The organism is Neptuniibacter caesariensis, from assembly GCF_000153345.1.
Classification (GTDB): Bacteria; Pseudomonadota; Gammaproteobacteria; order Pseudomonadales; family Balneatricaceae; genus Neptuniibacter; species Neptuniibacter caesariensis.
This window is the reverse complement of the sequence record NZ_CH724125.1, coordinates 251,653-309,323: the sequence shown is the minus strand read 5'-3', so window position 1 is coordinate 309,323 and position 57,671 is coordinate 251,653. Positions and strand designations below refer to the sequence as shown.

52 protein-coding genes (1 of these 52 running past the window's edge) are annotated in these 57,671 nt (G+C 43.7%); 33 read left to right on the top strand and 19 right to left on the bottom strand.

Annotation, left to right across the window (positions count from 1 at the left end; genetic code table 11):
* From MED92_RS01490 to MED92_RS01480, 3 genes are all read left to right on the top strand, one after another.
* Positions 1-504 carry the 3' portion of a substrate-binding periplasmic protein gene (locus MED92_RS01490; protein ID WP_007019692.1) on the top strand. 345 nt of this gene lie to the left of the window's left edge, so 504 of the gene's 849 nt are visible here — the last part of the coding sequence; its start codon lies beyond the left edge, outside the window; the stop codon is at positions 502-504.
* A gap of 104 nt (positions 505-608) precedes the next feature.
* On the top strand, positions 609-863 hold the full coding sequence (locus MED92_RS01485) for a hypothetical protein (RefSeq protein WP_007019691.1): 255 nt from the start codon (positions 609-611) through the stop codon (positions 861-863).
* An 8-nt stretch (positions 864-871) separates the two neighbouring features.
* Positions 872-1,564 (top strand): GGDEF domain-containing protein, encoded by a 693-nt coding sequence (locus MED92_RS01480; protein WP_007019690.1) that lies wholly within the window; start codon positions 872-874, stop codon positions 1,562-1,564.
* Here the strand turns inward: MED92_RS01480 and MED92_RS01475 are convergent.
* The gene (locus MED92_RS01475; RefSeq protein ID WP_007019689.1) at positions 1,561-2,463 is read right to left on the bottom strand and encodes an HDOD domain-containing protein; all 903 of its coding nucleotides are present in this window, start codon (positions 2,461-2,463) and stop codon (positions 1,561-1,563) included. The genes MED92_RS01480 and MED92_RS01475 overlap by 4 nt on opposite strands.
* A gap of 361 nt (positions 2,464-2,824) precedes the next feature.
* Here MED92_RS01475 and MED92_RS01470 point away from each other — a divergent pair, with 361 nt between their 5' ends.
* The 4 genes from MED92_RS01470 (at position 2,825) to MED92_RS01445 (ending at position 6,438) form a co-directional block, all read left to right on the top strand.
* A complete protein-coding gene (locus tag MED92_RS01470; RefSeq protein ID WP_007019688.1) occupies positions 2,825-3,097 on the top strand; it encodes a hypothetical protein in 273 nt (90 codons plus the stop codon).
* 111 nt (positions 3,098-3,208) lie between these two features.
* Positions 3,209-3,406 carry a hypothetical protein gene (locus MED92_RS01465; protein ID WP_007019687.1) on the top strand — a complete coding sequence of 66 codons (198 nt, stop codon included), beginning with the start codon at positions 3,209-3,211 and terminating at the stop codon, positions 3,404-3,406.
* A 1,030-nt stretch (positions 3,407-4,436) separates the two neighbouring features.
* On the top strand, positions 4,437-5,387 hold the full coding sequence (locus tag MED92_RS01450; protein ID WP_007019685.1) for a DUF2971 domain-containing protein: 951 nt from the start codon (positions 4,437-4,439) through the stop codon (positions 5,385-5,387).
* A 43-nt stretch (positions 5,388-5,430) separates the two neighbouring features.
* A complete protein-coding gene (locus MED92_RS01445) occupies positions 5,431-6,438 on the top strand; it encodes a hypothetical protein (protein ID WP_007019684.1) in 1,008 nt (335 codons plus the stop codon).
* A gap of 27 nt (positions 6,439-6,465) precedes the next feature.
* On the opposite strand, the gene MED92_RS01440 is transcribed toward MED92_RS01445, so the two are convergent.
* From MED92_RS01440 to MED92_RS01410, 7 genes are all read right to left on the bottom strand, one after another.
* The gene (locus MED92_RS01440) at positions 6,466-8,673 is read right to left on the bottom strand and encodes an AAA family ATPase (protein ID WP_007019683.1); all 2,208 of its coding nucleotides are present in this window, start codon (positions 8,671-8,673) and stop codon (positions 6,466-6,468) included.
* Positions 8,674-8,730: 57 nt separating this feature from the next.
* Positions 8,731-10,191: a TniQ family protein gene (locus MED92_RS01435; RefSeq protein ID WP_007019682.1), complete on the bottom strand. Its 1,461-nt coding sequence runs from the start codon at positions 10,189-10,191 to the stop codon at positions 8,731-8,733.
* Positions 10,179-11,156, bottom strand: a complete 978-nt coding sequence (locus MED92_RS01430; RefSeq protein WP_007019681.1) for a TniB family NTP-binding protein — start codon at positions 11,154-11,156, stop codon at positions 10,179-10,181. Before MED92_RS01430 ends, MED92_RS01435 begins: the two co-directional genes overlap by 13 nt.
* The gene (locus MED92_RS01425) at positions 11,149-13,113 is read right to left on the bottom strand and encodes a DDE-type integrase/transposase/recombinase (RefSeq protein ID WP_007019680.1); all 1,965 of its coding nucleotides are present in this window, start codon (positions 13,111-13,113) and stop codon (positions 11,149-11,151) included. The genes MED92_RS01430 and MED92_RS01425 overlap by 8 nt, the downstream gene beginning before the upstream one ends.
* Positions 13,114-13,157: 44 nt before the next feature.
* Positions 13,158-13,775, bottom strand: a complete 618-nt coding sequence (locus MED92_RS01420; protein ID WP_007019679.1) for a TnsA endonuclease N-terminal domain-containing protein — start codon at positions 13,773-13,775, stop codon at positions 13,158-13,160.
* Entirely contained in the window at positions 13,772-14,005 is a 234-nt protein-coding gene (locus MED92_RS01415) for a hypothetical protein (protein ID WP_007019678.1), read from the bottom strand. The genes MED92_RS01420 and MED92_RS01415 overlap by 4 nt, the downstream gene beginning before the upstream one ends.
* 403 nt (positions 14,006-14,408) lie before the next feature.
* Positions 14,409-14,744 carry a hypothetical protein gene (locus tag MED92_RS01410; RefSeq protein ID WP_007019677.1) on the bottom strand — a complete coding sequence of 112 codons (336 nt, stop codon included), beginning with the start codon at positions 14,742-14,744 and terminating at the stop codon, positions 14,409-14,411.
* Positions 14,745-14,823: 79 nt separating this feature from the next.
* Here MED92_RS01410 and MED92_RS01405 point away from each other — a divergent pair, with 79 nt between their 5' ends.
* The 3 genes from MED92_RS01405 to MED92_RS01395 all read left to right on the top strand — a co-directional run bounded on the left by MED92_RS01405 (position 14,824) and on the right by MED92_RS01395 (position 16,373).
* Positions 14,824-15,018, top strand: coding sequence for a carbon storage regulator (locus MED92_RS01405; protein WP_007019676.1), 195 nt, complete (start codon positions 14,824-14,826; stop codon positions 15,016-15,018).
* Between the two features lie 13 nt (positions 15,019-15,031).
* Positions 15,032-15,769 (top strand): DNA/RNA non-specific endonuclease, encoded by a 738-nt coding sequence (locus MED92_RS01400; protein ID WP_202899521.1) that lies wholly within the window; start codon positions 15,032-15,034, stop codon positions 15,767-15,769.
* Positions 15,770-15,830: 61 nt separating this feature from the next.
* Positions 15,831-16,373, top strand: a complete 543-nt coding sequence (locus MED92_RS01395; protein ID WP_040661416.1) for a hypothetical protein — start codon at positions 15,831-15,833, stop codon at positions 16,371-16,373.
* A gap of 100 nt (positions 16,374-16,473) precedes the next feature.
* Here the strand turns inward: MED92_RS01395 and MED92_RS18325 are convergent, their stop codons facing one another.
* Positions 16,474-16,947 (bottom strand): hypothetical protein, encoded by a 474-nt coding sequence (locus MED92_RS18325; RefSeq protein ID WP_007019673.1) that lies wholly within the window; start codon positions 16,945-16,947, stop codon positions 16,474-16,476.
* 199 nt (positions 16,948-17,146) lie between these two features.
* Between MED92_RS18325 and MED92_RS01385 the strand changes: the two genes are divergently transcribed.
* The 4 genes from MED92_RS01385 (at position 17,147) to MED92_RS01370 (ending at position 25,005) form a co-directional block, all read left to right on the top strand.
* Complete coding sequence (locus MED92_RS01385; RefSeq protein WP_007019672.1) at positions 17,147-17,362, top strand: hypothetical protein; 216 nt, start codon at positions 17,147-17,149, stop codon at positions 17,360-17,362.
* A gap of 8 nt (positions 17,363-17,370) precedes the next feature.
* A complete protein-coding gene (locus tag MED92_RS01380) occupies positions 17,371-17,982 on the top strand; it encodes a hypothetical protein (protein ID WP_007019671.1) in 612 nt (203 codons plus the stop codon).
* A gap of 231 nt (positions 17,983-18,213) precedes the next feature.
* The gene (locus tag MED92_RS01375) at positions 18,214-21,072 is read left to right on the top strand and encodes a UvrD-helicase domain-containing protein (protein ID WP_007019670.1); all 2,859 of its coding nucleotides are present in this window, start codon (positions 18,214-18,216) and stop codon (positions 21,070-21,072) included.
* Positions 21,073-21,336: 264 nt separating this feature from the next.
* On the top strand, positions 21,337-25,005 hold the full coding sequence (locus MED92_RS01370; RefSeq protein WP_154715117.1) for a hypothetical protein: 3,669 nt from the start codon (positions 21,337-21,339) through the stop codon (positions 25,003-25,005).
* 1,077 nt (positions 25,006-26,082) lie between these two features.
* Here the strand turns inward: MED92_RS01370 and MED92_RS01365 are convergent.
* The 4 genes from MED92_RS01365 to MED92_RS01350 all read right to left on the bottom strand — a co-directional run bounded on the left by MED92_RS01365 (position 26,083) and on the right by MED92_RS01350 (position 28,409).
* Positions 26,083-26,364 carry a hypothetical protein gene (locus tag MED92_RS01365; protein WP_007019667.1) on the bottom strand — a complete coding sequence of 94 codons (282 nt, stop codon included), beginning with the start codon at positions 26,362-26,364 and terminating at the stop codon, positions 26,083-26,085.
* Positions 26,365-26,390: 26 nt separating this feature from the next.
* Positions 26,391-27,062, bottom strand: coding sequence for a response regulator (locus MED92_RS01360; protein WP_007019666.1), 672 nt, complete (start codon positions 27,060-27,062; stop codon positions 26,391-26,393).
* A 91-nt stretch (positions 27,063-27,153) separates the two neighbouring features.
* The gene (locus MED92_RS01355; protein WP_007019665.1) at positions 27,154-27,597 is read right to left on the bottom strand and encodes a hypothetical protein; all 444 of its coding nucleotides are present in this window, start codon (positions 27,595-27,597) and stop codon (positions 27,154-27,156) included.
* A 107-nt stretch (positions 27,598-27,704) separates the two neighbouring features.
* Entirely contained in the window at positions 27,705-28,409 is a 705-nt protein-coding gene (locus MED92_RS01350) for a DNA-binding protein (RefSeq protein ID WP_007019664.1), read from the bottom strand.
* A 143-nt stretch (positions 28,410-28,552) separates the two neighbouring features.
* Between MED92_RS01350 and gap the strand changes: the two genes are divergently transcribed.
* Positions 28,553-29,563: a type I glyceraldehyde-3-phosphate dehydrogenase gene (gap, locus tag MED92_RS01345; RefSeq protein WP_007019663.1), complete on the top strand. Its 1,011-nt coding sequence runs from the start codon at positions 28,553-28,555 to the stop codon at positions 29,561-29,563.
* 4 nt (positions 29,564-29,567) lie between these two features.
* Here gap and MED92_RS01340 read toward each other — a convergent pair whose 3' ends face one another.
* On the bottom strand, positions 29,568-30,062 hold the full coding sequence (locus tag MED92_RS01340; protein ID WP_154715116.1) for a hypothetical protein: 495 nt from the start codon (positions 30,060-30,062) through the stop codon (positions 29,568-29,570).
* 394 nt (positions 30,063-30,456) lie between these two features.
* Positions 30,457-31,398: an NAD-dependent epimerase/dehydratase family protein gene (locus MED92_RS01335; RefSeq protein WP_007019661.1), complete on the bottom strand. Its 942-nt coding sequence runs from the start codon at positions 31,396-31,398 to the stop codon at positions 30,457-30,459.
* A 303-nt stretch (positions 31,399-31,701) separates the two neighbouring features.
* Between MED92_RS01335 and MED92_RS01330 the strand changes: the two genes are divergently transcribed.
* The 4 genes from MED92_RS01330 (at position 31,702) to MED92_RS01310 (ending at position 36,821) form a co-directional block, all read left to right on the top strand.
* On the top strand, positions 31,702-32,730 hold the full coding sequence (locus MED92_RS01330; protein ID WP_007019660.1) for a glycosyltransferase family 4 protein: 1,029 nt from the start codon (positions 31,702-31,704) through the stop codon (positions 32,728-32,730).
* 5 nt (positions 32,731-32,735) lie between these two features.
* The gene (locus MED92_RS01325; RefSeq protein WP_007019659.1) at positions 32,736-33,632 is read left to right on the top strand and encodes a hypothetical protein; all 897 of its coding nucleotides are present in this window, start codon (positions 32,736-32,738) and stop codon (positions 33,630-33,632) included.
* A 583-nt stretch (positions 33,633-34,215) separates the two neighbouring features.
* Positions 34,216-35,172, top strand: coding sequence for a DUF4114 domain-containing protein (locus MED92_RS01315; protein WP_007019657.1), 957 nt, complete (start codon positions 34,216-34,218; stop codon positions 35,170-35,172).
* A gap of 203 nt (positions 35,173-35,375) precedes the next feature.
* Positions 35,376-36,821, top strand: a complete 1,446-nt coding sequence (locus MED92_RS01310; RefSeq protein ID WP_007019656.1) for an oligosaccharide flippase family protein — start codon at positions 35,376-35,378, stop codon at positions 36,819-36,821.
* A gap of 449 nt (positions 36,822-37,270) precedes the next feature.
* On the opposite strand, the gene MED92_RS01305 is transcribed toward MED92_RS01310, so the two are convergent.
* Positions 37,271-38,380: an acyltransferase family protein gene (locus MED92_RS01305; RefSeq protein ID WP_007019655.1), complete on the bottom strand. Its 1,110-nt coding sequence runs from the start codon at positions 38,378-38,380 to the stop codon at positions 37,271-37,273.
* A gap of 83 nt (positions 38,381-38,463) precedes the next feature.
* Positions 38,464-39,906 (bottom strand): O-antigen ligase family protein, encoded by a 1,443-nt coding sequence (locus tag MED92_RS01300; protein WP_007019654.1) that lies wholly within the window; start codon positions 39,904-39,906, stop codon positions 38,464-38,466.
* Between the two features lie 328 nt (positions 39,907-40,234).
* Between MED92_RS01300 and glmS the strand changes: the two genes are divergently transcribed.
* The 13 genes from glmS (at position 40,235) to MED92_RS18320 (ending at position 53,225) form a co-directional block, all read left to right on the top strand.
* Positions 40,235-42,037: a glutamine--fructose-6-phosphate transaminase (isomerizing) gene (gene glmS, locus MED92_RS01295; protein ID WP_007019653.1), complete on the top strand. Its 1,803-nt coding sequence runs from the start codon at positions 40,235-40,237 to the stop codon at positions 42,035-42,037.
* Positions 42,034-42,792 carry an acyltransferase gene (locus MED92_RS01290; protein ID WP_007019652.1) on the top strand — a complete coding sequence of 253 codons (759 nt, stop codon included), beginning with the start codon at positions 42,034-42,036 and terminating at the stop codon, positions 42,790-42,792. The genes glmS and MED92_RS01290 overlap by 4 nt, the downstream gene beginning before the upstream one ends.
* Entirely contained in the window at positions 42,789-43,925 is a 1,137-nt protein-coding gene (locus tag MED92_RS01285) for a glycosyltransferase (RefSeq protein WP_007019651.1), read from the top strand. Before MED92_RS01290 ends, MED92_RS01285 begins: the two co-directional genes overlap by 4 nt.
* A gap of 217 nt (positions 43,926-44,142) precedes the next feature.
* The gene (locus tag MED92_RS01280) at positions 44,143-44,601 is read left to right on the top strand and encodes a hypothetical protein (protein ID WP_007019650.1); all 459 of its coding nucleotides are present in this window, start codon (positions 44,143-44,145) and stop codon (positions 44,599-44,601) included.
* A gap of 32 nt (positions 44,602-44,633) precedes the next feature.
* Positions 44,634-46,112, top strand: coding sequence for a GumC family protein (locus MED92_RS01275; RefSeq protein ID WP_238321479.1), 1,479 nt, complete (start codon positions 44,634-44,636; stop codon positions 46,110-46,112).
* Positions 46,113-46,116: 4 nt separating this feature from the next.
* The gene (locus tag MED92_RS01270; protein ID WP_007019648.1) at positions 46,117-47,208 is read left to right on the top strand and encodes a glycosyltransferase; all 1,092 of its coding nucleotides are present in this window, start codon (positions 46,117-46,119) and stop codon (positions 47,206-47,208) included.
* A 1-nt stretch (position 47,209) separates the two neighbouring features.
* Entirely contained in the window at positions 47,210-48,382 is a 1,173-nt protein-coding gene (locus tag MED92_RS01265; RefSeq protein ID WP_007019647.1) for a glycosyltransferase family 2 protein, read from the top strand.
* A 44-nt stretch (positions 48,383-48,426) separates the two neighbouring features.
* Positions 48,427-49,062 (top strand): sugar transferase, encoded by a 636-nt coding sequence (locus tag MED92_RS01260; RefSeq protein ID WP_007019646.1) that lies wholly within the window; start codon positions 48,427-48,429, stop codon positions 49,060-49,062.
* A 104-nt stretch (positions 49,063-49,166) separates the two neighbouring features.
* Positions 49,167-49,484, top strand: coding sequence for a VanZ family protein (locus MED92_RS01255; protein WP_238321478.1), 318 nt, complete (start codon positions 49,167-49,169; stop codon positions 49,482-49,484).
* 185 nt (positions 49,485-49,669) lie between these two features.
* Positions 49,670-49,966 (top strand): STAS domain-containing protein, encoded by a 297-nt coding sequence (locus MED92_RS01250; RefSeq protein ID WP_007019643.1) that lies wholly within the window; start codon positions 49,670-49,672, stop codon positions 49,964-49,966.
* A gap of 14 nt (positions 49,967-49,980) precedes the next feature.
* A complete protein-coding gene (locus MED92_RS01245) occupies positions 49,981-50,382 on the top strand; it encodes a hypothetical protein (protein WP_007019642.1) in 402 nt (133 codons plus the stop codon).
* Complete coding sequence (locus MED92_RS01240) at positions 50,379-52,469, top strand: SLBB domain-containing protein (protein WP_007019641.1); 2,091 nt, start codon at positions 50,379-50,381, stop codon at positions 52,467-52,469. The genes MED92_RS01245 and MED92_RS01240 overlap by 4 nt, the downstream gene beginning before the upstream one ends.
* Before the next feature lie 15 nt (positions 52,470-52,484).
* On the top strand, positions 52,485-53,225 hold the full coding sequence (locus MED92_RS18320; protein ID WP_007019640.1) for a P-loop NTPase family protein: 741 nt from the start codon (positions 52,485-52,487) through the stop codon (positions 53,223-53,225).
* On the opposite strand, the gene MED92_RS01230 is transcribed toward MED92_RS18320, so the two are convergent.
* Positions 53,226-54,728 (bottom strand): SpoIIE family protein phosphatase, encoded by a 1,503-nt coding sequence (locus tag MED92_RS01230; RefSeq protein WP_007019639.1) that lies wholly within the window; start codon positions 54,726-54,728, stop codon positions 53,226-53,228.
* Positions 54,729-54,829: 101 nt separating this feature from the next.
* Here MED92_RS01230 and MED92_RS01225 point away from each other — a divergent pair, with 101 nt between their 5' ends.
* On the top strand, positions 54,830-56,281 hold the full coding sequence (locus tag MED92_RS01225) for a sigma-54-dependent transcriptional regulator (protein ID WP_007019638.1): 1,452 nt from the start codon (positions 54,830-54,832) through the stop codon (positions 56,279-56,281).
* On the opposite strand, the gene MED92_RS01220 is transcribed toward MED92_RS01225, so the two are convergent.
* A partial coding sequence (locus tag MED92_RS01220) for an ATP-binding protein (RefSeq protein WP_007019637.1) occupies positions 56,278-57,671 on the bottom strand: 1,394 nt, incomplete at its 5' end. The genes MED92_RS01225 and MED92_RS01220 overlap by 4 nt on opposite strands.

Here is a 57,671-nt window from a genome sequence, read left to right as displayed (position 1 = left end):
CTTGAGGAGACGGTTTCTGTATATTGTCGCGACACTATTGCCGACAAGAAACAATTCAACCGCTGGCCTAATGATTATTACGGCTTAGTAATGGGTAGAAATGCGGGGTTTATGTTAGGAGGGGATGCCTACCAGAAAGCCGTAGAAGATGCCGAGATATGGGAACGAACCGCAAAAGGAAACCGAGAGAACGTACTAGGCCTGGGAATGGGCAGAATTGACTGCTATATCAATGATCGAATCTCTATCAAATATGCCTACCGCGAACTAAAGAGCGAAGGAAAACTAAAACCCGCCCATGAAGGCATACAGGAAACATTCACCATTTCACTGCAAAACGGCCATATTGGCTATACAAACAAGGATCAAGGGGAGTTCTACTTCAAAGAGGATTTTATTGAACAATTAGATAAACAAATCATTCAGATGAAGCAGGATGGAAGCATAGAGAAGATCATTAAACGCTATACCGAACCAGAAAACGATAGTGTGATTTTAAGATAAAGCCTATACTTGTGTGACAGTCACATTAGAAGCCTATCCATTAACCCACGCACTCTGTATCAAGCAGAAGGCAACAGCGACTTAAGATAACGAAGGACTAAGAGATGCCCGCAATGGAAAAGAAAAAACCACTCAAACGCGGCCGCCCTTCGATCAATTCAGAAGCCATGACAGCTGCGCAGCGCAAAGCCAAACAGCGAAGAGAGCAAGACAACAGGATCCAGCTACAGCCAACCGAACAGTGGAGTGAAGCTGACTGTTTGCGCGTTATGACCACCAAAAAATACTACAATACGGCGATCCATGAACTGGCATGGAACAGACTGGGTGAAATACACAACTACGCGAAGAATGACTAGGATCGCTTATGGATACTCTTGGTAATAGCAGATTAACGGACGACGAATGCAAGCAACTGATCGACGAACTGAGCGAGCTTAAGCACCAGCTTAAATGCGCAGAAGATCAGTTAAAAGTACTTAAGCCACAACCCGGACAATCCGCTGAAAGCAGCCCAAACCCCTCAAGCACCTTTGATTTGGGCAATATCGAAGAAAATATTTATCGAAGCGCAGCAGAGTTTCCGAGTTATGAAGCAGATCAATTCACTTTTTGTGAAGCAATATGCCGCCACCTAACCGAGCAAAGCCAAACCAACACATACGCCATGCTTATCTGTGAATTCAGCCCAACCAGTATCGAAGACAAGTATAAGACCCAGAAATGCATGGAACAGGAAGCACGCAATATAGAAGCAGTGATCAATAGCGCAACAAGCGCAGGAACTCACATTGGCTACATCTCGCACATGGAGCGAGCCCTATTCATTCCCAGCGATCAGGAAGGGGCCTCGGCCATAAAAACGGCCGACAAGCTAGTTCGTGCACTTTCACAACACAACTGGCCGGGCAGGGAAGGCAACCGATCGGTTAAGTGCAGTATCGGGATTGCCCTGTATCCGGGCGACTCTACCAACATCCCAACCTTATTCCGCTATGCCGATCGGGCTTTATATAACGCCACCCGGCTAGATGATTCGTACTACGTATTTTATCGTTAAACACCCAGGCTTTTACAGGTATTCTCCGATTTCTCCATCAGCATTTTCAGTGCAGGCACCAATGAATGGATGGGAAGCTCCTTATCCCGCCAGCAAGGCTGTACACAGTACGAAAGGATATGCTCCTTTAAATTATCCTCAGACCACTCCTGCCAATCGGAATTTTTAGCTAGCATCATGCTCACAGCATCCGCCACCTGCACACTTAGACTGAGGCACTGCAGCTCAGGGGGCACTTTAGGATGGCTAACCACCTCAACATTATGGTGATAACGCACAACACTGGCGATTAACATCGGTATATCCAGCTTCTTACAAGCCAGATACCCAACCTTAGTGTGCGGAAAACCAACCGCCTTCATCTCAACCTGGATTAACTCGTCAGGGTCACTCCAACCCTCTTCAAGCGTTTCGTTAAGCGCATCCGGCGAAAGCTGAAATAAGACAAAACGACCAATATCGTGCAATAACCCCGCAAGATAAGCTGTTTCCGGGTTATTCATCTCACCAGGCGTAAGCCTGGCAATAAACGCAGCAATATTAGCCACCTCTATTGAGTGGCGCCATATATCCTTATGGCCCTGCTTCTGCGGCACAAAGACCTTGGAGACAGAGAGGGCAGTTAACAACTCGATAATCGTTCTGGAACCGACACGGGTCAGCGCAGTCTGCAAACTATCGATCTTGCTATTGGGTGAAGATACTGCGGAATTGGAATAAGCAACGATAAAAGCGGCAAGCGGTGGATCAGATTTAGCCAGCCTGAGCATCACGTCATAAAACTCAGTATCTTCAGGATCCAGCTTCATCAATTCAAATAGCACCCCAGGCAACATAGGAAGCTGACCGATCTGCTCATTAATCTCACTTAACGTTAGCTTTTGCGCCTGTTCCTGCATAGTGGGACATCCTGTTTCCTGAAGGTATGCGATACCTACAGTGTAGTCGGACTTTTAATTAACGTTTCCTCAAAAAATCAAACAGATAGCATTAGTGTGAAAGTCACAGAATAAAATTAACAAGCAGAAAAACAGGCGAGCCGTAGAGAAATCAAAAGCAATATTAACCATTAAATATCAAAGATATACGAAATATTCCTAATTCAGTTTAAAGCTTCATTCCTAATGATTAATTAAAAATAAACACCACCCGAAACACATCCCAACGACCCAAATAATACGCCCAATAATACATAGTTTTCTTGCTTACGTGACTGTCACATAATATAATTACGTGACAGTCACATTAAGGAATTTAGCAATGATAGATATGGCAGACAGATACACCATGACCCTGACCGGAATTAAAGAACCTGTTAAACGCGGCAGGCCTCCCAAGTTCTCGGAAGCCATGTCACCCGCGCAAAGAAAAGCAAAGCAACGCAGAGCCCAGGATGATTTTATTGTCGATAACGACCCATCACTCTGGTCAGAATCTGACTGCATGCGTGTAATGAGCGCCAAGAAGTTCAGCTCGTATCATCAGTTCGCCTGGGAAAGGCTTGGGCAGATTAAGGGATATGCTGCGAGTTAAGAGAACAAGTGACTGACGAATGAATAGAATAGGGGAGGTGCAGAAGCCTTTATTCTTGCCACAAGAGGACCAAGATAAGCTTGCACATCTAATAGACCTAGTTATCCCTCCATGAAAGCCGACAATTTAGCTGCAGCCACAACAACGATACGCCCACTACTGACCTCCGGCACCTGGAAGCAAAGAATCGCCTTCTATGAAACCAAACTCGGATTTAAAGATGAATACCTTTATGAAGCACCTCAATTGAAACCAACAACAATGTCTGCAAACATTGAATTGATGAAGAAACCAGCGCACAAGGCTTAGCACTTGATTCACCCCTGGAAAGAGATACATGAGCAATACAAAGACACAAATAAAGACCCATTTCTTTGACAAAGGAAATTAAATGTCACTAAGAATAAAGATGCTTACCTGTGTTATTGGTATTTTTTTAATCATGATTGGGCTTGCACAAATCTCCCCAATCCTTGGCTTTCCATTTGCGGCTTTTTCACCTGTAATCGTAAGAATGGTTCTTTATACACATAACTGTCCTGAATGCGGCGCCACCTATATGGATGATCAATATGATTTCTCTAGCGATAAGTGCTCTAAATGCTCCAAGAAGACCGATAACAAGCCCCATTAGGCCAGAATCGATTAAGGGAGAGTCGACTAACCAAACCGAGCAAACGCACAGTCACGAGATCACCTAAATAAACACGGACTTAAGTAACTAAAGATAAAGCCAAATGAACTACGCAACAAACAGCGAGCCTGCAAAAAAAACCAACTAAGCTCATCATTGTTAAAACTCTAGAGTGTGATCGGGTAAATTGTTTTATCCATTAATGACCCTGCGCGCCAGATTGAAGACTATGCCAGCCAAACACAAAAGCCATCTAAGACATGTAGCTAGTGAAGCTTAGTTCACCCAAAAAAGAAGAATTAGCACGCGCGCAGAGGCGCGCTTTTCGAAACTTTACCCACAAAACTAAAATTAGCGACGCTCTCCACACGATAACAATTCAACTCAAACACACAGCATTAACACCTAATTATGGAATAGAGCGACCATTAACATTTGTTAATGAAGGTTAAGCGCGAGATCTTCGCATCTGTCATTTCAAGGGGTTACGAGAGTGTAAGAATTTAGGAGTAAGATCTTCAGGTAGCTTGTCGTGAGATCTTTTTTGTATTTGGAAGCTTAGCATGAGATCTTCCTAAAAAGCCTTTTATTATCAGATAGATAATAATACTATTTCTACCATAATAGGCATTATACACCTGGAACTCAAGCTTAAAACCGATGGCGGTTGCTGCTTGTTGGCTAAGGTTAGTATCAGAGGAAAGCATGGAAGACCTTCACATAAAAGCACTCTCAATTTTTGACCCCTATTTATTAGAAAAAGAAAACCAAGCCTCCCAGCAAGATTTCAGATTTGTTCAGTACACAAACGCCGAAGCCGCTATGAGAATCATCCAAAATAGGGAGGTTTGGTTGAGAAATGTTCAGTGTATGAATGATTACCGTGAAATTGATCATGGGTTCGAATGTTTAATCAGCGCATATAAGAGTGAGAACGGTCTTAGGTTAAGCAACCAAGTTAATGAGATTTTTCCTGATCTGATGAAAGAGATAGAAGAACTCATCGATGGATGGTTTCCTCATCTTCAGCAGGAGACATACATTACTTGTGTCTCAGAACATCCTGACGATGAAAATGAGTATGGCCGATTATCTATGTGGCGGGCATACGGAGGGGACCAGCCTGTTGCACTCATCATCAACGGGGAATCAATCCAGTTAGAAGATGCCGTTTTCAATGCATCCACATACCCTGTTAAATACTTAGATCCTGAAGATTTGATCGAAGAGTTCGGGCTTCTTTGCGCGAGATTCGCTTCGAATAGGAGTACGATTGATGCGTTAGGGCGAGAGAACGTTAAAAGCTACCTATTCGAGCTCTTCAAATCTTATTCATTGTGCATCAAACATCCAGGCTTCAATGAAGAACGGGAATGGCGCATAGTTTACAATCCTCAACTCAACCCTTCAGAGCTTGTTGAAAGCTCTATTGAATCTGTTCGGGGCATACCTCAGGAAATCTACAAACTACCTTTGAAAGACATTGAGGAAGCTCATTACACCACGGGCAAGGTTTCAGATGTGATCCAAGGCATCATTATTGGCCCAACAGAACATCAGGATTTTCTCAAAAAAACATTCATAAAAATCCTTTCAGAAGCAGGTTGCAACGAACCTTCCTCGCTAGTTCATGTTTCTGGCATCCCACTAAGGTGATCTTCTCTTTACATCCGTTTCAAAATATCCAAGGAGGGCACAATTGAACAAGCTATCAGCCTTATTTCCTGAACACAAAATACAGAGCATCTACTCTGCAGCAAGTTCATCCGTCTGGCATTCACATGCCATAGCGCACAGTGAAACCAACGGTAAACCTCGAGAAGAGGATTTCGTTTGTTCACTGGTAACCGATGGTATAAATAAATTGGCCGATTCATGGGCCGAAATTTTAGACCAACATGGAATATCGATTCGTATTTCTGGCGTGTTTGTTCATGGGCATCCACAAGTAACCTGGACTGGAATACCAAATAAGTCAAAGGTAGAGCTGGCAGACCTTTTGGTAATTCATCAACATGTAGGAAAGAAGAAAGCTTTTTCAAGAGCTATTCTTGTTCAGGCAAAGATGTCTGCTGATATAACACTTAAATTGAAACCTACTGATTCTCAGCTCGAACTGTTCTCACTGTGGCCAAGGTTCAAATTTGAAACAGGAGGTCTAGATAAACGCTGGAGGGATTTTGGTGATAACAGAAAAGGTTCTAGATATTCATTAATATCTCCTTGCTTTCAGTACCCAGAGGATATTCGTTGGCCTGATCAATGCCCTTGGGCTGCAAGCCTTCCTAAGGTAGAGCTTACTTGTGACTCTTCTTTTTCGAAGCTGTTAGGGGATATTCTTCTAGGGAAAGATGGTCGCCCATTTTCACTTCTTAATCCTAGAAATGATTGGTCCAAAACAATTGTTGAACTGCTTAAGATTACAGCTAACAAGACCTATAAAAGAACAAAAATGGGCAGAATTGACATACCTCGGGGGAACATCGCGCCTGACGCTTTGGCTGGGTGCTTATTCTATGCAAATCCTACTAATGATTTCCAATTAAAAAACAATAATCAAAAGTTTGACCAGTTCTTCGATCATTGTATCGAGATTGAAATGCCACCTAATGAGCCTTCTTTTGAAAATCAAGATGATGACTTTGGAGGTCTCTCTACATTAATAATCGAGACCTCTGACACTGAAGCAGGCTCTAAAGGAGACTGATTCCCTGTGGGTGAACTTCAATTGATTTTAAGATTCACCCATCATCATCTCGTAATGACCAGAGTTTCCCGTATGCTCGAAAATTTTCTTAAATACAGCTTGGTACTGTTCAGCCGAATCATCGGGTGCCTGAACAAACAAATCATCTGGGATGGTATGAGATCCATCATTGATCCAACAAAGTAGGGATCTGCATACCTGTTTCTCTTCAAAAGTTGTAAATTTTTCTATCAAATCATCATCACCCAACTTCCCCAAAATCTTGAAGTAATTTTCAATTATTCTTCGCATTGTATTTTGAAGGGTTATCCCTGAATTTCTCTCCCAGTCTTTGATTTCTCTCCATAGCAATTCATAAGATGATTCTATTGGGTTTTTCTGGCCGTAGGGATGAACAGAGGAAATATCAGCGCTTTTTCTTAAAATCCAGAAATGAGTATCAGCATCGCCATTTGACCGCCCATTTTGAAATGATGCTTCTTTATGGAAATAAACGTTATGGGTGAGGATAAACAGTTGGCGGCAGTTTCCAGTATCTTCTTTGGTCTCTCTAACCATATCCTTGATGATAGAACTAACAATAAATAAAACATTACTATCCAGACTCGAGATAGGATCATCTATCACTAAAACTCTATCTTCTGTAACACCTTCTTGATCAAGCGCTCCTTTTGCTAACTGAACGAAGTATAGGAATGTTATAAACGTGACTTCCCCTTCACTTAGAGTCTCATGGGCGAACGATCCACATTCCCTTTGAATCGCGTAATGGTTTTCTTCCTCTGGATAAGGCGATATCTTAAAACTCGTGAACCCATAAGCTCTTAGCAATCTATTAATCTCATCAACAGCAGGCTGAACACTAGTAACGTTCCTATTAAGTAGAATCAGTTCTTGTTCTAGGTCTGTAATATTTTGTTTGCGCTGATCAATATCTGCTTGAATCGATTGTATGCCTGTTAGGAGGCCCGATTGTTTATTAGTGCTACCTTCAATCACAGTTGAAAGCTCATCTGCTAGAAACTTCCAGATTGAGCTTTTTAAACGCTCAACTTCTTCAGCATAGTTGTCAACGAGATCATTATGGTTTTGTATTAACTCGTTAGCTTCCGTAATCAGTTTCTTAATGCTGGTTAATTCGTCGATAGAAGAATCGAGCTCTACCGCCTGGCTTGGTTTGGATATTTTCAAGTCAATCAAAGCGCAATTTTTAGCATAGATGCTTGTAATCGCCCTTAAGTGAGCCTGAAATGCTTCGATTTCAAGTTTTGTATCAGAGTTTACCGATTCACTGGAACTAATTTGTTCAAGTTTGCTAATTATCAATGCATACTCATCTTTATACTTTTGTAAGCTTTCAGATAAGTTTGTTTTTTCAGTTTCGAATGAATCATCGAAATATTCTTCAAGCTGTGCTCTGAAATCGTGATCAATCGTTTCATGCTGACAAAAGGGGCATGTATGGCTTTCATCTACTAGATAGTCTCGGCCTTGACTAACCCAATCACTGTGGCCAATCTTGCTGATTAGATCAGCTATCATCACATCAGATTTACCTACAATTACTTTTTGCCACAGTTCATTCTGTTCGAGTGGTTCTATTGCTTCGAATGAAATTTGCGATAAAAGTGATAGTCTACTTGGCCTTTCCGCAAGCAATGAATTCGATCTGTCTCTAAGGGATGTAATATCTTCAACGTCAGAGGTGTTTGTTTGTGATTCGTCAAAGAGCTTCTGTTTAAATGAGACCTTAGAACTGATCGACCCTCTAAGAGCTTCTTTAAAATCCTTCTCATACTTCTTGTACAACGCCCAACAACTATCAGTGACTTGGTTTTGTTCAGCCTCAAGCTTTTCTTCTTGCTTGCTTAACGTTGTGAATTTTTGAATGTTCTGCTCTTTAAGCTCTTTAAGGGCTGCTTTTTTTTGAGCTATTAAATCCAACTCTTCTTGAGTTGCTTGACCTAGTGTGAAAACACCCGCTATTTTCCCTGATCCGAAGTTTTTCTCTCTAAATTCTTTGTTATATGACAAGACCGAATAAGGCGTATTTGCTGTCCATTGGGTATGGCATGTAGAAAAATCACTATGGGATTGATCATATAAATATCTGGAAATGGTTGTTTTGCCACAACCATTGGCTCCATATATAAAATTGATTTTCTTGAGATCATCCAGAGTAACACCAGCTGCATCATAACTGGCAACATTTGAGATACTTATACTTTCAATCATATGAGATCCGTCTCTAAGTAGGTATAGAGTCAAGAATGCACAATAAATCTAACCATCTCAATATCCCGACGAGTATTTGATATATCTGAGAAATGAATCCCCATCTACAGATTCCATTGATCCTGAACACCTAGCCCAGTAAAAGGCACCTTCGGAAACCAGTACATGTAGTCTTTGATCACTACAGCCGATAACGGCTTTTGCTTTGTATGCAGGAACAGGTTCTTGGCAGGCCGTGTTCAATTCCTTCGTAAGCCAGTTAGATAAATCAGCAGGCGAAATGCGAATTTCGGCAAAGCTGTAACCTTCAAAGAAAGCCCCATCAATTTTATTTTTGATTACGTCAGCCAGTAATCGCCCATAGCTCGTAAGGTGCTTTGTAAGCGCTTTTGAGTCTGGGCTGACACTCACGTGGTCAGAAATGTTTAATGGACCAGTTCTGAGCCGTAGGAGAGCTCTCAGATCGAATAACTGGTCACGAAGCACATTTGTGCTGTTTACAGGCTTTATCACTTTACCGTCTATCAGGTGCTGTATCTCAGCAGAAGGGATTCCCATTACTGATGCCAAGTCTGATGCACGAACCTGATATCGTATATCCTCATCTGATTTGATAACCGTATTATTCCTTCGGGACGGTTTAACGAAGAGTGTGTATTCAGGCATTGGGGCATAAGTTGAAGCGTGAGAGTCGTTCCGTGCAATACGACTCAATCCATCAACAGGCAGTCTCACAGCTTTGTTGCCAAGGTCGCTTAAACCATCACGGACCATTTCTACTGAACCGATCCATTCTTCCTGCATGCCTGTATTTTCTAACATCAAATATGAACGGTGTACGAGTTCACTGTATCCATGTTCCTGAGAAACTGCATTGCAGGATTGATGAAATGAATCATAGGGCCTGGAAAGCTTTACTATCATTTCGCAAATAGAGTCTAACTCGTCAGTAGGTAAGTCAGATTGCCATGCCTTCTGTTCTAGCTCTGACACTTCAGTATGGTTTTCAGGTTTGCTCGTCTGATGCTTGTAACCACAAGAACAACCTGTGATAAGCTCTCTTTTCCAATCTAAGGGTTTTTCACAGCCTGGGCATGACTCGACAAGCTGGCAATAATGATGAGGGCAGTGGCTCATGTGAGCCATTCCCCAACGCCAATCAAACGAACGGCCTTCTGCAATGCATTCAGGGCAAATGCGTGGGTGATTCAACCTCAGGTCCTGAATGATACGTTTCTCTCGATAAACCCAAGGCATAGAAAAATACTTCGCAAACCCCGAGAACAAAGTCTCAGGGCTGCGATTCATGTAGGGAGATAACTTGGTAAAGCAGTCGAATAGCTGATCAGAAGACCATCTTCCAACACTCTTAACCATCGTAGGTTTTACACCGATAGTGCCGAAGAAATCTTTAAGCCCCTCAAACCCATTGAGCTTGGCAAGCCTCAGCAGATAGCCAGCGTAAGATTCGTTTTCTTCAGGGTAGGGGCGCACCCCAATCTTCCTTACTTGTACCATCCCGCTTTCTCCTGAAGTTTTGCTTTATCGTTAACAGAAAACGGATTGAACGTGTCCCCCAACTTGGGATTCATCTTGTTCCTCTGATAAATCCGTTCAAAATCGGAAATATTCACCGTCTTTGTAAGGTCTGTTTTTTCAAGAACTTTAGCGATGAGGCGTTCAATTAAGCGGATTCTGCCATTTGAGGCCAACCAAACCCTCTGCAGCATAGTTTTATTCGTAAGGCTGATAATCTTAACGCCAGCATCCGCAAGAATGAGTTCAATGGTATGCATAAACTCCACAAACTCGCTGCAGGAAGCTTTCAGCCTTAGGTTATATGGCTTAATTTCTGCCTGTTCGAAGGTCATCCTCTGAAAAAGCTCATCATAGGCTTCAATGGCTTTTCGACCTTCAGGAATCCCAGCCATAACAACAGCCACTTTCGTATCGTCCATAAGGGTTTTAATGTAGTTCAACACGTTCCGAGTACTGGTTTGAGCTTGCTCACGTAGTAGGTGCTGAAACTCATCAAAAACTAGGAGCTCAACTCCCTGGGATCTAATGAACTCCCTTAGCCTCATATTGAGCGCAGACTGTGTGCCAGATAGGTTTGAATGACCAACGGCTTCCAGCATTTCAACAATAAGGCTGTTGATTGTTGGTTTTGAAGGGATGCTGATCTTGATGATTGGCACACGAGTTAACTCATCTGTTTCTAAATTCTCACAAGAAGCTAGATATGAGGATACGTAGGTATCTAAAATTGCTGATTTACCCACACCAGGTTCACCAGAGAGAATCATTCCAGAAGCCAGCGTGCCAGACATATCGTGTGTCGCTTCTATCGACTCAACTGCATCTTTGAACGATTGGGTCTTGATCGTTTTAGATACGAAAAACTGTGTTTCAGACTTGAGCTTGGCAAAAACAGCTTTCCACTCATCAGAAAGGGCTGCAGGCGCAGCGATTGGCTTAGACATAATCAAGTCCTTGTTTATTGTTCAGAATTTCATCATCGTCATCAGAGTGCGATTCAGTTGTAGGTTGAGCGGGCTTTTCAGTTTTCTCTGGGGGTACGTCAGGAGTAGGAGGTGTGCGAAACTCATCCATGTTTTCACGGATACCCTCAGTATTGGCAGGTGAACTTTTCTTACCCTTCAGATCGTGCTTCTTCTTATCAGCAACTTTTTGGGCATCAGCAAGAGTTTTGCTTTTACGCGAAACGCGAGCTCTGCTATAGCCTTTTTCTTTCTTCGGTGGGGGATATGCAGCTTTAAATTCTGCTAACGTCATCCCATCAACAACACGCTCGTCGTACGTTTGGATCTCAAATGACTCCTCAGTAAAAGGATCAATGACCGTGATGCTAGTGATGTCATTTGGGCTATATTCACAAGTCACATAAGGTTCTTCCTCCATGCGCTCCAATTTCATACAAATTTCTTGCAAACGCCCACTATCGTTATAGCGGATGTAATTTAGGGTAATACCCAAATGCCCATTAGTACCTGAAATTTTACAACGTCTTACATCACCTCTACGGTAACGAATTTGTTCGTAGTTAGAGGGGTATTCAGGTGGGTATTTCTTGGCATTCTCAACCCATTTTTTATGAGGAGTCATATCACCACCAAGCCCAGAGTGTGGCGCTTGATGATATTCATCGATGATCCAATGAGTTAATGCGTCGTAGAATTGGTCCAGCGTCATACAAGTCACATCCTCAATCGACACATCTAACTTCTTTTGATCTTCTTGTTTTCCCAAATACCCAGGTAAAGACTTCGCAAAAGTCCGACGCAGCGTGTTATTAAAGCTTTCAACAAACGGCTTTTTGCGACCCTGGTATGTTTGTACTATCTGACTTTGCCCTGTAGTTTCTTGGATGAAAGCCTGTGTTCTGATGCCCTTGTATGCAGGGCCACCATCTACCACTATACGAATAGGCGCACCAAACATTGGCCAGTCATTAATAGCTTCATCGGAGTATGAATCTGGATCTTTATATGAAATGGCATGCTTGATACTATCAATGGCACTGCTTTGACGCTCACCTGAACCAATCGAAACCTGAATACCTAGTACCGCACGAGAGTAGCAATCAACAACCGTGAAAAGTGTTACACGCCCAAGGAAATGACCTTCTTCATCCATTATGCCCACAGCCAGTGACACTGCATCAGCTTCAACTCGTTCAAGAATCTTCTTAGGCGCATAACGTTTAAGCGCTATTCGGGTTTCATTCGAGAAATGTCGTTTGCCAAATTGAGTTTTGAGCAAATCGAAGGGGTTTATGTATTTGCCTACCCAGTCAGAGAAGGTTTTGTAGCACGGGTAGTTTGCATCCTCACCATACTCTTCCTTTAGATCATCGACGTATTTATCAAAGACTTCTTGCAGCGTAGGCCTTTGCTCAACGAACAAATATTGTTCCATCTTCTCGATTGCGTAAGCTCTTTCATCATCAGAAAAACGGGAGGCTCGTGTTTTAGACGGTCTACGTAATGTTGAAGCTAATCCATGCGGATGGTTTTGATGTGCGTGAAGCCAGCGCGCAAGTGCTGCAGGTGATGCACCAAGCTCATCTTCTGGGTGCTGACTTCGAACGTAGCTGATGACTTCCTGTCGCAGCTTGGTACCACCAGGGCCACCTGTTTTTGAGCGGTAGAGAAGCTCATCAACATAGACCTGCTTTCTTTGTATTTCGACAACATCACTTTCAGAAAGCTCCAGCTTATAGCTGACTTCCTGTTTATGGTTTGCAGGGAAGATTGACTGGTGCAGACGACCAATCGCTTCCTGTATGGTTAAAGAAATTGGCTTAACATTTAACTTCTTCGTTGTAAAAGATACCCAATCGCCAGGTAGGCGAGTCACTGTCATAAGAACGTTTTCGTACACAACCTGTGCACCATCAACAAACACTGGATGATTCATGAGAACATCTCCAAAAAATTAAATTAGATTCTGAATCGAGGGGATTACCAGCTGAGCTGGAGAGATTCCCAAGGCTGCGTGAGATCGCAGTCCATCAACTTGTGAGCTATTGCGCGCCGACATAATCCTGGGGCGAGACCCAGTTCTCGGAGTCGATCTTGTAGCTCAAGAATGTTGGCTGTTGATACCTGTGGTAATGCCTTCCTCAGCTCATCCATCTCGGAAATAGGTGAGGGGTGGCGTAGTACAGGGTTCAGATAATTTAAATTGTGGTGACGCTCGCCAATACGGATATCTTCATCAGTTATAACGATGAAAACTTGGCCTCTCTGGCGGAAGTACTTCTTGAGAATTCTAAACTTATCAGCGAGACGTTGGTTGTTCCGAATCTCTCTGACTTCTTTGATTTCAACAATGTAGGTCACACCGTCTTTCACAACTTTGAAATCAGGGGAATAGCGGCGTTGGCCATTAGGAGTGTCATAGAAGACAGAGCCAGGCTGAGCTATAAAGGTGGATGCTGTTCTTTCGAAATTGAGCAGATTGAAGTAATCAAGTTCCAACTCACTTTCCAAAGCAGCTACCTGATCAGTGAAATCAGAGTAGACGTAGTAAGTACCACGAACAGGGGACTGTTTAGCAACACGACGTGACTTGCTCATAGTGCACCTCCCGCAACATGCAGGCAGATTGCGCACGAGATAACCATCGAGCTGAGTTCGATTGTTGAGGTCGCAGTGTTGTTTAGTCTATGAAGGAAGCCCCAAAGGGTATTCCTGAAGAAGGTAAATCTATGCTTTTCAGCTAGTGCCGCAGTAGATTTGGTTGAGGTAGAACATTCAGTTTGCTCCGTTTTGCCAGCAATGACCTGGCGAGACATTAAGGTTTTCATGAGGATGTCCTCAAGTAATAAAGGGTGTTTCTAGTGCGTTAGGCACCTCCAATGAATATTGTGAATTTATGAAAGATGGCCCCATTGTATGGATCTCTCTGTGCTCATACAAGGATTATTTAATTGATCTAACTTGATGTAATAGAAGGACTTTCTTTCAAATAAAGGGTGTGTTTTACAAAATAAGATGGGGTTGACAATTCTGGAACTTCACGCCACTTGGAGCTTTCAGAAAACACAACCCCTTATTTTATTTAAAAAGTCTAAAAGTGCTTTTTATAATCTTTAGGAATAAGCAATACTGGGATGTATGAAAAACAAATCTCAAAAACGGCTGCGTAGCGAACACTAGTCCACCATTGTTTTCACTTGATTTGATGCGTTTGTAGCTAGAAGAGGGAAATTATATAGAGAGCTTGTTTGCCAAATCTGCTTCTTTGAATCCGTTTTCGATGTTGCGGAGTATCTGAGAAAGCCTTCTGGGCAGTTCATCCCCATAGAACTCTGATGCTTTTTGTTTGATCGCATCAAGTCCAAAGTAAAAAGCGACCTGTAAAAGATCGTTAAATCGATACCGCTCTACGACCTTGAACAAAAGAATATCAGCAGACATGCTCGGATTCGCATGATCGTATGCATACTCAAGCTCTAGACGTTTAACTAAACGCTTTTCAGATGGGTGCGGTATCTCTCGTATAGGAATGACTTCTCTATGAGTTCCAGTGATGAACTTTCCCATAACCTTTCTTCAATATTTCCTTAAGTTCTCTGCAGTGGTATCGTTTAAACGTAGCATAAATTCATGGAGGAATATCAAAATGCTAACAGTAACTGTCAAGGAAGGTCAGAAGCTCTACATTGGTGACGACATCATTGTTCACCTTCACCACGATTCCATTGGTTCAAGACAAGTCAAACTCTCAGTTGATGCTCCTGAGGACGTAACAATACTTAGAGAGAAGCTTAAGGCCAGACTAGATTCTGGCAACTCAAACAACACACAGCGCAACTAAATAAGGGTCTACATTGAGACACATCGCTTCAGTCATACTCCTGTCTGTATTAAGTTCAGCCGCAGTAGCGGATGTTTTATCGGTTCATTGCCCACTTGGCTGCCCGTCAAACCCTGAGGGCAATGATTTAGTGTTTGGTCATGTTTATGCACTATCGAATAATGGAAACACTAAATTTGCAGATTGGGTGGCATATGAAGTTGATGTGTCCAATTTTGGAAATACGCCTGGTAGGAAATGGGCCGTTGAACCACTTTTAGGTGAGAATAAAACATTAGAGGCTGCAGATTATAAAAGCGCTTCTAGCTCGGTGTTAGAGGCGGATCGAGGACATCAGGCTCCTCTGGCCTCATTTGCTGGCTCCCGCTATTGGTCTGAATTGAACTACTTATCCAACATCACACCCCAGGATAAAGATTTAAATCAGGGCCCCTGGAAGAACCTAGAAGAAGCAGTCCGAGAGGCAGTGTCTTTTAGGAAGTCTCTCTTTGTTATTACTGGACCTCTCTATATCGCAGAAATGCCTTCTATGCCAAAAGCAGACGAAGAACACAAAGTGCCTAGCTCTTACTTCAAAGTTGTCTATGAACTATCTGGTAAGGCTGCTGCTTTCATTATGGATCAGAGTTCAAAGCGTAATGACAAATATTGTGAGAAGCGGGTAACTCTCCACGATCTTCAAAGCAAAATTGAATTTACATTACCAAAGCTCGAAATCAATCAGCGAATATACTCACGACTGGGTTGCTAGAACTATAAGCTGTATTTCAAAGAAGCATTACTTGTTCAAAATCAGGATAAACGAGGGAAGTATGAGTGATTGGGATTTCTTGCACGACATGCACAATGAAGGTTATAGCCCAGACCAAATAGCTGATGCAGCTGCTTGTGGATATAACCCCTATGATCCATTTAATCTGGTTGATATAGGATATGATCCTGATGAGTGGGAAGAGGTAGATCACGACCAAGATGATGAGTGTGATCCTGAGTTAGTTATGGTGTTCGAAAATCTGGTTCACAATGCGAAACAATTTCACTCAATAACTAATCGATATCTACAAATATGGGGAGAGCTAGGGGAGTTGTTTGCCGAAATCGCGTATGGGATACAACGACACAAGCCTCACACAAAAGGCTCTGATGGAAGACTCGGGAATGACTTCATTGAAATTAAGACTATCTCACCTGAGAAAAAAGCAGAAGAGGTGAGGGTAAAGCGAGGGGGTAATTTTAATAAGCTTTTAATAGTGAAAATTGACGAAAATTTCGCATTTGAAGGAAAATTTATTGCACGTAAAGACCTATCAAAAGCTGGAAGTGCTCATTTAAGAGCTTCGTGGTCAAAGAAGTAAGCCACTCAAGCTAAGGACAATCCGCTAGGCTGAAGAAGTGGGTCAAGGTAACTTCAGCCTTGAACTCATTTTAGGCTTATCACAGAGTCTACAGAAACCTTCAGTATATTTTATTCTCCGTTACCTTCTTGGCAGATTCCTTAGCCCTATACGAAAAATTCGATGGTTCTAATCTGAACAGACCATTTCCTATGTCGAGCTCAAAAAGATCGTGGCTCTTGTGTCCCAATGCGGAACGCATAACTTGAGTTAAGTTTTTAAAGGCCAGTAACTCATTTTCTCTTTCTAAAGTTGCTCCTTGTTCCCAAAAATGAAGTAAGGCTTCCACTACTTCACGGTGACCACATGTAATTATTCTGTTTTTAGCATCATTCAAAGCGACTAAATCAGCTTCTTCACTGTCAGTATTACCAAGCCTTCTTGAGACAGCCAATCTAGACGCTGCACCTATGAAATCAGAATATGATTGGATCTGAAATTTTAGAAGCTCTCCTGCCTGGTTTCTTGATGTAGCAAGATAATGGGCTATGAAGGCTGCTATTAAAGAGCTAATTAAAGATATAACGACTGTCATTGAGATTCCCTGTCATTCAATTTGGATCTATTAAAGCATTTCCAGATCTTAACTTGTACCAATAGACCATCTGACACTTAATATAAAATTATCCTTTTTTTACAATATGTTAGCGGCCGCAAACATGAAGAGAATTCTTTTTCCTACATGTCGTATTGTGCTTAACTGAAGACAGTTATTTCAGTGCAAGGGGCTAACAATGAACAGCGATTTTTACCAGGGGATCAACCAAGAAGCTTTCAAGCTCGTTATTTGTCACTGCCCACCAGCTATTAGCCCTGAATCCGAGCTTGAAATGACTAAATTAGTCGCTACAGCACTGCTTATTGGAATAGATCATGCACTACTTCAGCCTCTCCTTGAGGGTGGGGACGTTAAGAATATGCGCAAACTTGTAAACGTTCATACACACTGAGGTTCAAAATGGGATTCTGTATTGAGCTAGATGACGAAGAGACCATAGGTCGTAGTGAGGAATTTGAAGCACTGCTTATAGAACTGGGCCTATTAAGCGACTGGGAGGATTATAAAGCTAACCTTTTCAGGGGTCCTGAAAATTATGGTCCTGAATCTATGGATGCGAATGCTAGGCGTTACTGCCACCTCAGAGGTATTGCGTTACTTCTAGGCTCACAAGTTTTTATGAGTTGCGTGCCAAAACGGAGCGGTCATGTAGCACGATACTCTGTACTTGAAGCAACTTTGCTACACCTCAGGCTGAAAGAAGAGTGGGACGAATATTTCATGGGTAGCGCCTTTGTACTACTCGACAATGATGGCACACGTGAGCCTGATAATTGGGGTATCTACTGGCACGATGTAGAAAGATTCTACTTGCAACGTGGTTTAATTCTAAAACCGTTGCTTGAATCAGAATTACCCATAGATGCTCTGCTGAATGTGGTCAGAGGGAACCTGAAACTATCAAATCTGCATCTTAGCGATGAGCAAATAGATATTGCAAGACTAGCGACACACGGGCTCATTTCAAACAAAGAAGCACTAGAACGCATCAAAATTTTGAGACCAAGTTAAATAATTACTTACGTGCCTATGCAACTATGAAAACTCTTCATGGTTTGCAGAGCCACAGATTTGGGCCACTAATACTGTTTTATGTAGCTGTTATCCTAATTTATAGGAAAACTTATTAATTAATTGATTTAGTGGGCTTATATACTGAAAAATCTAGATGACTTCAGCTTAATTCATGTTAGGTTTAAGCTAATTGGATACAGCTTCTAAAGGAATAATAATTCTTAGTTTATGGACAAGCTAACAGTCAAACCAGGCTTTCTTTCCAAGCTCTTCGGTAAACAGCCCCAAGAAATTGAGATCACCGTTGATGGCATATTTCTTACCAACAGAGGTGAGCGTGAGCTCGTTACTTGGGACTTATTATCTGACGTTCCCAAATGTTCTAATGGTTGGTTTTTCAGCAGCCTCGAAGTCGGTGAAGAGACGATCCGTTTTCTACCTAAATCAGAAACAGGCAAGTTAGTTCAACAAGCATTCCAGCATTTCTATTACTTTCATTCGACGACTGCAAAGCAGGCGTTAAATAGAATTAATGAGAAGCTCAGTAAAGTTCACTATATCAGGACTAGCCATGTAGAGAAGATCAGTGCTTTTGCTTCAAGTGCACTCGGTAAAACTAAACTCCCTGACACTGACTCTTATAATGCATTGCCATCCGACCTTATTGCCCTCTACGGGACATTAAGAAATTGGTCGTCTAGAAACCCCGCATTTATCGATTCATTACGTAACAGGTATATAGAGCAACAACTGGCTGAGCATGGGACTTTATTCGATAAGATTGAATCCAATCCTCTTACCGACAAACAACGCTTAGCCTGCATCACTGACGAAGATAACAATTTGGTTCTAGCAGGTGCAGGGACAGGCAAAACTAGCACGATGATTGGCAAAACAGCTTATCTGATTGAGAGCAAGCAAGCTGTAGGTCATGAAATACTGCTATTGGCTTATGGGAATAAAGCTGCGGCGGAGATGCGAGAACGGATTCAGGAGAAGCTTGGTGTATCGAATGTAGCAGCTTATACGTTCCATGTATTAGGCCAGAAAATCATTTCAGACGTAGAAGGGGAGAAACCTTCAATCTCTCCATTAGCAACAGATGAAAAGCTGTTCACAAGCTATGTGGATCAATGGTTCTCATCACTTCTCAGTGATACCAAGTACAAAGAACTAGTCTTGCAGTACTTTGAGCAATACCTCTTTCCTGAAGCCAATCCCTTTGAATTTGAGACCCAAGGTGATTACTACGAATACATTCGAGCTAATGAGATCAGAACATTCAAAGGAGAGAACGTAAAAAGCTTTGAGGAATGCTTGATCGCTAATTGGCTGTACTCAATGGGTATCGAATACAAGTATGAAGTTGATTACCAAGAAGCCAACACAAGGACGCCTGACTTCCGACAGTACAAGCCTGACTTCTATCTACCCCAATATCAGATATACCTCGAACACTTTGGTATAGATAAACAAGGGAGCACTGCACCATATGTAGATAAAGATAAGTACTGGGAAGGCATTAACTGGAAAAGAGCTCTGCATGAAGAGCATGAAACAGTACTTATTGAAACCTATCACCATGAACAGGTAGAAGGAGAACTCCTCGCAAACCTTGAAACCAAGCTTGCTTTGCAAGGTGTTAAATTTAATCCGCTTCCTGCTGACTCAATGCTGAACACATTACGTGAGTTCGGTGCAGTTACAAACTTCTCTTCCCTGTTATCAGCTCTCTTAAAGCAATTTAAATCAGCAGGTTCTTGCCTAGAGGCTCTCAAGAACAAGAAAGAAAGCCCTCAGCTTGTAGCTGCTGCGGAACTACTTGAGCCTATTATCAGGCGCTATGAGGACCACTTGGCAGGGAATAGGGAAATAGACTTTGAAGATATGATCCATAAAGCTATCTCCTATGTTGAAGATGGCAGATTCAAATCTCATTGGAAATTTATTCTGGTTGATGAATTTCAGGATATTTCATTCCCAAGGGCTGAACTGGTAAAGAAGTTACGGGATTCCAGAAAGAACACTTCTATATTCTGTGTTGGGGATGACTGGCAAGCAATATACAGGTTCACAGGTAGCGATGTTGGTCTAACAACTGGTTTCGATCAGATGTTTGGGGCTACAAAGACAATTTCTTTAGATAAAACCTTCAGGTTCAATAACAAGATTGGAGATGTTGCGTCTCGGTTTGTGATGAAGAATCCATCGCAAGTAAAAAAAGAGATGCATTCACATTTACATGTAGATCAACCCTCAGTTTCCCTCATCAGAAAGAACATCATTAGCGATGATTATTATGGGCATGTAGTTTCAGTTCTTACGAGGATTTCAGAAACAGCCAAACCAGGGGCAACGGTATACGTTCTGGCCAGGTATCATTTCAAGCTCTTTGAGAGTTCCCAGCTCAGACACATTAGATCAATGTTTCCTAACTTGGAAATATCACAGCTTTCATTTCATGCCTCTAAGGGCAAGGAGGCTGATTTTGTGATTATTGTAGGCTTGGATAATGGTAAGCACGGATTCCCGTCTAAGAAGCTCACACACCCTCTGATCGAAGAACTTCTACCTAAAGCGGAAGAGTATCCTGAAGCAGAAGAACGCAGACTTTTTTACGTAGCAATAACTCGAGCTAAGCATCGTTGCTACCTAATAGCAGATATGACCAAAGCCTCTTCTTTTGTGAAAGAACTAGTCAAAGATAAATATGAACTAACTCTGGATGAGTTTGGAATTGATAAAGAGCAGTCAGAAGCTAAAGAACGCCGCTGTAGATCATGTGAATCTGGGACACTTATAAAGCGAGAGGGGCCTCATGGCACGTTTATGGGATGTAGTAATTATCCTCTATGTAATTATAAAGAGAGTACATGCCCAAGATGCAACAGCACTATGAACAACAGCAATGAATACAGAATTTGCTCCAATTCAAGCTGCAGTTGGTGGATTCCTATTTGTCCTGAATGTGGTGGAAATTTGATGATGAGAGAAAGCCACTATGGAAAGTTTTGGGGCTGTGAGAACTATCGTTCAGTTGGAAGTAGTTGCTGCCATAGGCAAAAATTCATTGAGCCTCCAGAATGATAATATTTTTAAGGATTTTATTTACTCATATTGATACAGCTATAGAACGCCAATGCTCATCATTTCAGCTCATAAATTATAGGTTCAAGGATGAAAGTTTCGAAAAAAACGCAAAAGAAAAAGGCTGTTACTAAGAGAAAAATCAAAAAAAATGAGACTGAAGGCAAAGAAAAAAGTTAATGAAAACTCCTGAAGCACAACAAATCCAAAACACTTTCAGAGCAAAGTCCACTTATGCCTTTCTCGAACGGCTATGAGGGAAACTTGCGAATTGAGAAAATTTTCAAGCCTATATTGAAAAATTATGACCCAATTGAAACTGCAGCAGTTTTTTCTAGCCTGACATTAATACCTCAATATCAAACAAAGCAATTTAGCTTAGAAAAACTCATTGGCCTATGTATATCACTATGCAGTGGCTCTAAACCGCCAACGGTTGATTTAGTTACCAGGTTACTAGAAAAGGCTAGTAAAGCTGGCTTCCAAATTATGGAAGATCCTGCAGAAGATGTTTTCATTGATTCTCTGTGGTTTGACGGAAAAAAATACAAGGTTGCAACTGGCTTATGGGAAGGAGGGATTTACCAAACACAAACCTACTTGCAGTTGGTTGAGGAAAGAGTAAAAGCTGATAAACGCTTTACCGAAAAAATCAAAACCATTTTAGAAATATCCGATGAACTAATCTCCAGAGGCAGCTTAGAAGTTGGTGAGCTGGGGTATCCGTCAAAGCTAAAAACAATACAAAAGAAAGATTACTTAAATATAAGGGAATGTATAAACCGCGTAACAATACCTCAAAAGCCAACAGCAATACCAAGTCTTCAGGAAGACAAGTTTCAAAATATTTATAAGCAAGAACTCGGAAACAGTGACTTAGAAGAAGCACCATTCATAAGGAGGCAAGATAGAACTATTTGCCTTCTTCCATCTTCAGTTATAACTTGCCTCAAAAGACTCATCCTTTCGTATTTGCAGTCAGAATACCCTGTAACTACGTGCGATGACCTAATTTCCTATCAGCTTTTACAGAGGATTAATGCTCTAAAAATTTACGGAAAATTCGAAGGTCTACCAGTAGTATTCAGAACTCTACCAGTCAGTGCTAAGTACCGCATCGCTGAATCTATTATTGAGTTCGATAGGAACTACTTTTTTCATTTCATCTTTATTTATCAAAGCTGTGGCAAGTTACACAATGATTGGTTCGCAGGCATTGATAAGCCTAGTGACTCCGTTTCTTCATATCTTGATGATCGTATTAACCACGCCAGAAGAGGTATGCTTTCTCATAAAGAAAGAGGACAAGGCTGCTCAATAATCGTTCTATGTGGGCACGGTCAGGGGATTGGTCTCAACTTTAGATTTTCTGACAAAGATAACTGGAGGATACTAGCAACAAACATCCATGACCTTGATACGATCAGCAAGGATAAGGACTGTACACCGCACAAAATTTGGAGATTAACTGAATCAGAAAGTAAGCTCAGAAAGCTTGGGTTAACACTAATAAACTACAACGGATTTCTTAATCTCTATGGCTTCTCAAAGCAAAATGACTACGGAATTATACAGCACAAAGATTTTGTAGATGCGCAGCACGAAAACAGCTCAATTGTATTAGCAATCCCAAATAATTGTCAGCTTGATATCCGCCAAAAAGCAATAACCGACAATGAAGTTTTTATATTGCACCACCCTGAAGTCGGAGATATCGGTGTGTCTAAAGGATACCCTGAATCTATATTTTCAGTTAATGAAAGAGAGTCTATTTACGTACCAAGCAATTTTGATCCTGAGTGCTTTAGAGCAGTATTTTTTGATAAAACGTTAAGTCTATGGATTGAAAGCACTGTATCCCCAAGTATGGATATCGACTTACAGTGCAGATTGTTCGAGGCACTATTAGCGTGGGTCAATAAGTTCTTTATCAAGATTGGGCCAGTCAACGCAGAAAAACTTCATAAGCACATTAAATTGTGGAGGCTCTCGCTCAACATTAGAGATGATTGGCAAAAAATTAGACCTACACCTAGCTATCAAGCTTTATCAAAATGCTATCAAAATCGTTACAAGGGAGAAGTGCTAGAGACTAGCTTCCCAAGCATATTAATAGACGGTTTGAGATCAGAATATAACTATACCGAGCGTGCAATGCTCCGCGCACTTGCAGAGTATTCTTCCAAGTACATTGATGTAAATACTGACCAGATTATTGACCAAGTGTTCTGTAATTATGACGCTCGTTATGTACATGCCTTTGTAGCAAAAGAATACAGTGAATATTTCCTTACAGAAAAGCAGGAACCAATTTCCGTAGAAAGAATTGATGAACAAAACATCAAAATTGATATGGGATGGCAAGTAAGGAATAGGGCAGAGGGGAATACTCTCAAGGGGAAAGCTCAGTGTGGGAAATATTTAGATGAATTAATCAATTATTTGGTCGCCAAAATTAACAGCCTATTGCTCATTTACAATAGGGATCAGTTGCTGACATTGCTTTTAGAAAATATCGAAATTGCGGATACGCAAAAAAAACGATGGAAAAGAACGATAAAAGCCAACAAGGCATTACAGAAGGATTACGAAGAATTATTAGATGTAGTCAACCAACACCTTGGTGAGCTAAACGCAGCTTCACTTACTTCAAGATTAGTAGTAGAGATGGCTCTGTGTGAATGCCCTGAAGAACATGGGGAGCGACCAGGCATAATTGAAGTACAAGAATTACTTTGTTTAGCGTCCATGATTCACCATCTAGGAGGATTGAGAGAGGCTATATATTATGATGCGGTAGAGCCAACAATCATCATTTCAAACTTTGGTGATGTAATGTTTGATCAATCATTTATGGAAGAGGTTGTTCAAAATTATGCTCGTCAGTTAAATGAAGACATATTGAAAGAAAATGAAATCAACTATAAAGAAAACTTGACTGAAGCTGTTGTTACTAACGAAAAGTTTAGATTAGATGAAACATTTGAATTCGCATGGGAACAAGAATTTGGCTTTTCAATTGAGGCCCCTATAGAGCTTCTAAATGGACTGCGGGATCTAGGTATTCATAAGGAGCAGCTCGTATATAAAGCGGATTTAGAAGAGATCTGCGAAGCTTGTCAGACATTAACGTCAGATCAAGTTAACAAAATGCTAATTGCTCTGTCAGTACATCCAAGAAGTAGCTGGGAAGAAATTCCAGAACCATACAAACCAAGTGACGCTTACCCTTGGAAATTCAGAAGAAGATTCTCATTGTCATGCAAACCCATCATTAAGCTTACGAATAACAGCTACTTAGTATCACCAAAGCTAATTACTAAATGTTTCTTCTATTTTCTGAGAATTTGCTTTCGCGCAGAACTTGACGATCAGCACTTCAGAACAAAGCCGATGAGGAAGTGGATAGGAGCGAAAAGAAAGCAAGCAGGACTAACATTTAACTCCGAAGTGAATATAAAACTACAAGAACTAGGGTGGTCAACTCTGGAAGAGAAAGGGTTACCAGAGCTTCTGCAGTTAAAAATAGAGCAGGATTTAGGTGATGTTGATGTTTTAGCGTGGTCAACCAGGCTAAGGAAAGTGTTAGCAATAGAGTGTAAAGATTTGCAACTTGCCAAGACTCAGGGTGAGATTGCAGGACAAATCCAAGATTTTCGCGGTGTATCAACTAACAAGAACGGTAAGCAAAAGAATGATCGATTGCTTAAGCATGTGTTAAGAGTTCAAAAGTTGAACGAACATAAGGATCGACTGGGTAAGAAGCTGGGAATGAATGAGACATATTCGCTAGAGGCCTATGTAGTGTTTTCAAATACCGTTCCTATGACTTTTAGCTCCAGCAGGAAATTTATAGAAGAGGTCGACTTCATTTCATATGAAGAACTCTACAAACTCGATACAAAAACTAAAGAGCCTGACTTAACAGAATAATGTGCTGTTGTCAGAACAAGTCAAAAGAGCTACGTGCGCTACGTTGCTCTTTTCGACACTTCACCCACAAAAAAACATTCTTCGAAGCTCTCCGCACGATAGAGGCATATACGCAAACAAGATCTACATAGCGCACAAATTAGATAGATCTCACTCTTAACTTCCAACACCTCATATCATGAAAGTAATAACTAACAGGCTAGAGCAGGCCAGAACTAGTCTTGAGTTTTTACTTTACTGTGAGATCAATCTCACGCTTAAGTTCCATTAACACATTCTAGGGGAATACCTATACATTCATAATTACTCTATTTAACATAATATATATTATACGCATATACATATCCTGCAACTTCCGGGCTAACAAATTAGCTAAGACTTACTATCAAGTTATAATTACCCGCACAGAACGCGCAAAAAACCATGTCGACTGACACCCATTATGCTCAGCAATCCCGCCTAAATTACCAAACCAACCAAGATGAATAATTCGAATTAACCTGCGACCCAGACAGCCCAATTCGCAACCACTCAACCAGACGCACACAAACCCAAAACACACGCGCAGCAAACAAAGATCTGCAACCAGACAGCCATCGCACCAATAACTACAAAGGAAATAAACAATCTGCACTTGCACAAAAAAAAAGCCCGCTAGCACAGCCGACAACCCAGATAAGAAACAAATACCCTGAACACACAGGCAATTAATCATTAACCTAAGCGCCAAACACCTAGCTGGATGCAAATCCACACCACCAAACACAGAATAATTACTATCTGCCTTATAAAGCTGAAACCTATCGACCCCAACAAGCCAGGCGCTTAAATTTCATACAAACACGTCCATCCGAACTAGAGAACAAAAAAACATACAATCAATAAACTGAAATGCCTGCTAGAAACCACTTTAAAAAGAGACAATTAATCTTTTAATATCAATAGCTAAGTAAGCGTTTTGAAGAATTGGTATCAGAAAAAAGCAGCATATAACTTTCAACAGATCGCACTTAGATTTGGCGCCCTGGACAGATCAACACCCTGCCCGACCAAAACCAGCAAGGAATTAAAGAGAAGCTAAGCCCTGGATACAGGCTGCTGAGCCGACTGGTAGCTGCACAATAAGGCAGGATGAAGATTTATCAATTCGCCTGTCACATCTGATTTCACAACCAGCATGGAAGGCTCAGGAGCAATTGAGTGCAACTTTGCGAGAACCTCATAAGGCTGATACTTATGAAGCTGAAAGGAGTTAGATTCGTACAGATCAGCATCCAGCATAACACTGTCGCCAACTGAAATTTCATTCCAAAGCAATTCGGTTTCGAGATGCAATTCGGTAAAGTCCAACACACTCATAACAACACCCTCTGCTTGAAGATAATTTAAGCTTGGACGATATTATGACGAATTGCTAGATGAACCAGCTCTGAATTGTTAGAAATTTTTAGTTTTCGGAAAATATTTGTGCGGTGGGCATGAACAGTTTTTGGGCTTAGAAACATCTCCTCAGCAACAATAGAGACCGTTCGCCCCTCCGCCAGAAGTGAGAAAATCTGCAACTCGCGCTTAGTCAGACTCGCCAGAGAGGCGCCATCAGCAGAACCGCCCTCAGTAATTCTCAAGCGAATTTCTTCGGTTATATATTCCTCACCTGCATGAATAGCCTTAACAGCCTCCAGAAGCTCATCAGGCGCGCAGCGCTTAGTGAGAAACCCCTTAGCACCAGCATTAACCACATGCGCAGGAAATGGATCTATCTCCATTGCAGTAAGAACAAGCACTTTTGCTTTAGGGTCATGCGAAATGATACGCCTGATCGCCTCAAGCCCACCATTAAGGTTATTGCTCATCTCTTCGGTATTGGCATCTGAAGGCATATTCAGATCCATTATCACCACATCAGGCATATGGCTTGCGTACATTTCGCAGGCAGACTGGCCATTATCAGCCTCGCCAACGATCTCAATGCTCTCATCAGAAATCAGCAGACGCTGAAAGCCCGCTCTAACCAGAGGATGGTCATCTACCAGCAGTATCTTAATAGGGCTAGACATGCACGGTTCCTTTTGCAGACCCAATTCAAATGAAAGCTAAATCTTTATAAAACAGCTAGTTATTAGCCTTTAAAGCAATCAGCATTATTAATTAAAGCGCCGTCTCAGGCAAGACACTATCCGCACCTTTATATGCATCATAGCAATTAATATCGACCGCAGAGGCACTAGCCACATCTTCAGGAGCGATATGCGCAGGCAGAGCTACCAGCTCATCACTGTAACCTACTAGCTGAATACCCTCTTTTTTACAGTGCATTAGCACCTTTTCCAGCGCCTTAACAACCGCTATCTGCCTTCCAGTTAGCTGATCCTTGTTAACCGCTTTAGGCTTGCTTGTTACCTGGCGAACGGCATAACCATCAGAATCAAGCAGCTGTATTGTTACATCCTTCAGCTTTTCTTGAATAAGGAGCTTTTTGGCCTTTTTAAAAAGCGACTCCGTTTCGCAACATACGGCATCTTCAGGACCACACTGATGAAGAGCATTAACAATCTCCTCATACTCAGCCTCTGGACTTAAATTAATATCCATTTCAAACAGTTACCTTTGCCACCTGAATAATCACCTGAAGGCCTCGCTTGCCGCATTAAGCACCGAAAAGCCAGCAACTAGATTATCATTAACCACCAACAAGTGCATTAACTACCCCTGGCTTCCAGCACCGCAATTTTCTGCATAGCACCAGAGAGCTCCCGCTGAAGCTCTGCCTTTGAGGACACCTCAAATTCCAGCTGACTCTTAAGCCGCGCACACTCATCAGCCAGAGAGCGATTCTCAACCCTTAGCTCAATATAATCATCAATACCTTTACCACCAGAACCTGCAAGCAGATCCGCTTGCTTCACCTGTCGCTCAAGCCTTTCATTTTCAAGTGTCACAACTATCAGCTTATTCTCTGCGGCAGAGAGCTCCAATGAAATATCTCTCTTCTCACCTGAAAGCCTCTCCACGTCCTGCAGTAGACGCAAACACTGTTCGCGAAGCTGCTTTAGCTCACCCTGATCCTCAGCACCATCCTGCTTAAGCTCTTTAAGCTTAGCCTGATATTTGCGCTCAAGACCAGAAGCCGCATCTGAAAACTCGCTCTTGGCATGCTCAAGCGCCTGCCGCCAAAGCTTATCCATACTTTCTGCCAGCGGATCCGGAATCGACGGATGAGAAGACTGAGCCTTAAGCCTCTGCCCAAGCTCCACCCACCAGCTATTTAAAGCCTTGTTGATCGTTGTAATGGAGCCGGTGCCGATACGCTCACGCACATTTTGCTGAGTAGGCCGCACCCCTAGCTCAAGAAGCTCATCAGCCGCATCCTTAGCAAGCTGCTGCGTGCTTTTAATGTGTTTCATACGATATCCAATATGTATCACTTGATACATATTCTAATCAATATTGTTTGTTTATCAAGCGGAGTCTATTTGCAATAACTCCATTCAAAACACTAAGTTATCGTCTATGCTGATATTGAGACACGCTGGATAGGAGCAATATTATGGCGTTACGTATCGCAATAAATGGCTACGGAAGAATTGGTAGAAACATACTCCGCGCGTTATACGAATCTAAACACCGCAATAATCTTCAGATTATTGCCATCAATGACCTTTGCGATCCTGAAGTGAATGCCCATCTTACTGAGTACGACAGTGTTCACGGCAAATTCAAACACAAGGTAAGTTCAAGTGATAACAAACTGATAGTGGACGGCGATCAAATCACCGTTTTTCGAGAGAAAGCGCTTTCCGCCCTTCCCTGGGGTGGCTTAGACATTGATATTGTCTTTGAGTGCACAGGGCTATTCACAGATAAAACAACTGCCATGCAACATATTCACAACGGTGCAAAGCGGGTGTTAGTATCAGCTCCCGCAAAAGACGCTGACGCCACCGTGGTTTATGGTGTAAACCACACATCGATCAAAACCGAAGATATCGTTATATCCAATGCATCTTGTACAACTAACTGCCTGGCCCCTATGGCCAAAGTCATTAATGATCGATTCGGCATCACCTCAGGCACAATGACCACAATACACGCATACACAAACGATCAGCATCTTACCGATGCGTTTAGCGGCGATCTTTATCGAGCCAGGGCTGCTGCCACCTCAATGATTCCAACGAGAACCGGCGCCGCACAAGCGGTTGGCCTGGTGCTACCTGAGCTGGAAGGCAAACTATCCGGCATGGCCGTTCGCGTACCGACCAGCAATGTTTCTTTAGTAGACCTCAGTTTCATTCCAAACAAACCTTGCAGCGTAGAAGATTTAAATCAGCTATTGCTTGAGGCAGCCAGCAATCAGTTTAAAGAGATCATTGCATACAATGATAAACCACTGGTCTCAGTTGATTTTAACCATCACTCTGAATCCTGCATTTTCGATGCTACACAGACAATCAGCTGCGACAACCTGAAAAAAGTTTTTGCCTGGTACGACAATGAATGGGGCTTCTCTAACAGGATGCTAGATACAGCCTCCTACCTGGGTAGGTTTCTAAGATAAAGACTTATTTAAGGTGGCGTATGTTAGAAAGATACAGATCCTGCTGATCACATTCGGCAGGATTTTTTATTTTTCTATCCAACATGTTTTTAATCTCTGCCGGAATATCCCTAACCTCAGTTGCTGAAACTATCTGATAGTTTTCCTGAATAAGGTAAGTAGGAGAATAACGAGAGATTTGAATGTAAGTTTTGCCCTCATGAGCTATAGAGGCATAACTAATTTTTGAAAAGCGGTTTTTATCCATGTCACCTGCTATGTAGCCAGTGTCACAAATATAATTAAGAGACTTACCTGCAGCCGTAGGCTCAAGCACCTCGGTAGGGTCTTCGCCATCCATGATCGCCTGCAAATCCTTTTCAGACACATCAGCGGACCCAGCCTTAGTTACAGCGGTTGGCGACTGAGAGAGATACTCAATATCTAACATTGCAAAGCCCGCGTAGCCGATGAAACCAGCTACCAGAAGCACCATTAAACCTTTCTGTAAATCTGCCATAACCCTGCCCAACATTCTGTCTTGTAGACTACAGGACATCCCTTGACCTGTTATCTTCAGTATAGCAGTCATACTGCAACGCAATATAACCAATTAGACAAACACCTCAAAAACAGCGAAATATTGAAGAGCTATTCATCAATTTTAGAAAGTATCAGCTAAAGATTCAAACAAAGAAACTGTACCAAGGTACAGTAATAACAGTACTTTGAACGCCACAATAAAAACAAAGATCACAAACCCTTGATTTTACAGTGGTTATTTAAAACGCATGATAAACATGAAAAATTCGCATAACAAACAATTAAACATCCAGCCCGTTGAACTTATGGGTTCAAGGCACCTATAGAGCCCTGGGGGGTTGATATTCCAGAGCTCTACATCTACATACCTGCTAACCCGCTTTCAATTTCTGCTCTTTTAATGAGTCCAGCGTGAACTGCAACCCCTCCCCCAATTCAATTCTTTTAGATAGCTTTAGTTTACTATGTGCCTTCTGCGGATCTCCCAATGATATTGAAATGTCACCTGTGCGAGCATTCTGGTATTGAATATTTAATTCAACGCCAGCCACCATCGATAAAGTTTTGGCTAGCTGAGTAATCGAAGTAGACTGCCCTGTACAGACATTTAAAATTGATGCTTCGCCTTTGTTGACTGTCATTGCTTTAATCAGGTGACTAACAACATCAGCTACGTATATAAAATCCCGTGTTTGCGAGCCGTCCCCATTTATTTTTAAAGGCAATCCCTTTAGCACCCGATCAATAAATATTGAAATCACGCCTGAATAAGGTGATGCGGGATTCTGTCGGGGGCCATAAACATTAAAGAATCGTAAGCCTGTAGTAGGTACCTTATGAGTTAACCAGGCAACCCTCGCGTGTAACTCACTGCCATATTTGTCCGCACCATATGCACTAATAGGGCGTGGTGTTGACCGCTCATCAAGTGGAATAGTGGCATTGTCACCGTATACAGCTGCTGAAGATGCATATACAACAGGCACAGGGCTTTCGTTGCAGGTTCTGGCAGCATCTAAAACATTCACTGTTCCCTGCTGATTAATCCGATGAGTACCGCACCAATCACTGTTAGACCGCTCCACCGATGCCACCGCTGCCAAGTGAAAACACCCATCCATATCCTGCATAGCACCTTTGACTATTGCAGGGTCAGTTACATCACCTAACACAAGCTCTGCAGATAAAGGAAGGTAGTCCACAACCCCCGTAGAAAGATCATCAAGCACCCTCACCTTGTGACCTAAACCGATCAATGAGTCACAGAGATGAGATCCTATAAACCCGCAACCACCTGTAATTAAATAATTCATGACTCTCTCCTTATTGGTATTTACCTGTAAAGAGTGAGCGCAATTATCTTACCAACTATTTAGCGCTTATATTTCAATGAGTTACGCACACATGTGAATTCTCCCGTTTCAATCTGATTCGCATTTTGCGAATACTGGTTTTCAAACTGCATATTCCACTGCTTATTGATTCATTTATTTGTAGATTGCCCGGATCAGCAGACAACTACTTATGCTAACAAGTTGAAAACCCTTGGTTTTTCATTCATTGGTCGACTATTTGCTCTATCAAAAACATAACAAACAGAGCAATAGGCAAAGATCATGTTTGAAGGTATACGTATTTATCAACTTGTTGATAGTCGGAGCTATGGCGGTATAGAAAGCCACATATTGAATCTTTCAAAGTGGTTAAAGCGTAACAACCTAAATTCTGAAGTGGTTTTTCTTCGAGATTACGGGGCACATCCCCTTAAACAAGAATTAGACAGAGCATCCCTTCGCTATCGCTCGCTAAACAACAGCTTCCAATTAGTTTCGCTTCTTAAAGAAAGCCCTTCTCTTCTCTGCACCCATGGCTACAAAGCTGGAATCATTGGTCGACTGGCTGCGCTTTCCTGTAAACGCCCTGTTATTTCAACTTTTCATTCTGGCGACCCAGGAAAAGGCAGAGTAAAGCTATACAGCCTGATTGATAGATATAGCGCATTTCTTTGCGATGCGTTGATCAGTGTCAGTCACCAAATAGCAGAAGAGATCCCTGAATCTACGACAATCGCCAACTTTGTTCCACAATTGCCAATGCTACCCGAAAGAGGAAAAGCGATCGCTTTTGTCGGCCGTCTTTCCGAAGAGAAAGATCCGATCAGCTTTGCAAAAACAACACAAACCATTGACGCGCCCTGCCATGTTTACGGTGACGGTCCTCTCTACAATACTCTTCAAGACCAGTATCCCCACCTGACATTATTTGGACACGTAGAGATGAGGGATTACTGGAAAGACATTGGCCTACTCTGTATCACCAGTAGATTTGAAGGCTTGCCTCTGGTAGCCCTTGAAGCAATGATCAGGGGTATTCCTGTGCTTAGCTTCGCGATTGGCGGTTTGCCAGATCTCATTAAAGACTCTGAGAATGGCTGGATTATTCAGAATCGAGATGAAGACCTTTTCAACAAAGCAATTTGTCATTGGCTGGCATTACCTGCCACGGCAAAAGCCAGCCTCTCCATTTCTGCTCATCACCATGCACAGAAACATTACTCAGACGAAAGCGTTTGCCCTCAAATACTCAGCATCTATGAAAATGCTTTAGCTGCACGCTGTCCCCAGAATAGTCTGGCTAAAAGGTAATCAATATGAATACCTACGGCCGTTTTGAGATTAATTTAGCACCAGTGCTTTGCTATATAGCCGTGGTTAATGCGCTTCTGCCCGCCGCGGTCAATACTCTGCAAAACCAACCATTAATTCAGGCGCTACTTTCTGGTGCGGGGCATAGTTTTGTTATATGGCTATGCGTATTTCTAAGCACCAAAGGTTTATCGACTCAAATAAGCACACTCAAGTCTCTAACCAAATTTCAGTGGTTTTGTGTATGCTGCCTGTGCCTGTTGTTACTTATACCAAGCGCAATGTTAAGTTGGATCGCTTGTATTGGTTTCTCATCTATCTGGCTCACCCAGAATACTGATCGTGCGAGAAATCTTATCGCTCCCATCATGCTTATAGCGATTGCTATAAGAGATCCGGTTTGCCAAACTTTTCTCAACTTGTTTGCTGACCAGATATTAGGAATAGATGCTGTTATCAGCGGTTTTATTCTGCTTTTAATAAGTAGCACTGCAGAAGTTTCTGCTAATACTCTGACTCAAACAGGTGGTCATAGTTTACTTATCCTTACCGGCTGCTCCGCCTTCACAAATCTTTCGCTAGCTCTATTGCTTTGGCTCTGCATAAGCCTTTATCGACACAAATCACTCATCAGTGAAGATATATGGCGTGCACTCATCATTATCTTAATGATACTGACCTTAAACTCACTGCGCCTTGCATTAATGGCCATCAATGAATCCTGGTACGAACTTCTGCACGGTCCCCAGGCGCAACAGACCATCGAAATTACAACCATCATTATTTCCATACTTTGCATTCGTAGGAGAATTTCCCATGAAAAGGATACTCATACTCAGCCTGTTATTCATAACTGCCGTGCTCGCTCCTTTGAACAAAATAGTAAAGAGCAGCCAGAATAAACTCCAGGTAAGTCTGGATACTGAAAGCAGCCTCGTTAGCAACATACCAGGTTTAATAAACCTTGGTACGGTACCCGCAGCAAATACAGGACCCTATACAATCCGAGGATACCGCCACCCTACCTGCCCTGGTTCCATTGCAATCTTGCCGCTATATAGAAATGCAGAAGGTAGCCATATCCTTAGAAAGAAAATCAACAACAACCGGTTACGCTTTGGTTTTTTAGTTAACGGGAAGATCTATTCCACCTTTCCTCAATTCACTTTTGCTTTTCAGAAAACGTTAACCGCATTTCTGCATCTGACTACAAACACAGTTAAAGCACCGCCTGCTCTGGCTTTTGCCGAGAAAGGGCAGTGCCAACTTGCAGAGAAGATAGTCCGGTACACGTTATGACCCTATTCAATAAGCGCTGAGCAGAAATTTAACCCGCAGCCTGATCGCATTTTGAGAACACCTCACAAATTGCGAGTCAGTTTGTAAAGCCATAAACGTCATACTTTTACGTAAAGGCTTTAAAAACAATCAGTTACTAAAAGGCATCATTTTTGCTGCTCGACATATAAGCAACAGGAGGCTGTTATGAAACATAATGTTAGTAGTTTCGTTTTTGCAGGAATATTAAGTAGCGTATCCGCACAGAGCTTAGCCGCTGAAGATGCGACCAATACGCTTGTTAACATTGACATTAATCCAGATCTACTGAATGAAATATCCCTCGCTCTTCCCGAAAGGCAGGATGTGAATCAGGCCTTTTTGAGCAATGAATACAGTCCTAACATCATTCTTCAGGAAGATGCCCATGTTTCTGTCACATTTCTTGATGAAGGAGCGGGATACAGAAACTCTCTGGGTTATTTTACTTACGAGGCCTCAACTTTTGAGAATATAAGCTTTGGCCAGATCGATGCGGATGGCTCAGGCCATATTGGTATAAGCGAGTTACAAAACATATCCGGCGTTAATACCGGGATGATCTTTAACAATGCCTCGGAATCTGGCGGTGGCGGTAGCTTGTTAGCGGGTGACACCGTCACATTGACCGGGGCAGATATTGTAAATGTGGATGGTGACCACTTTGATATGACCGGGGGCACAAGGTTTGAAGCTGGCACAAATGTTGGTTTCTTCCTCCTGCAAAATGCCTGGGATGGTTCACAAGTTAAGGGCTGGGACTACACAAGCCAGGATCCTTTAGCTATGTACACACTCGACTTCCTCAATCCGGAAAATAATTTTGCAGCAACGCTTGATAACAGCGCGACCTATTCAAGGCACGTTGCAATGATGAACTCGATTTCAGGCGATAACGAAATCATTCTCGGGTTTGAAGATCTTGTTAGACCCCAAGGAGATAATGATTTTAATGACGCAGTTTTCCTGGTTAGAACAGACCCTGTGACCTCTCTGTTTGCAGAAGTTCCAACTACTGAAGAGGTTATTAGTTTACAAGCAGCACCAGGCCCTTCTATGGGAGGTGGATTGTCTGGCCTCTTTGCACTTGCTCTAGGATTTCTGAGCCTACGCAGGAAACAATAAAAGAACAGCGCAGCTTTGTGCCTGAAATGAATTATGCCCGCTTAAATGCGGGTTTTCTCATTTTGAGAAGCAAAAAGAAAAACGCAGACTAAGACGTTAAAAATTCCATTACGTTATTAATGTAACCCACTGAATATAAACAACTAATAAAGCTGGCCCATTTCTCGCTTGGACAAGTTAACAACCTGTAAAGGAGTGACGCTATGTTTAAGAGGATTCAGAATTTACCAACGGCTGTCCGACATAGCCTTATCTATGCATCAGCGCTGGCATTCTCAAAAGCGCTGGCATTAATCATGGTTCCCGTGGCCACCAATTTTCTTACCCCAGAAGATTATGGACGTCTCGACGTTTTACAAACCCTTGCTGACTTACTGAGTATAGTGATTGGTATGGGCATGGCAGAAACCCTATTCCGGTTCGCAGGCAGTGCCGATGACGATGATGAACGTCGCAAAGCCAGTGCAAATATATTCGGTTTAGCTATCTGTCTTGGTCTCTTCTCCCTTGCTCTCGGCCAGTTCCTTGCAGGCCATATCAGTCAATGGCTACCTGGCAACATTGCAGAACTTGAAGCCCGTTTGATCCTGGCAAGCCTTTCTATGGTCGGAACGATACTGGTACCTTTGGCTTGGTTACGAATGCAGGGGAGCGCGTGGAGTTACTTCGCCGGTACTGCAGGCCGTGTGGCTTTGCAGGTAGCCATTGCTGTGCCTCTTTTGTTTATGGGATTCGGCGTTACCGGCGTTCTCAGCGCAACACTTATCTCAGCGATCATTCTTTGTGCATGGCTGGTTAGGTCACAGTGGAAAGATACCGGCATAAGTTTCGAATTCGCACGGTTCAAAGCCTATTCTGTTTATGGCGGCCCGTTAATTTTTGTTGGCATCTCCGGTTTTGTTCTTGGAAGCTTTGACCGTTGGATTTTAGCCGATACCGTAGGTACTGCAGAGATGGCACAGTATGCCTTAGCAGCCAAGTTTGGCTTAATCACAGCGGTACTTATACAACCGTTCGATCTATGGTGGCACCCACGCCGCTTCAGTTGTGTCAAAGAACAAAATGGTAAAGAGCGTTGCGCGCAAATTGCCACAATCGGTGTAGCGATTGCTATCCTATCTGCATTAATTATTGCGGCCACAGGTCCGACGCTTGTTCGCTTGATGACACCCGAGGCCTATCATCAATCTATCGCCTATATTCCATGGCTTGCAGCACTAGCCGCTTTACACAACGCCAATTCAAATCTGGGCTTTGGTGCGATGAGTGCTCACACTACTGTAAAACCGGCTATTATCGATGGGATAGCGGCAGGAATTGCCTTAGCCGGATATCTGTTATTAATTCCTATATACCATGCCTGGGGGGCAATCATCGCAACATCTCTGGCACTTAGCATCAGAATGCTTGCAACCTATCGGGTTAGTCAAAAAGCCCTTAACCTTCCCTATCGCATACGCCGATTAAGCCTGATGGTATGTAGCGGACTATTTTGTCTTGTTATGTTGCCTGGTGAACCACTGTCTCTGATGGTCGCTTTGCAAAGCTTTATCGTCCTAAGCGGCTTCGTACTTAGTTGTATATTTCTTGGCATTCTTCCTAAGCCTGCAATATCCCTGCAGAAGATTAAGATCATGCTAGGGCGCTAAAGCCCTTCAGTATCGACGGGTAGCCAATCAAAGACGTGATTGGCTACTCTCTCCTTCCGTAAAGATCCCACTCCAATCCCAATAGAATAATCACCCACCACATTAGCAACAGCCCCTCCACGAAAAAGACTATAGACCTGCAAAGCAATGCCTAACAAAATTTCTGCAAAGTAAACTAGTGAATAACTTAGGCTTGAATACAGAAATTATCGCCATCAACCGTCTACATTCGATGTGCTATTTCTTAACCGTTCGCACTAAGGAGCCAGCGAATACGTCTTGAACTTATTTGCGAGGCTCCTTTTGGAGCGTCTCTAAAATGACTTACTGCTTTGCCATGCAGCTTGGAAAGAATCACGCATGACGCGGCCAAGCTTTCTGACAAATCGAATTCGCTGTGATGGAATATTAAGGGGAAAACGCCCCTGGACGAGGCGTGCGTGAAATATTTACGGAACCAAGGCTTTGTTTGATTGACTGAGATTGCCACCAGTCCTTAATCTCTGAAAAGGAAGTTCTATCAGATAATAGGAAAGTGCTGCTGCAATAAAGGTCAGCACGATGTTCAGGGGAAAGCTTTGCAATGCGTGGGTTTCATAGGAATTTAGAAACGGCTCCTGCCAGAGGTAAAGCGAATAGCTTAAAGCACCAACATAGGTAAGGAGTTTGCAATTAAGTACCCTGAATATCCATCCCTCTTTGCGGGTAAGACATAACAGGATCACTAACATCGCACCAAAATTAGCGAATGACTGACCCAGCGTATAAAACCATCCTGGAGCAACCAGATAAAGGCTGGCTGAAATCAGTAAAGAGAATATGGCCAATGGCCATAAGAACAACCGGTTTATGCTCAGCACCCTCTTTAATCTTGCAGGCTCATGAAAGGTATATGCCAATAGGCATCCTAAAGCCAACGCATCCGCCACCGCCTGGAATTGCCGAGTCATTGCAGAGGGAGAGAAGTCAAAGCCATACCACATCGCACCTCTGACCAAGGGGATGACAAAAATTAACACCAGTAAACTTTGATACGCTTTTAACCTACCGATGATCAGAAGCGCGAAGGGCCACAGTAAGTAGAATTGCTCTTCAACGGCTAATGACCAGGTGTGATTTAAGTGCCACCCTCTCTCCTCGTGATAGTTCATCGTATATGTGGCCGCATGCAACAGATCGCCTGGGAGTATATCCACCAGCTCAAATTCAGCGAGAATCACGCCAACGATCAAATAAGCGTAATAAGCGGGAAAAATACGTAAAACACGACGATAAAAGAAACTTCTTATGTTAATTGTGCTTTTCTGGCGCAACTCGGTTAAAAGTAGATAAGTGATCAGAAACCCGGAAATAACAAAGAAAAACCGTACCCCGTAGTTGCCCAGACTGTGCAGCGGATCCAGAACAGCCGGAAAACCAACTGTGCCAACGGCATGCCCCAGAAGCACTAATAATATCGACACAGCTCGCAGGCCATCCAGACTGTGTAATCGCCCCTGGCTATCTAGATGAATTCGTAGGTTAGACTCCCTGGACAAAGGTTCTGTTTGACTAAACATCATTGCCTCCTAAATAGCTGCTTGCTTTCTCAGCCGAATCAGCACTTTTCTTCAAATTGACAGACGACATCGATCATTACATGTCACTTATTACTATCTGGGTTATTGTTTTTCACTTGAGCATGGCGATGCTCCCGGCTAACAACAACACCTAGTGCAGTCGCCAGTGAAAGCAGAATATATATGGGCCACATAAAGCCCATGGTTAGAAACGTACCGCTGATACAGAACCCAGTCAGAGCCCCCAAGATACCCTCAGCAACAATCACTCCCTGGATCTTGATACCCTGGTCTCCGGTATAAAATGGACCTTTCAACGTTTGAAGCGCACGAAGCACGACTTTGAAAATCATCACAACCATCGTGATAAAAATAATCGCGCCAGAAAAACCTGTTTCGCCCAATACCCCAAACCATGTGCTATGTACCGCGTGGTTTTGGCCATCCCAGAAATCGCTATAGGTGAAATAATTTAGCAGGAAGTTATCAAGCCCTACTCCCGTCACCGGATTGTGTAGTGCCATTCGAAAAGCAGCGACCCAGGCATGAATTCGCCCCATCGCTGATTCATCGATCCCTTCTTCGTGAGCGCCACCTGATTGGCGATCACTAATCCCCGCCAATACGAACAAAGCCCCCAGGCATACGGTACCAATAAGCCCCAACAGCGCTTTCGACTTAATTCTTCGATAAGCAAAGATTCCTGCGACTGCCGTAATACCTAACAATCCCCCTCGGCTTTGTGTTGCGACAATGGCCGCCCCCATCAGTAAAAACGTCAGTAGCCCAAGAATTCTAATAAAACGTGCCGAGCCAGGATTTAAAGCGATTGAAAGCGCAAATCCTGCTGGAAACAACAAAACCAGGGAAAGATCATTAGGGTCCCCCAGAGTCGATCCCAGATCACGGCCAATGGTGACCCGAGTGCCTTCAACCAGGCCGATGCCATTGGCTTTATTAAATAACGCAACAAAAGCAACGGTTATGCCCGAAACAACAAAGGCATTAGACGCAAAACGTAATCGATCGATATTTGCGCACAACCAAGTGATGGCAAAAACCATAATCGCGATTTTGATATAGGTTGAAGTGAAGTAAGCAAATGAAGCGGCCCGGTCACTGGCCATTACGACACTGACAGTAGTTTGAACAAAGAAAGCAGAAAATATAGCCAATTCTTTTGTCCAGAAAGGCCTGATGATGCCTGCCCACAATCCCCAGCTTAGGGATACCAGCGCACCCATAGCTAACATAAGTGGGATACGTAAGGTATATAGCTGCGGAATCACTTCGTGAATTCGAAAGAACGAGATAATTACGAAGCCAAGAATAATTGGGAAAGGGTTCTTTAAAACAAAGAGTAGCCCAAGGGGTACCAAAGCCATAACGATAGGCAGCAATGGATGAGGCACTAATAGCCAAAGCCCACAGATCAGTGCGCAGGCAAATAACGCCAGTAACACACCCAGAAGCCTGGAGTTCGGCCTGTCATTATGCTTTTGAAAGATAAACCTTGCGTTCAGCATTTCAATCTCATTGTTAATTTATCTAACAATGCCTCAGCAAATTCAGTGCCACGCCCACATCAGTTTGTATGTAATGAGCGGCCCAAAAAGCTGGTTTTTATATAAATAAAGGCCGGTTTCAGGAATGAAAAAGTATTAAATTGTTTCGAAAATTGCCGCTTATCATCTTTTTGCAGATGCGGTTCAATTCGCCTCGCAAAATGAGAAAAAACTTGGGAGCAGCTTCAAATAATCAACGTAACTCATTGATACAATTAGATATAAGTTAATGGCACAGTAACTGCAATTCCTTAAACATCACGCCCATAACAGTCATTGGAGGTATGAGATGTGTGGAATTGTTGGTTCTATAAATCATCACAATATCGTGCCGGATCTATTGGAAGGTCTGAATCAGATTGAATACAGAGGTTATGACTCTGCAGGTATAGCCGTCATTGGTGAACATGGTTTAACGACTATCAAACGTCCAGGTAAGCTCAAGCAGTTAGAAACTTACTTAAGCACTACACCACTGTCGGGTCATGCTGGTATTGGACACACTCGTTGGGCGACCCATGGAATACCCAACGAAGCCAATGCACATCCTCATAGCAATGATCAGGTTTCTGTCGTTCATAACGGGATTATCGAGAATTATTTACAGCTTCGACAATGGCTAACCGCTGAAGGCTTTACTTTCAATAGTGAGACAGACACTGAAGTGATCCCGCACTTGATCACTCTATTTCTGGCCCGGGGCTTGCCCCCTACCCAAGCCCTTCATGAGGCCCTGAACCACCTTGATGGGGCTTTTGCTCTGGGCGTTCTATTTAAAAATGATAAAGACCACCTTTATGCAGCACGAAGAGGCAGCCCACTGGTTTTAGGCAAAGGATTACAAGGACTAAGCCTGGGCTCCGATACGATGGCGCTTTCCTCATCTGTTAAAGAAATTCTATATCTTGAAGAAGGAGAGCAAGCTTGTCTGGGACGAGACGTTTTTACTCTTTTCGATCCAAAAGGTAAGCCTATCAGCCGCGAAATGCAGCCATTTGATCAGGAACGCGAAGATAACGGTAAAGATGACCATCAATTCTTTATGCATAAAGAGATCCACCAGCAAGTTGCAACAACACGGGATACGTTTCACCACACCCAGCACTGTTTACTCGACATCCCGCTTGATTTCGAACAATTTCAGCGTCTGACAATCGTCGCCTGCGGTACGTCATACTACGCTGCCATGGTCGCTAAATATTGGTTTGAACAAATTGCAAAAGTACCTGTGGATATTGATGTAGCGTCTGAATTTCGCTATCGAGAGCCACTTCTAAGCAAAAATGGGCTAGCCCTTTTTATCTCACAATCCGGGGAAACCGCTGACACGCTTGCGGCTTTGCGCTACGCGAAGGCTAATGACCAGACAATACTGAGTATCGTTAATGTTGCAGGCAGTACTATAGCCCGTGAATCTAACATCAGCCTACAAACCCAGGCGGGCCCTGAAATCGGTGTTGCTTCCACAAAAGCTTTTACTGCACAGCTAGCGATTCTTGCAAAACTTGCTATCCATACAGCGCATTATCGAAAAGTGATCGATGTTAAAGAAGTTAAACATCTATTAAATGAGATGAATGCCCTACCCGGGTTAATCGATATTACTTTAGGTATTGAAGATCAGATCAAAGTCCTCGGAGCTAGCATCAAAGATGCGAAACATGCTTTCTTTATCGGCCGGGGCATCAACTACCCCTTGGCCATGGAAGGAGCGCTTAAGCTCAAAGAGATCAGTTATATGCACGCGGAAGGCTTTGGAGCAGGCGAGTTAAAACATGGCCCCATCGCCCTTATAGAGCCCGGCACACCGGTGTTTGTAATCGCCCCTGACGATTCACTCCTTGAGAAAACACTCTCAAATGCAGAAGAAGTCGCAGCTCGCGGGGCCCGCTGCATCATTATTGGCAATCAAGCCAGCATTCGGAATTTACCAGAGGGTATGGAGCATCTCATTCTGCCCCCTTGTGATAACAGGCTCAGTCCAATTCTATATGCAGTCGCACTTCAGTTAATTGCATATCACGCCGCGTTAGCTTTAGGCACAGACGTGGATCAACCCCGTAACCTGGCAAAATCGGTGACAGTAGAATGAATAAATTACAAGCATTCAAAAAATGGGTAAAAACCGCTGATCATCCTTTGGCGAAGGCTGTAAAACAGGGCCACGATCAGCTACATCATTTCGAAATTCCGGCGTTCAGTATTCTGTATAAACCTCTGCATACCCTGCATCAGTTAATCAGCCATAGTCTCAGCAGTGTAATGAGGGTTTTCTACTGGACTCCAATGTTCAAAACCCGACTCAGCAGAAAAGCTCGGCGGCTTTACCTATATGGAGGCATGCCACTTGTACAAGGAAGTCTTGAAATCATGATGGGTGATAACTGTCGCCTGTCTGGGCAAACAACCTTCAGCGGTCGATGGAGCGGTGAACAAACCCCGCAACTTATTATCGGGGATAATGTTGGTATCGCCTGGCAGACCACCATTGCGGTCGGCAGTAAGGTTATCATCGGGGATAATGTGAGAATTGCGGGCAGAGGCTTTCTGGCTGGATACCCTGGCCATCCGGTTGATCCAGCTGCACGCGCCAAAGGGCTACCCGACACTGAAGATCAGGTAGGCGATATCGTTTTGGAAAAAGATGTTTGGCTAGGTTCAGGCGTCACGGTCATGAAGGGTGTAACCATCGGCGAAGGCACCATCGTTGCCGCCGGCAGTATTGTATCGCGCGACCTCCCCCCATTTGTTCTCGCCGCTGGAGTACCTGCCAAAGTGATAAAACCATTAGACCTTAAACAGCGTAAACGGACTGAAGCAGAATCAATCAAGGAGCGTGCCGCATGAATATCGACATGCTCGTTTTTGGAGAAGATTGGGGGCACCACCCTAGTAGCACCCAGCATTTAATCAGACATCTGATTAAAGAACAGGAGATCGTCTGGGTAAATTCGCTTGGGTTGCGTCGCCCCCGCCTAAACATGAGAGACCTTAAAAGGGTTTACACCAAAACAAAATCACTTTTAATCAATAAACCGCTTTCTGAAGCAACCCTGGCAGCACATCCGCAAATTGTTAATCCGGTTTCGTTGCCCTTCCCTGGAAGCAACCTGGCAAGGTGGATTAATAGCCACCTTTTAAGCCACAAGCTCAAGCCACTAATTACCCCAGAAAAAAACCGCGACAATGGTCCCATACTATGGACATCCTTACCTTCTGCCGTCGATGTCGTTGGTAAATTAGGTGAGCGAGCAGCCATCTATTATTGTGGAGATGATTTCTCTGCTCTGGATGGAGTGGATCACGAACCCGTGGCGCAGATGGAGCAAGAACTAGCAGAAAAATGCCAACTCATTATCACTGCCAGTGCAAAGCTGGCTAAAAAGTTCCCAGCAAATAAAACGGTAGTTCTGCCCCACGGAGTAGATTACGAGCTATTTGCAACAGAGCAGCCTCGCGCAGCAGATCTGCCTCAAGGTCCTGTCGCAGGTTTTTATGGTGCTTTAGCCGGCTGGTTTGATCAGCAACTCATGGTTGAGATCGCAGCTCAGCTGCCGGATTGGACCTTTGTGCTGATTGGCCCGGTTCTGACTGATATAAGCCTTCTATTGAACCAACCAAACATTAGTGTTCTTGGACCACGCGAGCATTCTCAACTACCAGCTTATAGCCAGCATTGGGATATAGGCCTGCTCCCTTTTAAGCGCAACGCTCAGATAGAAGCGTGCAATCCTCTGAAGCTAAGAGAGTATCTCGCCGCTGGCAGCCCGGTTGTCAGCACCGATTTCCCAGCACTGGATGGTTACAGGGATCTGATTAATGTCTGTGACCATGCAACGGGAATCGCAGAATTTATAACCTCCACTTATCAAATGAAAAACCACAAAACGTTGCTTAGAGAGATGCGTCAGAAAAGAGTAAAAAGGGAAAGCTGGTCTAATCGCGCCGATGAGCTCAAATATCTGTTAGCGCAGCTATAGCGGCCCATTCAATCCCCCTAGCAGTTTGGTTCGCCTCTCATTTTGCGAATCAAACTGCAACAACTCCCCAAAAAAACTATTTCTCAGCCCATTCACCTTCTCTGCTCTATCTCAAACACCTCTGAAAGGCCCGTAAATACAGCCTTTTAGCAAAAGGCAATAATATGGCCCAAAAAATGCTGAATACAGGTAAATATATTTTTATCCGGAGCATGTCATGTTTAGATCCTCAAAGACCACTGTAAGATCCACACTGATACTCGTGGCTGCATTAAACCTTAGCGGGTGCGTGACAACGCTTAAGTATCTAGACCTAGGTGGGACCGAAACAGAAGCCCCGCAAGATGAGCCCATCAGCGTGGACACACTTTTATCGCAAGCAAGAGGCCAAACCTCATCACAAGAATCCGATAGCAATTTATACCTGCGCTTTGATTCCCAAAACCCAACCCTGACATCACTTCAGGAAAAAAGCTTACTGGACTTTGCAAAGCAAAAAAGAAACACCCTTTTTCTGGCATGCGCACCCAGTCAGCATAATGATCCATTCACCGCGGCATCAATCGCGATCAAACGCTGTACTTTCATAAGCGGTTTCCTGAGCGATCGTTCTTATCCGAATGAAATTATGCTGGCACCTGGCCTACAACCTGATCAGGTTCGGGTCTACCGCTAGCCACAGCCACCTGTTGAGTCTGCCGGGAGTGAATGATGATTAGAAGCGCCATAGTCAAAAAAGTTGCTTCGCTCTTATGGGCGGGATGGCGACGTCGTTATTTAATCGCTGTTCCAATCATCCTAATGCCTTTTGTCGGTTTGGCCGTCGGAATCCTTTCGCCAAAGAAGTATGAAACCAGTACGACAATACTGTTCCAGGAAGCCGCTGAGCATAACCCTTTCCTCGAAGACCTCTCAATTGCGACTAACCTGAGGGATCGCATGGAGGCTCTGAATGCTTTGTTACATAGTCGGCATATTCTCGCTAGTGTCGCCTGGCAACGGAAATTGATCCATGAAGAGATGGATGAGGAGAGTAAAGCGCAGGTTATTGCCGATCTCTCTAAGGCGCTTAAAGCCACACTGGTTGGCGATAACCTGATTAAAATCAGCTACAAAGCGCCGGATAAGTCAGAAATGAAAGAAACCTTGAGAATGGTCAGCATGCGCTTTGTTGAACGTGTACTAGCTCCTCAACGCTCTTCAATTATTCAGTCCGAAAGCTTCCTGTCTAAAGAGCTGGAAGAGCGCCGTGTTGATCTGCAAAGTGCTGAGCAAGCCCTGGCAGAGTACAAAAATAAATATGCCAGCGAGCTACCCCGTTTACATAGCGCTAACGTTGCACGCCTTTCCGAATTACAGGCCTATCTTGCAGAACGCAGAATTGAGTTGGATGGCGCCAGAGCCGCGCAGGCCAGCCTTGCAATGCGATTATCACAAACCAATCCGGTAGTTGGGAAAATAGAGGAAGCGATTATCAATGTAATGGCCGAACTCACTCAGCTCAGAGCAAGGTACACCGATGAACACAGCCAGGTACAAAATGTTCTGGCAAGACTGCAGTCTCTGGAAAAAGAGCGCAACCGTATTCTCAGTCAGATGCAGGAACTCAATCAGGGTGGATTAAAACAGGCTCGCCTTGAGCAACTATGGGCGATAGCTACCACCCAGGAAACGGGTAACAACAACCGCCAACACCCTCTTCTTATTTCACAGTTAGAACGACTACAACAAGCCGATGACCATATTGAGCGTCTTAACAAAGAAGTGGGGTCATTATCTGCAGAAATCAGCAACCTGCTTAAAAAAGTGAACGGCTACGGACAACACGAGCGCAACCTTAAAGAATTAGAACGCGATATTCAGGTGCGCCAGAAAATCTATCATGATCTGGCTGAACGTTACGAGATGGCAAGGGTCACCCGCTCTCTCGGTAAAAATGAGGAAAGCGAAAGAGTCAAACTAATAGATCCCCCCTTTGAGCCACTGGCACCAATCAATATGCCCGTTGTAATTTTTGTCATCGCAGGTCTCTTCGCCGGCATTGGATTAGGCCTGGGCCTGGCGGTTGTCGCTGAGCTTCTGGATACCAGCATCCGCCGCAAAGATACCTTATTTGAAATGCTCAATGTTCCGGTTCTGGCCAGAGTGCCAGCAATGAATACTGAAAAGCCTTTTACACAGGAGTAACAACATGAAAGATGTCATTGTTCAGGTGGTGCAACACCTTAGGCCAGGTGGTATTGAGACCATGGCACTCGATCTGTTAAACCAGCTTAATCCTCGCGCTGAAGTCTATATTTTCAGTTTAGAAGGCACCAAAAAGAACGCCTTAGCGCATTGGCCAAGGTTACGCTCTATCAGTAGTCGATTACGCTTTTTCAATAAAGCCCCCGATATTCGACTGAAGCTAATATCTGAGTTAAAAAGTGCACTTCTGGAAGTCGGTGCAACAGCTGTGCATACCCATCACATAGGCCCCTTATTGTATGGGGGTGCAGCCGCTAAGTTAATGGGTGTTAAACATATCCATACGGAACATGATGCATGGCACTTGAACTCAAGATCAAATCGCAATCTGCAAAATCTATTAATACGCCTGATCAGACCTAAATTGATAGCAGATTGCGAAGAGGTAGCTGGATTACTCAATCAGTACTACCCCTACTCACAACCAGAAGTGATCTTAAATGGTATTGATATCAATCGTTTCACGCCTCCTGAACAAGATCAGCGCCAGACGAGCCGGAAAAAGTTTAATCTTCCTGAGGATCTCTTTCTCATTGGCTGTGCAGCCCGCCTTGAAACCGTAAAGGGCCATAAGTATCTATTAAAAGCACTGAAGCATTGCGATGAAAAAACTGGATTAGTTCTCGCAGGTAGCGGTTCTCTCAGGCGTCATCTTAAACGTGAAGCCGACCATATGGGGATATCTGATCGTGTCTTTTTCCTTGGTCACGTCGACAATGTCGTACCTTTCTACCATGCCATTGACCTGTTTTGCCTTCCCTCATTGAATGAAGGCTTGCCGCTTTCGCCTTTAGAGGCACAAGCCTGTGGAATACCCGTTGTAGCAACAGACGTAGGCGGCTGTAGCAGTATTTTATGCCCGCAAAGTAGCGAGTTAGCCAAGCCTGGTAGTACACGATCTTTGATTCAGGGCATACAGGAGATCCAGCAACGCGGTTCAGTGCAAGATCCCCGTCAGTTTGTGCTACTTAAAGGCAGCCTTGAGAAGACTGCTGATGCCTATTTTAATCTTCTCAGTTGTGTAAAGGAGGCATGATATGTCGTTACTATTACACAGCTTTGTTGCCATCTTGTGGTGCCTGGTTATTTACCACCATCTTATCTATCCCATCATTATGCTTCGCCTTTCGGCCGATACAGGAAACCAGACTGAAAGCCTGAAAACAGGCAACGAATACCGAACTATTACCGTTTTGGTACCGGCCTATAACGAGGCAGAATACATTGCCGCTAAGATCCGAAATGTCGCAAGCCTCAACTACCCAGCCAACAAAATAAAGCTGGTCATTGCCTGTGATGGGTGCACCGATAATACGGCCCAGCTTGCCAGAAAAACTGCACAGGAATGGCAGAATTCAGACTTAGACATGAAGGTCATCGAATTCAAGAACAATCACGGCAAAATTGCCATTCTGAATGCTCTGATACCAGAGATACAAAGTGAGATCGTTGCTTTGAGCGATGCCTCAGCGCTAATATCAAACGATGCCTTGCTGATAGCCAATCAGCACTTCAAGGCACCTCGCCTCGGTATTGTTGCTGCAACCTACAAGTTACTGAACCCAGGCAGTGAGGGGGAAGAGAAATACTGGAATTACCAAATCAATATTAAACGTGGTGAAGCCGCCATCGGCAGCCCTATCGGTGTACACGGAGCCCTTTACTTATTCCGTAAATCGCTATTCGAAACCTTGCCTTCTGACACTATTAATGACGATTTCATCTTACCCATGAAGATTGTTAGCCAAGGCTACAAAGCCATCTATGATTGTAATCTTGTTGCGCTTGAATTAGAGAGTGCAACCCTTTCAATGGACCATAAACGCCGGGTAAGAATAGCTTCAGGTAACTTTCAGCAATTGATCAGAATGCCAGAGCTCTGCTCTCCCGCTCTGGGCGGTACGGCTTTTAGTTATATTTCTGGTAAAGCCCTTCGTTCGTTAATGCCATTCATACTGGTAGCCCAATACCTTATCTGTAACTGGTTGGCTTTAGATTCCGACATATTTCTTGCTATCTCAGCACTGCAACTCAGCGCATTTATTATGGCCCGACTGAGTTTATTTCTGCCTGAACATTACCTGCAAGATCAGCGACTACTTAAACCGTTCAGTCTGATCTTTTATCTTCTCAATGGTTACTGGAGTGGCCTTATTGGTTCACTTCGTTACCTGCTTAGGCTTGACCGTAATCCCTGGAAATCCATTTAATTACCTTTGGATTATTTATGTGACAATCACATAAGGAGATCACAATGAATTCTTACATTCCTAAAACCGTAACTATTAGTAAGCGCTTCATGGATGTGACTTTATCCTGCATTGGCCTGGCAGCTTGTCTTTGCCTCATGCCCTTTATCGCTATGGCAATCTATCTGAATGATCGAGGACCTATTCTGTTTAAACAACTACGTATCGGCCACGCCAGCAAAGATAGAACTGAACTTTTCTGGATGTATAAATTCCGTACGATGAGAATGGATGCTGAATCAAAAACCGGCGCGGTGTGGGCTAAAAAAGCAGATCCAAGAATAACGGCTGTAGGGCGTTTTCTGCGTAAAACACGTCTCGATGAACTGCCACAGTTCTATAACGTTTTACTCGGCGATATGTCATTGATCGGCCCTCGTCCAGAGCGTCCCGGCTTTTATCAGAAATTAGAACGACAAATACCTTATTTTTCTGAACGTACCTGGGGTTTGAAACCAGGCATTACCGGATTGGCGCAGGTTAACCAAGGATATGACCGCGATATCGAGGATGTACGTAGCAAAGTGGGGTTTGATCATGCCTATGCACTGAGCCTTGGTAATTTCCTAACCTGGCTTCAATCAGATCTGAGCATCATATTTAAAACGGTTATGGTCATGATATGCGGCAGAGGCCAATAGTTAAGCATTTAAAGGCTCCCACTAACGAGAAAGTAGCGATGTTACAAAAATTGTCTGCTCTGTTAACCACTGTTTTTTTCATTTTCCTGTTATGGATACTTTTTATGGCAAACACAGAGCAGGATACCGTTATTTTCCGCTTTGTCAGAAGTCTGCCTTATGGAGATAAAATGGCGCATATTTTTGTATTTGGCGTCCTTACATTACTGCTAAATCTCGCCAGTAAGAACAGAGCACTGAGCTACAGACGAGCAAATATTCAGTGGGGAACGCTATTCGTCACTGTATTCGCCACGGCTGAAGAAGCAAGTCAATATTTCATTCCAAGCCGAACTCTAGATCTGTTCGATTATGCATGCAGTCTGATGGGTATTTTATTATTTACGCTGATCTCTCGGTGGAAAATGGCGGCGCCTGGCTAAGAGATATTTAAGTAGATTATAAAGACGTTAAAGGGGATATCATTTTGTTTCGCAAAATGCGATTTTCGCATAAACCACAACGCCCATAATAAAAACAAGAAGATAATTTCCTTTAAAAACAGAAAGTTAATCACTGGCACAGGCTTTGCTCTTTATTTAGTAACACTCAGATAAGGAGCAATCACATGTCTAATCTAGCTACTGTTAAATCCGATCTTTTTCTCGCGCTGGATGGATCATTAGATGCATTGGCAGTTGAGATTCTCAAGCCACGTTTTGATGAGCTGGTTCAAAGCCACTCAGATGTCGTTCTCGTTTTAAATAAGACAGACTTTATCGATTCATCAGGCATTGGCGCTATTGTATTTCTTTTTAAGCGTTTACGAGAGGTTAACCGAAAATTGAGCCTGGTTGGTGTTCATGGCCAGCCCCTCGAGTTGCTGAACCACCTTCGCATTAATAAAACCATTGATATTAATTAGAAGGGGTGACTCAGATGTCTCAGTCAAACCATCGTATCCTCTACTCTGCCTTAATACTTAGCCTTTTGCTAAACCAAGGCTGCTTCTACATGGTTGAAGAAGGTAAAGGGGGCGTTGCTGAACGCTTCCCAATACCTCAAGAGCACTGGCATCTGTCACAGCGACTGCATGAATGTGAAGCAGCCATCACAGAACAAAGCCTTTATGGGAAAGCACAACTGCACCCTGCCCTTTACCAGCAGACCCAAAAACTTCTCACAGAAAGCCGTCGTCTGTTCAAAGCGGAATATTATCAGCAGGCCGAGTTAACGCTGGAACCTGTGGAAACCGTTCTAAAACTTATGCAGCAAAACATGCACATTAAAGCGGTAAAACACCTTTGCCAGAGCAACGCAATTCAGGAGGTATGTTTATGAAAACCTTCATCAAAATCATTTTGTTATACCTAATGCCTATCTTAGCTTTTGCTACCGAGCTAAGACCCGGAGACCGATTACAAATTAAATTCCCCGGTGAAAGCGCCTTTGAGAAAAGCTTTCAACTGGACCACGACGGTAAAATCAGTTTGCCAGAAATCGGCACAGTTAAGCTTCAGGGTATGTCGCTACTGCAGGCACGTACTGTACTTACAGGCAAGCTGAGTAATGCATACAAAGACCTGAGTAAGTTCGATCTGTTCCTCAAAGAAAGACGGCTCACCGTGACTGTACTCGGCTACGTTAAAGAACCAGGCCCGGTTGATATGCCGATACGTGCAAATGTCCAGATGGCGATCAACAGTGCCGGCGGTCTTGCCCAGGGTGCTCAGTTAGACAAGCTACAAATTAGGCGTTCAAGTGGAATTATAGAGTTCGACTATAAACACTACCTTGATAGTGGTGACCCATCCTCTCTGCCCAAGCTTGAGCCAATGGATGTCATCTTTATTCCTGCATCTCCCTTAATCGGTAATGTTCAGGTTGAATTTGATGCTCGCACCCTGACCGCTTCTGGCGATGCAGGCGAAGACGGTGAAGCGATCAAAGTTTTTGGTGAGGTACATCGTCCAGGCACCTTTGCTTTTAAGGAAGACGCTTCAGTGATGGATATGATCATGCGTGCTGGTGGTGTGACACGTTACGCAGGTATTGAGCAGATCCGTGTCATACATCAAGGCCAGCCTTACCCATTTGATATGCGTGAATATCTGGATACCGGGAATCCTGATCTGATGCCCAAAATTCATCAGGGCGATGTCATCTTTATCCCTCAGGCAACAGAACAAGTAAAAAGCGGCTCAAGAACCGTGTATGTAATGGGTGAAGTATTCAAACCAGGTGCGATGGAGATGGGTGAAGGGAGTGGTTTTTATGATCTGCTCGCTACGGCTGGTGGCCCGACCCGCTTTGCAGAAACCCGACAAATCCGCATCATCCGTGCTGACGGCAAGGTTCAACCCTTTGATCTTCAGGGCTACGTCGATAGCCAGGGCCGCACCAAACTGCCTAGCATTCAGCCAGGTGATGCCATTCTTGTTCCGGAAAAAACCGATATGAATGAGAAAAGCTGGCTTAAAGTTCATCCAAACCGTGCGGTCAGAATCATTGGCGCCGTTAATCGTCCCGGTCGCTATGAATGGGCATCGGAGATGACACTAATGGACTTAATTGCCCATGCAGGTGGCCCAATTGCTAGCGCAGATACCGCTCACCTACAGATCCTGCAACAACGCAAAAACGGCAATACAGAATCTGTTAGCTTTGATCTTAAAAGCTTCCTGGATAAAGGGGGTGATATTCGCAAGATACCTCATATCAGAGCGGGTGATACCGTAGTCGTCCCTGAACTACCAAAGGATCCAAATGACAACCGCTCGCAGTGGGTACGCCAGTCGAGTGACCGCTCGATCTACATCTTTGGCGAAGTAGGTGCACCAGGCCGCTATGCATTTAACAATGAACTTAACTTTCTGGATATTCTATCTGCTGCACAAGGGCCTACTGGCATGGCGGATTTAGCCAGCGTAAGAATTACCCACCGTAAAGGCGACACTACCCAGGTAACCCATCTCAATCTACATACTTATTTCCAAACAGGGGATGAAGCCATGCTACCCATTGTGAAGAATGAGGATGTCATTTTTATTCCTAAACGCGATCGGGCTTGGTTAGAAAAACCTAAAGAAACGGTAGTCAGGGTATTAGGTTCTGTTGCTCGCCCTGGTCGCTATAGCTTTGACAACAACATGACGGTACTTGATCTACTCGCAGAAGCGGGAGGCCCACAAAATACTGCATTACAGGATCGCATCATGATCATCAACAGAATTGATGGCGAAGCGCATTCAAGACTGTTTGACCTGGTTGAATTTGCTAAGACCGGTGATTATAGCCGCCTACCAGTTCTTCGTGCTGGTGATACGGTTTATGTGCCTGGTAAAGAGCAAAGTAGCTGGTATCGATTTGTCAGCACCCTGCAAGAGTCACTTACCGTATTTTCGTTCGCTCACTTGGTAGGACTGTAATAGGAGCATATGAACATGAAGCATCTACAATCGAGCGCGGCACTTGAAACTATTTATGCCAGAATACTCAGGCTGGGTATCTCACAGTTTACCTTGTGTAGCACCCAGCATAAGGCTGGCAATAGTTTCCTATCACTTGCTGTTGCCAAAAGAGCCGCAGAATCAGGAAAAAGGGTTCTGCTAATCGAGCTAAACCGAACAACACCCAAGTTAGCAGAACTGCACGGCCTCTCACCCTTAGAGTGGCTTCCGCTTACGGGTAACTGGGAGCATGCGGCTCAAGAAAGCGCTCATGCGGGATTACTGCTTTTATGCTGCCCCGTTAAATCGAGCCACTGTGTGGAATTTCGGGATCAGGAAACGCTTAAACTATTCTTTGAAAGTTGTGCCAGCCATTTTGATATGGTGATCTGTGATGTTGAACCGATACTGTTCTCAAAACAGCAAATGAGCCGCGATCAGTTTGAACCTGAGCATCAGCGCTTACCCGTTGACGTCATTTGTGCAGCCAGTGAAGCCACTGTACTGAATGTGCTAACCGGCAGGACCACGGAATCAGAGATAGACGAGGCACGGGATATCCTTGTACAAAGCGGAGCATCACTTCAGGGAGTGATTATGAATGACTGCCATGCGCCCAGCCTGAAACAAGAACTCATCCGGGAAACCTATCGACTTCAAAAGCCATTTCCCCGCTGGATGGCTAAGCTTCGAAAGAAAATTGACAGCACCGTTCTGCTAAATCAGGAACTGTAATTACTGCTTCTCTATTAAAATAATGGTTAAGTCATCATCAAGTTGTGAAAAGTCGAGGCGCGCCTTCAGAATCCAATCGGCTGCTGAAGATAGTGGCATTTTGTGGCTATCTTCAATCGCGGATAACAGGTTGCCTGGGATCTTCACCGCGGCATCATTGAAACCATCTGAATAGATTAGCAAACGTTCTCCCGCTTCGAGTGGGTGCCTATAGGATTGATAGCCCGAAATACCCAAGCCAGGCAAGGGTCCATCAACGCGGATCTCACGTGCACCTTGCTCATCGATTAAAAAGGGATAAGGCTGCCCTGCATTCACCCATTCAATTTCCCCCTCTTTGTTCAGATTCACAGCAATCAGAGTGGCAAGTGTTTCTTTGAGTACTTTATCTTCATCAAAACAAGATGAAAGACGTTTTAATAAGTCACTCAAATCGATACTTTGATCAACCGAAGAAGAAAAGAGCCCTCGAAGGTAACCCGCTAGCGCATAGACATATCCTTTGGCAGATAAACCATGCCCCATCAGGTCTGCCATCAGTATGATATTTTGCTTTTCACCTTCATGGAGCTGGACCAGATCCCCTCCTCCAGCCTCAGGATTAAAGCTACGTAGCTGTATGTCATAGCCGGGAATTTGCTCGGGCAAATGCGGCTTTAAGCCTAAGGTCACCTTTTGCTCTAGCTCTAATTGAATCTGATCTTTTAAAAATCTGCGACGATGAACAACCCGCTCCATGGTATTGATGAGGCGTGATTTAACGACAGGTTTAGTCAGAAAATCATCGATAGGTCTTGTCAGTGCTCTGCTTATGAGTGATTCATCTTCACAACCGGATACGTAGATGAATGCAGTATCAGCCACATCCGGAATGTGCGATAGCTGATCAAAAAGAACGGTGCCGGGTAGTTCTGGCATTAAGAGGTCACAGATCACCAGGTCAGGGAGATATCGGAGGGCTTTATCAAAACCATCAGACACCGAAACCGCATCTATAACCCTGTATCCTTCAGCGAGGTAGGCTCCCAGAACCGAGCGGTAGCTGGGATCATCATCAACAATCAGTACCGTTAGTTCAGAGGCATTTGCATCACCGGTAGGCATACGCAGCATCATCAGATTGTAAGCGTCTTCTCGATAGCAGGCCGGGATGTAGCGTATATCAGGAAACATCTGCGCGAGTAACTTAAGCCCCATGCCGCTCTCTGCGGCCTCAAGCGTATCGGGATTGAGAATATCCTGACTGAAACGGTTAAAACTAGGCCCATTATCTTTAAGCTCCAGCCACCAGAAATACTCATCTCTGCTCAGAGTCATAATGATGTCTGTCGGCTTTGGCTCAGGATAACGGCTTAAATTTACAATAAGCTCAGCACTGGCTAACAGAAAGGCATCTTTATTTGGCACTTCAGATCTACTTAAAACCTCAACCATCTCCTCGCGAACGCGTCGAGCATCTTCTAAGTGCGCTTTTATGTGCCATTCAGCTATACACTGGACCATTGTTTATTACCTTTAAAAGGCTATTTCTCAATAACTTACTTGTCACACCATACCCTGTAGCATAGGCTAAGAGGAAGTTTTTTGGTTGGAGAGGATTTCCTATGCCTGTACCTTCGGCGAACCGGATCTTGTTAGTAGAAGATGATGTTTCAATGGCGGCTGTTTACCGTAGCTATCTGACCGGCATGGCCTATCAAATTCACCATGAAGAGACAGGGCAAGGAGCTTTAGCTGCCATGTCCAGTGAACAGTTTGATGGCATACTCCTGGACCTTTCCCTACCCGATATGAATGGCCTGGAGATTCTTCAGAAGGTTAATGATCAAGAGCTCCAGATCGAAGTGATAGTCACAACGGGTGACTGTTCTATGACTACTGCAATTGAAGCAATGCAGCTTGGCGCCAGAGACTACCTTGTAAAGCCCTTCAGCAAAGATCGTTTACTGACCACTTTAAAAAACACCTTCGATAACCAGAAATTAAAGCGAATTGTCGAAACCTATAAAGAGGAGATCGACAGACATAATTTCTGTGGATTTATTGGTTCCTCATTACCGATGCAGAGGGTGTATCAGGTAATAGATAGCGCTGCGAGCTCAAAAGCGACCATTTTCATCACTGGCGAGAGCGGAACAGGTAAAGAGGTTTGTGCTGAAGCAGTCCACCAGCGTAGCGAACGCCAGAAAGCTCCATTTATCGCGCTCAATTGCGGCGCTATTCCTAAAGATTTAATCGAAAGTGAAATATTTGGCCATGTAAAAGGCTCATTTACAGGTGCAGTAAAGGATCGCGATGGTGCTGCCAAAGCAGCACAAGGCGGTACACTGTTCCTGGATGAAATCTGTGAAATGGAGCTCGCATTACAATCAAAGCTTCTGCGTTTCCTACAAACTGGCACCTTACAAAAGGTCGGCAGCGATAAAACTGAAAAGGTCGATGTACGTATCATCTGCGCGAGCAACAAAGATCCACTCGCCGAAGTACAAGCGGGGAATTTTCGAGAAGACCTCTACTATCGACTACACGTGCTGCCTATTCATTTGCCACCGCTTCGCGAGCGGGAAAACGATGTCATTGAAATTGCGACCAGTTTTCTTAAACAGTACGCCAAAGAGGAAGCTAAAGACTTTAAAGGCTTCGATGTAGAGTGTGAGCTGATACTGAGTAATTACGACTGGCCTGGCAACGTAAGGCAATTACAGAATGTTGTCCGCAACATTGTCGTGCTTCATAACGGCAAAGAAGTGACACAAAGCATGCTTCCAGCCCCACTTGATGGCTTTAGCCAATCCGCAAAGCCGATTTCCAGCACGGTATTAAAACCTGTCACACCGCAGCAAGCGCCTATACAGACAGATGTTGATCTAACAGCAGGCGAGCAACTATCGCAATTAATACGCCCTATGCCTGAAGTTGAGCGTGAAGTCATTGAACGTGCGATCGATCTGTGTGGCGGCAATATTCCGACAGCAGCACACTATTTACAGGTTAGCGCTGCAACAATCTACAGAAAACGAAATAGCTGGAAAGAAGCAGATCAAAATAAAGATTAACCAGCTCGATCAATCATATGATTGCTCAAGTTATCCAGGCTGGCGGCCGCCAACTCAACAAAGTCCGCCAGCTCTTCGCTAACATCCTTATTATCAAGACAGCACCTTTCAAGAAATCTTGCCCGCTCCGAAAGCACCGATAGTCCATAAAGCGCCCCACTGCTTCCTAAAGTATGAAGATGCCGTCTGGTCTCATCCATATCGATGTCAGTCGCCTCTAAAGCTTCAAGGCGAGTCCTCGCATCAGTTTGAAATACAGCAACCAACTCAGGCAATACATCCTCTGAAGTATCTCTGGCGAGCTGATCAAGCTTATCAACATTAAGCAAATCGACCTGTTCCTCAACTGGTTCCGCATCATAAGAAACTGGCGCCAACTCGCTACTCGGCATAAGATAAGGAGAAACGGTCTGTAACAAAACGGTTTTATCTAATGGCTTTTCCAGATGGCCTTGCATGCCTTCACGGCTAAACCTTTGCTTATCTTCGAGCTGGGCATAAGCAGTGAATGCAATGACCGGGGTTTCTCTCCAACCTGTAGAGGACTTGAGGTACTGAAACGTCTCAACACCGCTCATACCCGGCATCGAAATATCCATGAGTATGAGATCAACCTTATTTCCAGCGTATAAATCAATAGCCTCCTCCCCCGAACAAGCGCAGATAACATCAACACCCGCATTATCTAACATGGTTTTAGCGACAAGGCGATTTGTTGCGCTGTCATCAACAACTAAGACCGTGCCTTTCAGGGAAAGATTATGTTGTGTATCCGCAGGAGGCTGGGCTTCTGCGATCTCTAGAGGTAGTGTAAATCTAAAGCTGGTTCCCACTCCTTCCTCACTGGTAAAGCCTATTTCACCTCCCATCAGCGTTATAAGCTTACGAGAGATAGCCAGGCCCAGCCCTGTGCCTTCCTGAGGGTGTAGCCTTGCTTGAGAATCAATCGTTGCGAACTCTGAAAATACTTTTGCCTGCTCACTTTGTGGTATGCCAGACCCGGTATCCTTAACCTCAAATGATAAAGTTTGATCTGTTGAAGTTACCAGGACACTGACTCTGCCATAATCGGTGAACTTAACCGCATTACCTATCAGGTTAAGTAACACTTGACGTAAACGTTGACCGTCTAGTTGGATCCACTCAGGAACAGAACTATCAATATGGCTGTCAAATTGTATCGATTTCTCTTCGACCCTTAGCTTAAACAGCTGAGTCAGTTCAGATAGTAGCGCAGCAATCTGGCAGGGCTGCGGTATTAGCTCAAGCTTATCCGCCTCAATTTTAGAAAAGTCCAGAATGTCTGAAATAATGGTGAGTAGACCACCACCGGCATTAAGTGCATGGCTTATGTACTCTAACTGCTCATCATTTAACGGGGTTTCCCTAA

What these genes read in the sequence shown, in the direction of transcription:
- MED92_RS01485 (WP_007019691.1), top strand. Translation starts at nt 609, where the DNA reads ATGCCCGCAATGGAAAAGAAAAAACCACTCAAACGCGGCCGCCCTTCG.
- MED92_RS01480 (WP_007019690.1), top strand. Translation starts at nt 872, where the DNA reads ATGGATACTCTTGGTAATAGCAGATTAACGGACGACGAATGCAAGCAA.
- MED92_RS01475 (WP_007019689.1), bottom strand. Translation starts at nt 2,463, where the DNA reads ATGCAGGAACAGGCGCAAAAGCTAACGTTAAGTGAGATTAATGAGCAG.
- MED92_RS01470 (WP_007019688.1), top strand. Translation starts at nt 2,825, where the DNA reads ATGATAGATATGGCAGACAGATACACCATGACCCTGACCGGAATTAAA.
- MED92_RS01465 (WP_007019687.1), top strand. Translation starts at nt 3,209, where the DNA reads ATGAAAGCCGACAATTTAGCTGCAGCCACAACAACGATACGCCCACTA.
- MED92_RS01450 (WP_007019685.1), top strand. Translation starts at nt 4,437, where the DNA reads ATGGAAGACCTTCACATAAAAGCACTCTCAATTTTTGACCCCTATTTA.
- MED92_RS01440 (WP_007019683.1), bottom strand. Translation starts at nt 8,673, where the DNA reads ATGATTGAAAGTATAAGTATCTCAAATGTTGCCAGTTATGATGCAGCT.
- MED92_RS01435 (WP_007019682.1), bottom strand. Translation starts at nt 10,191, where the DNA reads ATGGTACAAGTAAGGAAGATTGGGGTGCGCCCCTACCCTGAAGAAAAC.
- MED92_RS01430 (WP_007019681.1), bottom strand. Translation starts at nt 11,156, where the DNA reads ATGTCTAAGCCAATCGCTGCGCCTGCAGCCCTTTCTGATGAGTGGAAA.
- MED92_RS01425 (WP_007019680.1), bottom strand. Translation starts at nt 13,113, where the DNA reads ATGAATCATCCAGTGTTTGTTGATGGTGCACAGGTTGTGTACGAAAAC.
- MED92_RS01420 (WP_007019679.1), bottom strand. Translation starts at nt 13,775, where the DNA reads ATGAGCAAGTCACGTCGTGTTGCTAAACAGTCCCCTGTTCGTGGTACT.
- MED92_RS01415 (WP_007019678.1), bottom strand. Translation starts at nt 14,005, where the DNA reads ATGAAAACCTTAATGTCTCGCCAGGTCATTGCTGGCAAAACGGAGCAA.
- MED92_RS01410 (WP_007019677.1), bottom strand. Translation starts at nt 14,744, where the DNA reads ATGGGAAAGTTCATCACTGGAACTCATAGAGAAGTCATTCCTATACGA.
- MED92_RS01405 (WP_007019676.1), top strand. Translation starts at nt 14,824, where the DNA reads ATGCTAACAGTAACTGTCAAGGAAGGTCAGAAGCTCTACATTGGTGAC.
- MED92_RS01395 (WP_040661416.1), top strand. Translation starts at nt 15,831, where the DNA reads ATGAGTGATTGGGATTTCTTGCACGACATGCACAATGAAGGTTATAGC.
- MED92_RS18325 (WP_007019673.1), bottom strand. Translation starts at nt 16,947, where the DNA reads ATGACAGTCGTTATATCTTTAATTAGCTCTTTAATAGCAGCCTTCATA.
- MED92_RS01385 (WP_007019672.1), top strand. Translation starts at nt 17,147, where the DNA reads ATGAACAGCGATTTTTACCAGGGGATCAACCAAGAAGCTTTCAAGCTC.
- MED92_RS01380 (WP_007019671.1), top strand. Translation starts at nt 17,371, where the DNA reads ATGGGATTCTGTATTGAGCTAGATGACGAAGAGACCATAGGTCGTAGT.
- MED92_RS01375 (WP_007019670.1), top strand. Translation starts at nt 18,214, where the DNA reads ATGGACAAGCTAACAGTCAAACCAGGCTTTCTTTCCAAGCTCTTCGGT.
- MED92_RS01365 (WP_007019667.1), bottom strand. Translation starts at nt 26,364, where the DNA reads ATGAGTGTGTTGGACTTTACCGAATTGCATCTCGAAACCGAATTGCTT.
- MED92_RS01360 (WP_007019666.1), bottom strand. Translation starts at nt 27,062, where the DNA reads ATGTCTAGCCCTATTAAGATACTGCTGGTAGATGACCATCCTCTGGTT.
- MED92_RS01355 (WP_007019665.1), bottom strand. Translation starts at nt 27,597, where the DNA reads ATGGATATTAATTTAAGTCCAGAGGCTGAGTATGAGGAGATTGTTAAT.
- MED92_RS01350 (WP_007019664.1), bottom strand. Translation starts at nt 28,409, where the DNA reads ATGAAACACATTAAAAGCACGCAGCAGCTTGCTAAGGATGCGGCTGAT.
- gap (WP_007019663.1), top strand. Translation starts at nt 28,553, where the DNA reads ATGGCGTTACGTATCGCAATAAATGGCTACGGAAGAATTGGTAGAAAC.
- MED92_RS01340 (WP_154715116.1), bottom strand. Translation starts at nt 30,062, where the DNA reads ATGGCAGATTTACAGAAAGGTTTAATGGTGCTTCTGGTAGCTGGTTTC.
- MED92_RS01335 (WP_007019661.1), bottom strand. Translation starts at nt 31,398, where the DNA reads ATGAATTATTTAATTACAGGTGGTTGCGGGTTTATAGGATCTCATCTC.
- MED92_RS01330 (WP_007019660.1), top strand. Translation starts at nt 31,702, where the DNA reads ATGTTTGAAGGTATACGTATTTATCAACTTGTTGATAGTCGGAGCTAT.
- MED92_RS01325 (WP_007019659.1), top strand. Translation starts at nt 32,736, where the DNA reads ATGAATACCTACGGCCGTTTTGAGATTAATTTAGCACCAGTGCTTTGC.
- MED92_RS01315 (WP_007019657.1), top strand. Translation starts at nt 34,216, where the DNA reads ATGAAACATAATGTTAGTAGTTTCGTTTTTGCAGGAATATTAAGTAGC.
- MED92_RS01310 (WP_007019656.1), top strand. Translation starts at nt 35,376, where the DNA reads ATGTTTAAGAGGATTCAGAATTTACCAACGGCTGTCCGACATAGCCTT.
- MED92_RS01305 (WP_007019655.1), bottom strand. Translation starts at nt 38,380, where the DNA reads ATGTTTAGTCAAACAGAACCTTTGTCCAGGGAGTCTAACCTACGAATT.
- MED92_RS01300 (WP_007019654.1), bottom strand. Translation starts at nt 39,906, where the DNA reads ATGCTGAACGCAAGGTTTATCTTTCAAAAGCATAATGACAGGCCGAAC.
- glmS (WP_007019653.1), top strand. Translation starts at nt 40,235, where the DNA reads ATGTGTGGAATTGTTGGTTCTATAAATCATCACAATATCGTGCCGGAT.
- MED92_RS01290 (WP_007019652.1), top strand. Translation starts at nt 42,034, where the DNA reads ATGAATAAATTACAAGCATTCAAAAAATGGGTAAAAACCGCTGATCAT.
- MED92_RS01285 (WP_007019651.1), top strand. Translation starts at nt 42,789, where the DNA reads ATGAATATCGACATGCTCGTTTTTGGAGAAGATTGGGGGCACCACCCT.
- MED92_RS01280 (WP_007019650.1), top strand. Translation starts at nt 44,143, where the DNA reads ATGTTTAGATCCTCAAAGACCACTGTAAGATCCACACTGATACTCGTG.
- MED92_RS01275 (WP_238321479.1), top strand. Translation starts at nt 44,634, where the DNA reads ATGATGATTAGAAGCGCCATAGTCAAAAAAGTTGCTTCGCTCTTATGG.
- MED92_RS01270 (WP_007019648.1), top strand. Translation starts at nt 46,117, where the DNA reads ATGAAAGATGTCATTGTTCAGGTGGTGCAACACCTTAGGCCAGGTGGT.
- MED92_RS01265 (WP_007019647.1), top strand. Translation starts at nt 47,210, where the DNA reads ATGTCGTTACTATTACACAGCTTTGTTGCCATCTTGTGGTGCCTGGTT.
- MED92_RS01260 (WP_007019646.1), top strand. Translation starts at nt 48,427, where the DNA reads ATGAATTCTTACATTCCTAAAACCGTAACTATTAGTAAGCGCTTCATG.
- MED92_RS01255 (WP_238321478.1), top strand. Translation starts at nt 49,167, where the DNA reads ATGGCAAACACAGAGCAGGATACCGTTATTTTCCGCTTTGTCAGAAGT.
- MED92_RS01250 (WP_007019643.1), top strand. Translation starts at nt 49,670, where the DNA reads ATGTCTAATCTAGCTACTGTTAAATCCGATCTTTTTCTCGCGCTGGAT.
- MED92_RS01245 (WP_007019642.1), top strand. Translation starts at nt 49,981, where the DNA reads ATGTCTCAGTCAAACCATCGTATCCTCTACTCTGCCTTAATACTTAGC.
- MED92_RS01240 (WP_007019641.1), top strand. Translation starts at nt 50,379, where the DNA reads ATGAAAACCTTCATCAAAATCATTTTGTTATACCTAATGCCTATCTTA.
- MED92_RS18320 (WP_007019640.1), top strand. Translation starts at nt 52,485, where the DNA reads ATGAAGCATCTACAATCGAGCGCGGCACTTGAAACTATTTATGCCAGA.
- MED92_RS01230 (WP_007019639.1), bottom strand. Translation starts at nt 54,728, where the DNA reads ATGGTCCAGTGTATAGCTGAATGGCACATAAAAGCGCACTTAGAAGAT.
- MED92_RS01225 (WP_007019638.1), top strand. Translation starts at nt 54,830, where the DNA reads ATGCCTGTACCTTCGGCGAACCGGATCTTGTTAGTAGAAGATGATGTT.